Origin of the sequence: Dechloromonas sp. ZS-1, assembly GCF_039649255.1 — a bacterium.
Lineage (GTDB): Bacteria > Pseudomonadota > Gammaproteobacteria > Burkholderiales > Rhodocyclaceae > Azonexus.
Genome location: NZ_JBDIYD010000001.1, coordinates 448833 through 504054, shown reverse-complemented (window position 1 = coordinate 504054; position 55222 = coordinate 448833). Strand labels below are relative to the sequence as shown.

Sequence of the window (55222 nt, the reverse complement as noted above, 5' to 3'; positions counted from 1 at the left end):
AAGTCGCTGAATACTTCGGGCGAGGGGTGTTGTTCTTCCTTGAGCAAACCCCGGTCAGCGAAGCTACCGTCCACTCCCCTCAGTTTCGCACCCTAGCGAATCAGAAGCCCGAGCTTTCCGCCCGGATCAAGGCGCTGATTGAGCGCGTTGAGCGCCAGCGGACTGTATATCTGACGCTTCGAGAAGAAGTTGACGATGGGAACTACCCGCGTTACAGCCCGCCTGAGTTGGATCGACTGACGCCAAAACAGGCTGCCGCGACTGCCCGAGCTTGGCTTGGTCTGGGACCGAGCAACGACTTCGAGGACTACCGGCGGGCGATAGAAGCGCAAGGTCTGCTGGTATTCCGGAGCAATGGTTACAACGGCAAATGGCAGATTGCGAAGGAAAGTACGATCCTCGGCTTCTCCCTCTATGATCCTGACTGTCCTGTAATCGTCGTCAAGAAGCAGGCGGCTGATGCGCAGCAGGTTTTTACCCTGATGCACGAGCTCGGGCATCTCCTGCTTCACCGCAGCAGTTCCATCGATGACGATGAGGACATGCACGCGCGTAGCGGCAGGGAGCAAGAAGCTAACGCTTTTGCTGGACATCTGCTGGTTCCAGATAGCTTCTTGCCCCTCATCACTGACCGTGAGCGCCCAGACGATGTCGCTCTCTATGATGACTGGCTTGCTGAGCACCGGAAAAGCTGGGGCGTCAGCAGCGAAGTTATCCTTCGCCGCTTGATGGATAGCCGTCGCTTGCCACGCGATCTTTACGCTGCCTACCGTCAGTGGAAAAACGCCCGGCACGTCGAGGTAAAGGATGGAGGCAATCGCGCCTACCGCCATCGCGAACCGAAGCATGTCTTCGGCGACGTTTATGTCCGTACCGTCCTTGGTGCGCTAAGTGGCAAGCGGATCAGCCTCAGTAAAGCCTGTAGCTACCTAGACAACTTGAAGGTACAGGATGTACACCTGCTGGAAAGGCACTATGCAGGTTTTTGACGCGTCGTCGATCATTTATGCATGGGATAACTATCCGGTTCAACAGTTTCCAGGTCTCTGGGAATGGATGGAAGCGCGCATCAACGACGGATCAATCATGATGTCTTCCGTTGCGTTGGGGGAGGTGCATACCAATTCTCCTGACTGCTGGCAGTGGTTGCGAGATGCTGACTTGCAAACACATGAGATCAACAATGCCATCCTTCAAGAATCTCTGCGAATCAAAGATCTTCTCGGCATCGTCGGTGACAAGTACGGCGGAGGCGTTGGTGAAAACGACATCCTGATCATTGCAACGGCGTCCGTTTCTGGCAAAGAGTTGGTCACCGATGAAGGTTGGCAGCCGATTCCCCCCAAAAAGCTGGAGAACTGCCGGATGCCTGCCGTTTGCTCCCTGCAAACCGTTCAGGTTCCATGGATCAGCTTTCTGAATTACATCAAGCGATCAGAATCGGTCTTCCGCTGAACGCTTCTCCGGTCCTTTTCCGGTTCATGTTGGTTGTCTGGTGCACATCTGGTCGACCTTTTTTCGTCAAAACTACTTGACGAGTCGGTCATAGACCTTGATAATGCGGGCCTTCCCTAAGGGTGGCGCGGTTAAAAGCAAGCTGTTTAGTTAACTTTTAATCCGTTGGTCGCGAGTTCGAATCTCGCCCGACCCACCATCAAACAGGAATCTGGGTCGTTAGCTCAGTTGGTAGAGCAGCGGACTCTTAATCCGTAGGTCCACAGTTCGAATCTGTGACGACCCACCAGATTTAAAAAGCCAGTCGAAAGACTGGCTTTTTTCATTTCCGGCACCTGACGATCAGCGCAGCGCCTGGGTGAACCAGGCTTCCATCCGTTTCCAGCCGTCTTCGGCTTCCTCTTTTCGGTAACTCGGCCGGTAATCGGCATGGAAGGCATGCGGCGCGTTGTCGTAGACGTGGATTTGCGATGCCTTGGCGGCCGCACTCCCCGCCTTGAGGGCCTTTTCCATGGCGTCGACGGTTTCCAGTGGAATGCCCGTATCGAGCCCGCCATACAAGCCCAGGACCGGTGCCTTGAGTTCGCCGGCCAGATCGGTCGGATGACGCGGCGTGACTGCGTTGACCGTACCCACCAAGCGGCCATACCAGGCCACACCGGCCTTTACCTGCGGGTTGTACGCGGCATACAGCCAGGTGATGCGCCCGCCCCAGCAAAATCCGGTGATCAGCAGACGCGCGGTATCGGCCTGCTGCGTTTTGGCCCAGGCCACGGTCGCATCCAGGTCGGCCATCACCTCGGCATCGGGCGTACGATTGGTGATCTTGCTGAGGATTTCCGGCACCGCCTCGAGGGTGCGCGGGTCGCCCTGGCGGGCGAACAGTTCCGGCGCAATCGCTACATAGCCCAGATGCGCCAGACGGCGGCAAACATCACGAATGTGCTCATGCACACCAAAAATTTCCGAGACCACGAGCACGACCGGCGCACCCTGGCGCATGGGCGCAGCCCGATAGGCCTTCATCCGGCCATCGCGCACGGGAATCTCGACCTCTCCGGCCAACAAGCCCTGAGCCGGCGTCTGGATGGCCGTTTGCGCCATCACCGGTTGCACGGCGAGCGCAAAACCGGCACCCAGCGTGGTGGCCAGAAAAGTACGGCGATCCGGGTGCCGTCCTGGCACCAAACTGTCGAATTGCGGGTCGATCATGCTCATGCCAGGGGCTCCTCAGGTCAGCGTTACATCAGGACGATGTCGTATTGTTCGGGCAGATAGCTGCCCTCGGACTGCAATGAAACCGGCTTGCCGATGAAGTCGGACAGCATGGCCAGCGAGGGCGACTCTTCATCGAGGAAGAGATCGATGATCGCCGGACCGGCCAGAATGCGGTACTCGCGGGCATTGAACTGACGGGCCTCGCGCAGCAGTTCGCGCAGGATTTCATAGACCATGGTGCGCGCCGTCTTGACCTCGCCGCGGCCGCCGCAGGTCGGGCAGGTCTGGCACATCACATGGGCCAGCGATTCGCGCGTGCGCTTGCGGGTCATCTCCACCAAACCGAGGTTGGTGAAGCCGTTGACCGTCAGGCGGGTGTGATCGCGGGCCAGGGCCTTGTTGAATTCCTCGAGGACCGCCTTCTTATGCTCCTCGTTCTCCATGTCGATGAAATCGACAATGATGATGCCGCCCAGGTTCCGCAAACGCAGCTGGCGGGCGATGGTGACGGCAGCCTCCAGATTGGTCTTGAAGATGGTGTCGTCGAAATTGCGGACGCCGACGAAGCCGCCGGTGTTCACGTCGATGGTCGTCATCGCCTCGGTCTGGTCGATGATCAGGTAGCCGCCGGACTTCAGATCGACGCGACGGGCCAGCGCCTTCTGGATTTCCTCTTCCACCCCGTGCAGTTCGAAGAGCGGACGCTGGCCGACGTAGTGATCGAGCAGGGCAAGCACGGCCGGGGTGTATTCCTCGGCAAAGGCCGTCAGCTTCTGGAAGTTCTCGCGCGAGTCGATGACGATGCGCGTGGTTTCCGGATTGACCAGATCGCGCAAGACGCGCTGCCCCAGGGAGAGTTCCTGATACAGCACGGTCGGCGGCCCGGAAACGCGGGCCCGATCACGAATGTCGGCCCAGGTTTTTTTCAGGTAGGCGATATCGGTGGCGAATTCTTCATCGCTGGCATTTTCTGCCATCGTGCGCACGATGAAGCCGCCCGACTCATCTTCCGGCATCAGCCGGGTCAGACGCTCGCGCAGGGCTTCGCGCTCCGCCTCGGATTCGATGCGCTGGGAAATCCCGATATGGCGCTCCTGAGGCAGATAGACCAGCATGCGGCCGGCGATGGAAATCTGCGTGGACAGACGCGCGCCCTTGGTCCCGATCGGGTCCTTGATGACCTGCACGACGATGCTCTGCCCTTCCGACAGAATGCGCTCGATCGGACGCTCCTGCGCCGTTTCGCGCGGCTGCCAGATGTCGGCCACATGCAGGAAGGCGGTGCGCTCCAGGCCGATTTCGACAAACGCGGACTGCATGCCCGGCAAAATGCGGCAGACGCGGCCGAGATAGACATTGCCGACCAGCCCGCAGCTGGCCGTGCGCTCGATGTGCAACTCCTGGACAACGCCTTGTTGCATCACGGCAACACGGGTTTCCTGGGGGGTGAAATTGATCAGGATTTCTTCGTTCATGGGCGTAAAATTCGCGATTTTTCAGAATTTTACTATGCCAAAGGCACCAGAACTCCTCGCCCCCGCCGGTTCGCTCGACATGATGCGCACGGCCTTCGATTTCGGGGCGGATGCCATCTACGCCGGCCAGCCGCGTTACAGCCTGCGCGTGCGCAATAACGAGTTCGGCACCCTGGAAAAACTCGGCGAAGGCATTGCCGAGGCCCATGCCCGCGGCAAGCAGTTTTTCGTCGTCAGCAACATCTTCCCGCACAACAGCAAGCTGACCACCTATCTCGAAGACATGGCCCCGGTCATCGCGCTGAAGCCCGACGCCCTGATCATGTCCGACCCCGGCCTGATCGACATGGTGCGCGAGGCCTTCCCGGAACAGGCCATTCACCTCTCCGTCCAGGCCAATACGGTGAACTGGGCTGCCGTCCGCTTCTGGAAAAAGCTCGGCCTGAGCCGCATCATCCTGTCGCGCGAACTCTCGCTCGATGAAGTGGCCGAAATCCGCCAGCAATGTCCGGACATCGAGCTTGAAGTCTTCGTGCATGGCGCGCTCTGCATCGCCTACTCCGGCCGCTGCCTGCTCTCCGGCTACTTCAATCACCGCGACCCGAACCAGGGCACCTGCACCAACTCCTGCCGCTGGGATTACAAGGTCAGCACCTCGGATGGCCAGCCGGTTCAGTTGCCCGACGGTCAACCCGTCAATTTCTACCAAAATCGCGACCAGGAAATCCTGCTCGAAGAAAAGCAGCGTCCGGGTGAGCTGATGCCGATCGAGGAAGATGAGCACGGCACCTACATCATGAATTCGAAGGACCTGCGCGCCATCGAACATGTGCACCGTCTGGTCGAGCTCGGCATCGATTCGCTGAAGATCGAAGGCCGCACCAAGAGCCCCTACTACGCCGCCCGCACCTGCCAGGCTTACCGCGAGGCGATCGATGACGCCGTCGCCGGTCGCCCGTTCAACCCGGCCCTGCTCGGCGAACTCGAACACCTGGCCAATCGCGGCTACACGGACGGCTTCTACCAGCGCCACCACGACGCCGACTACCAGAACTACCTGCGCGGTCATTCCGAGTCGGACAAGAGCCAGTACGCCGGCGATGCCGTGGCCTACGATGCCACGCGCGGCCTGATGGAAATCGCCGTCAAGAACCGCTTTGCAGCCCAGGCGCTGATCGAATGCGTGCATCCGTCGGGCAACCGCCTGCACCGCATCGGCCGCATGGAAAACAAGGCCGGGGAAGCCGTCGAGGTTGCGCCGGGCAGCGGACATCGCGTCTGGATCGACCTGCCGCCCGAGATGGCCGGCGCCTACATCGCCCGCATCGATCAGGCCTGATTTCCCCTGGCGGGGCAGTGCTAGAATGCCATTCCTTTTGAATAGCCTGGATTGGTCATGACCCTGTCCCGCCTCACCCTGATTGCCCTCAGCCTGTCGGCCCTGCTCGCCGGCTGCGCCACCGAAACCTCCCGCACCGTTGAAATCGCCAAGCCGGTTGCCGCCCGCACCGCCTACACCGGCGTGCGCCAGCCGATCTCGGTCGGCAAGTTCGACAACCGTTCGAGCTTCATGCGCGGCATCTTTACCGACGGCATCGACCGTCTGGGCAGCCAGGCCAAAACCATCCTGATCACCCACCTGCAGCAGAGCAACCGCTTCAATGTGCTGGATCGCGACAACATGTCCGAGATCAAGCAGGAAGCCGGCCTCGCCAAGACGACGCAAAACCTGAAGGGTGCGCGCTACGTCATCACGGGCGACGTCACCGAGTTCGGCCGCAAGGAAGTCGGTGACCATCAGCTGTTCGGCATCCTGGGTCGCGGCAAGCAGCAGATCGCCTACGCCAAGGTCTCCCTGAACGTCGTCGATGTGCAGACCGCCGAAGTGGTCTTCTCGGCCCAAGGGGCGGGTGAATACGCACTCTCGAACCGCGAGATCATCGGCTTTGGCGGCACCGCCAGCTACGACTCCACCCTCAACGGCAAGGTCCTCGATCTCGCCATCCGCGAAAGCGTGGACAGCCTGGTCAACGGCCTGGAAAGCGGCGCCTGGCGCCCCGCCAACTAAGATGCAGGCCCGCTCCCGACGGGGCGCACCGCCGGTGCGCCTGATCGCGCTCGGCCTGCTCTCGGCCTGCCTGCTGGCCGCTTGCGCCAATCGGCCCCAGCCGCTGTATTACTGGGGCAGCTACCAGACCCAGGTGTACAGCCACTTCAAAGGCGATGGCAGCGCGGAAGAGCAGATTCTCGCGCTGGAAAAAGACATGGCGCGCGCCGCAGCGGAAGGCCGGACCCTGCCGCCCGGCTTCCATGCCCACTTGGCCATGCTCTACGGCAACACCGGCCGTACGGACCAGATGGCCAGCCACCTTGCCCTGGAAAAACAGCGCTTCCCGGAAAGCGGCACTTTCATGGATTTCCTGCTGAAAAAATTCGAAAGGCCTGCGACCGATGCGCGTTAATGCTCTGAAAACCGGCCTCCTCGCCCTTGCTGCGCTGCTGTTGGGGGGCTGTGCTGCACCGGCCAAATATGATTACTCGGCCTTCAAGGAAAGCCGTCCGGCCTCCATCCTCGTGCTGCCGCCGCTAAACAGCTCGCCCGACATCAAGGCGACCTACAGCATGCTGGCCCAGACCACCTGGCCGCTGGCCGAATCCGGCTATTACGTCCTGCCGGTCACGCTGGTGGATGAAACCTTCCGCCAGAATGGCCTGCAAACGCCCGCTGACATTCACGAACTGCCGGCCGCCAAGCTGCGCGAGATTTTTGGTGCGGACACGGCCCTGTACATCAACGTGAAGCAGTACGGCACGAGTTACATGGTGGTTTCCAGCGAAACGCGCGTCACCGCCGAGGCCAAGCTTATCGATCTGCGCAATGGGCGAACCCTGTGGACAGGGAGCGCCACAGCTTCCAGCGCCGAAGGGGATAACAACTCCGGCGGCCTGATCGGCATGCTTGTCAAAGCGGTGATCAACCAGATTGCCGATTCACTGAGCAACCGGGCCCACGGTATTGCCGGCATCACCGCCTATCGCCTGCTCGCGGCAGGCCGGCCGAACGGCATCCTGTACGGCCCGCGCTCGCCGATGTACATGAAAGACGGCTCACCGGCTCAATAAGCCGCCCCGGCGTTGCAAAAAGGCCCCATCCGGGGCCTTTTTACTGACCAAAACCAGCAGACACCCCTGCTGCAGCGCAGCAATACACGCTAAACTCTCGCGGATGAACCCGAACACCCACCGCATGCCCTTGATCGACGCGTTCAAGGCCATCGCTTCCCAGATCATTCTGCTGCACCACCTCTCCTCCTACGGCCCGATGGCCGTGACGGCGCGCGACACGCTGCCGGTTTCGATGGGCTGGTTGTTCGACTATGGGCGGATGGCGGTTCAGGTGTTTCTCGTCATTGCCGGTTTTCTCGCTGCCCGCGGCCTCTCCGCGGACGGTCAGGCCCTGACCCGCAATCCGCTGCCGCTGATCTGGAAACGCTACCTGCGCCTCGTCGTCCCCTTCATGGCCGCGCTGGGCTTGGCCATCGTCTGTTCGGCCCTGGCCGATCAATGGATGAGCGACGATGCCATTCCGGATCGCGCCACCCTGGGCCAGTGGCTGGCCCATGCCACCCTGCTGCACGGCGTCCTCGGCGTCGACGCGCTGTCAGCCGGTGCCTGGTACGTTGCCATTGATTTCCAGCTGTTTGCGCTGATGGCCCTCCTGCTCTGGCTCGGGCGGATCGGCGGATTGGCCCCGCTGCTCGTATTGACCGTCGGGACCGCCTCGCTCTTCTGGTTCAACCGCGATGCGGACTGGGATAGCTACGCCCTCTACTTCTTTGGCTCCTATTCGCTGGGCGCTGCCGCCTGGTGGGCCTCCAACCGCCAGCGGCTGGCTGTCTGGCTCGGCGTCATTGCCACGGTCGGGATTGCTGCCCTGGTGCTCGATTTCCGCCTGCGTATCGCGCTCGCCCTGGTCGTTGCGCTGGCCCTCGGCGTCAGCCGCCGGACGGGCCTCCTCACGCGCTGGCCGACCTCCCCGGCCCTCGATTTTCTCGGCCAGGTCTCGTATTCGGTTTTCCTGGTGCACTTCCCCATCCTGCTCGTGACCAACGGCCTGTACACCCTGTTCGACTTTGATTCGACGGAAAGCGCCCTCTTCGGCCTCCTCGGCACCTGGGCCCTGAGCATTGGGGCCGGCACCCTGTTCTACCGCTGGGTTGAATCGCCGGCCGCCAGCCAGCGCCTGATTGGTGCCCTGACCTGGCTCGGCACGCCGGTCCAGGTGGCCGCCCAACGCGCCGGCATGCTCACGCTGAACATCCTGCGCCGCGTCATTCTCGGTCGCAGCTAAGGCCCCACCAGCCAACAAAAAGGCGGGCCACCTCACGGTGCCCGCCTTTTTTCATGGCGCGATCGCCTTAGTCGCGCAATTCGGCACGATCCCGGAATTCATCCAGGGCTTCGGGGTTGGCGAGGGCTTCGACGTTTTTCACCGGCTGGTCATGCACGACATTGCGGACGGCCAGTTCGACGATCTTGCCGGACTTGGTACGCGGAATGTCCTGCACCTGCACCACCTTGGCCGGCACATGGCGCGGGGTCGTGTTGTCGCGGATCTGGCGCTTGATGCGATCGATCAGGGCCTCGTCGAGCACATGCCCGTCGGCCAGTTTGACGAAGAGCACGACACGCACGTCGTCGTTCTTGCCCGGCGGCCAATCCTGGCCGATCACCAGCGACTCGACGACTTCCGGCAATTGCTCGACCTGACGGTAGATTTCCGCGGTGCCAATGCGCACGCCGCCCGGATTCAGGGTGGCATCCGAACGGCCATAGATGATCATCCCGCCGTGCGCCGTCAGTTCGGCGAAGTCGCCGTGACACCAGATGTTCTCGAAGCGGTCGAAATAGGCCGCATGGTATTTCGACCCGTCGGTATCGTTCCAGAAACCCACCGGCATGCTCGGGAAGGGCACGGTGCACACCAGTTCGCCTTTTTCAGCACGGACCGGACGGCCGCCTTCATCGAACACGGCGACGGCCATGCCCAGCCCGCGGCATTGAATCTCGCCGCGATACACCGGCAGGACAGGATTCCCCAGCACGAAACAGGACACGATGTCGGTCCCGCCGGAAATCGAGGCAAGCAGGATGTCGCCCTTGATCTCGCGATAGACCCATTCGAAGCCTTCCGGCGAGAGCGGGCTGCCGGTCGAGAACATCGCGCGCAGACGGGACAGATCATGCGTCTTGCCCGGCGTCAGGCCGAGTTTCGCAGCGGCATCGATGAACTTGGCCGAGGTCCCGAAGTGGGTCATGCCTTCGGCTTCGGCATAGTCGAAGAGGACTTTGCCTTTGCCGGCAAAGGGCGAGCCATCGTAGAGGAGCAGCGTGGCGCCGGCCGCCAGACCGGAAACCAGCCAGTTCCACATCATCCAGCCGCAGGTCGTGAAATAGAACAGGCGATCGCCCTGCCGCACGTCACTGTGCAGCTGGTGTTCCTTCAGATGCTGGAGAAGCACACCGCCATGGCAATGGACGATGCACTTCGGCACGCCCGTGGTGCCGCTCGAAAACATGATGAACAGCGGATGGTCGAACGCCAGGCGCTTGAAAATGACCTCGCTGGCGGCGTCGACCGTCGGCAGGTCGGACCACGACAGAGCATTGGCGATGCCATCGATCGCCGGTTGTTCTGCCAGGTAAGGCACGACCACCGTGCGCACCAGCGACGGCATGCGGGCCACGACCTCGGCATTCTTTTCCAGGCAATCGACCGGCTTGCCGTTATACCAGTAGCCATCGACGCAGATCAGCACCTTCGGTTCGATCTGGCCGAAGCGATCCAGCACGCCCTGGACGCCGAAATCCGGCGAAGCGGAGGACCAGATGGCGCCGAGCGCGGTCGCGGCCAGCATGGCGGCCAGGGTTTCCGGCAGGTTGGGCAGATAGCCCGCAACGCGGTCACCGGCCTGCACGCCGGCCTCGATCAGGCAGCGCTGGATGCGGGCAACTTCGCGGTAGAGCTGAGCATGCGTCCAGCGCCGTTTGACCTTGTCTTCGCCCCAGAACACGAGGGCCTCGCCCTCGCCCCGCCGGGCCAGCAGGTTCTCGGCGTAATTGACCTGCGCGTCGGGAAACCAGCGTGCGCCCGGCATCTTCTCGCGGTCGACGAGAATCTGGCTGCCTTTTTCACCGACGGCGCCGCAAAAATCCCAGACCGTCGACCAGAAGGCCGCCGGCTCGCTGACCGACCACTGCCAGAGTTCATCGTAGCTGGCCTTGCCCTGCGCCTGCATCAGGGCCGCCATGCGGGTTGCGGCCTGGCGCGCCGAATCGGGCTGCCAGAGCGGGGTCGGATCAATTGCGTAAGTCATGGTGTCTCCTCTGTCTTTTTTATCGGTGGCATGCGCCGCCATCCGGCAAGCATAGCCCGCCCTTGTCCGGCCGACTGTCATCAACCGGACAATTGGGGCATGTCACGCGTGACGCGGCCTCAGCGGGCGAGCAGGCCGTCCAGCTGAGCCAGCATCTGATCGATCTCGGCCCGGGTCACGTTGAGGGCCGGCATGAAGCGCAGCAGGTTGGGGCGCGGCGCATTGAGCAGCAGGCCGGTCGGCGCCATGCTCAGGGCACGGGCCACGATGTCCGGGGCACGCTCGTCATCGAGGATGAGGGCGCGCAGCAGGCCGGAGCCCCGTTCGCCCTGCAGAGCATGCTTCTCGGAGAGCGCGAGCAGGCCCGCACGCAGGTAATCGCCCAGCGCCAGCACCTCGTCGAGGAAGCCCGGTGCCAGCAGACGCTGGAGCACGGCCACGCCGACCGCGGTCATCAGCGGGTTGCCGTTATAGGTCCCGCCCTGATCGCCCGGCTCGAAACAGCAGATCGCCTCACGGGCGAGCAGCGCGGCCAGCGGCACGCCGCCGCCGATGCCCTTGCCCAGGGTCATGATGTCCGGTTCGATACCCGCGTGCTCATGGGCGAACAGTTTGCCGGTACGGCCCATGCCGGTCTGCACCTCATCGACGATGAGCAGGATGCCGCGTTCGCGGGTCAGCGCACGCAAGCCCTGCAGGAAAGCGACGTCGGCCGGGATCACCCCGCCCTCGCCCTGCACCGGCTCGAGCATGATGGCCACGGTCTGCGGGCCGATCAGCGCCTCGACCGAGGCCAGATTGTTGTACTCGGCCTTCGGGAAGCCCGCGACCTGCGGCGCGTACAGCGTGTCCCAACCGGCCTTGCCGGAGGCCGACATGGTGGCCAGCGTGCGACCATGGAAGCTGTGGCCGAAGGTGATGATCTCGTGCGCGCCCTGACGGTTCAGGCGGCCCCACTTGCGGGCCAGCTTGATCGCGCCCTCATTGGCCTCCGCGCCGCTGTTGGCGAAGAAGACACGGTCGAAACAGGAATGACTAGTGAGCAGGCCGGCCAGCTCGACCATCGGCGCGTTGTAGAAAGCCGGGCTCGGATTGATCAGCGTGCGTGCCTGCGTGGCCAGCGCCTCAGCGATCTCCGGCGGACAATGGCCCAGGCAATTGACGGCCCAGCCCTGGATGAAATCGAGATAGCGACGCCCCGCATGATCGGTCAGCCAGGAGCCCTCGCCACGCTCGAACACGATGTCCGGGCGGTTGGTGATGTACATCAGGGAATCGGTGGAATGGGCGCCGTATTGCATGGGAAACTCCGATAGATCGACAAGGGCCGCAGTATAGAACCCCGGCGTGGCAAATGCATGACTCAGCCAGCCGCGAGCGCGCTCTCCGCAAAGGCGACGTCCTGGGCTTCGCTGCCGCCGGAAATCCCGATGGCCCCCACGCGCACGCCCGCATGCAGCACCGGCAGCCCACCGCCAAAGCCGACGAAGCGCGGACGCTGCATCAAACCGTGGCGAAGCATCTCCGAGCCTTGGGCCAGACGGTTTTGCCAGTCCCCGGTCGGTCGACCGAAGCTGACCGCCGTATAGGCCTTGTCCAGCGCAATCTCGACGGAATGCAGCGGTGCACCGGGCATGCGCTTGAAAACCAGCGGCAGGCCCGCGCGGTCGACCACCGCCACACAGATCGGCACTGCCGCCGCCCGTGCCGCGGCGAGGGCCGCATCGACCAGACGCTCGGCCCCGGCCAGCGTCAGATTGGGAACCTGTTCAATCTCCATGTCACGCCTCCTTCGAACGCGCCACGCCTGCGATGAGTCGCTCACGGCGAGCCATCAGAAAAACGACAAAACCGAGCAACACCACCCCTTCACCGATCAGGGTCGGCCCGGCCCCGGCCAGGGATGCCAGGAACCCGGCCAACAGGCCGCCCAGGGCGTCAAAGCCGAAACGGGTGGCGGTGAAGAAGGAGACAATGCGCCCGCGCAGCGCATCCGGCGCCGCGCTTTGCAGCAGCATGTTGATGCCGACATTGGTCACCGAAATCCCGAAGCCGACACCAACCATGCCGCACAGGGCCAGCGCCATCCAGTCGGTCGCGGCAAAGGCGAGCAGGGATAGCGCCGCAATCCCGGTCCCCGCCACCACCGCCGCCACCACATCGGGCAAGGCCTTGCGCGTGGCAAGCAGGATGGTCGAGGCAAAAGCCCCGCATCCGGCGGCGCCCCACAGCCAGCCGAGGGTGGTCGCATCGCCGTGGAAAACATCGGCCGCGAAAATGGGCAGGAGCACGGCATAGGCCGAGGCCGTCAGGTTGAGCGCCATCAGGGTGAGGATCAGGGTGCGGACGCTCCAGTCCTGCCAGGCATAGGCCAGGCCCTCGCGAAAGACCTCGCCGACCGAGCCCTTGGCCCGTGGCGGCGGCGCCGAACGGCCCCGCAGGATGGCCCAGATCAGCGCCAGGAAGGAAAAGCCGTTCAGGGCGAAGCAGGCGGCTTCCGACGTCAGCCCGAGCAACAGGCCGGCGATCGGGGGCCCGACAAAACGGCCCGCATTGAACAGCATGGCATTCAGGGCCAGGGCATTCGGCAGGTCGTCGCGATGGCCGACAAAGGTGCCGATCAAGGACTGGCGCAGCGGCGCATCAAAACTCGAAAGCACCCCGAGGAGCAGCGCCATGACCACGATAAAGGGCGTGTTGATCCAGTCCAGCCAGGTCAGCCCGGCCAGCACGAAGGCCTGCAGGGCCATCAGGGATTGCACCAGGATCAGCCCGCGCTTCTTGTCCTGGCGGTCGATGAAGGCCCCGGCAAACGGTCCCACGACCAGCTGCGGAATCAAGCCGCAGAAGGCGGTGATACCCAGCAAGGCGGCCGATCCGGTCAACCGATAGACCAGCCAGGCCAGGGCCACCTGCTGAATCCAGGAGCCGAGGATGGAAATCGCCTGCCCCGCGAAGTACAGGCGAAAATTGGCGTGGGCCAGCGCCCGCAATCCGGCAGGCAGGGTCATGCGGCGAGTTGGCAGAGCAGTTGAATGGACAGCGCCGCGCCGCAGAGATAGGTCCCGAGCGCTCCGGCAAAACGGGCCGGATTGGGTCGCGAGAGACTGGGAAAGGCAATCAGACCGACCACGATGGCGAGGCGCGACACGGTGGCCGCCACGATCAAGCCGAGCGTCAGCGCGCCCGGTGCCTGTGCCCCGAGATACAGGAAGAGCACCGCCAGAAAAGGCGCAAACTCGGCCGTATTGGCATGCGCCCGGATCACCCGGTTGATCAGCGCATGCTTGTCGTCCGCGCCCCCGACTCCGATCTTGTTGCGAAAACGCTGGATGGACACGGCCAGCCCGAGCAGGAACAAGAGCAGGCCGAGGATGGCGGTACAGATCAGGGCAATCGGATGCATGGGCAGCCTTTCAGTCGTGGCGGGTGGCGTGCCGATACAAAAGATGTCCGGCAACGGAGAGCAGCGCCGCCCCCAGGATGACCCAGGCCATGGGACGACCGCTGCCATCGTGAGTGTACCCAACCAGGGCGCTCGCCCACATCCCGAAACCAAATTGTGCCGAACCGAACAGCGCGGCGGCAGCACCGGCATTCTGCGGATAACGCCCCATCAGGAGGCCGACGCAGTTGGCACCCAGCAAGCCGGTCATGCTGACCACGACAAACAGGGCCAGCACGACGACCGCGCTGCCGGCCTGCACCTGGATGGCGAGCACCAGCGCCAGCGCCGCCAGCAACGCGGCCGCACTGCCCAGGCCGGCCAGGGTGGCCGCCCCCAGGCGATGGACGAGTCGGCTGTTGGCAAAGTTGACGAGAAAAATGCCCAGGGCGTTGGCTGCGAACACCAGGCTGTAGGCGGCGGGCGACCACGCTTGCAGTTCGATGAAATAAAACGGACTGCCCGTGATGTAGGCGAACATCGCGGCGAAGGACATCCCGCCGGCCAGGAGCAAGCCCACGGCGCGGGCATCGGTGGCCAGGCGCGCATAGGCGCTGAAGGCCGCGCCCAGCGATGTCTGCCCCCGTCGTTCAGGCGGCAGGGTTTCCGGCACCTGAGACCAGACGACCGCCAGACTGAGGAGCCCCCAGGCCAGTACCGCCGCAAAAGTGCCGCGCCAGCCGAACAGATGCAGCAAGGCGCTGCCGAGCACCGGCGCCAGCAACGGTGCGATGGCCGTGACCATGGCCATCAGGGAAAGTTTGCGAATTGCCTCGGTCGGCGTATAGACATCGCGCACCACCGCGCGCGCCAGCACCGACGCCGCCCCGCCGCCAATCGCCTGAAACGCCCGCGCCACGAGGAGCTGGCCGATATTCTCGGCCAGCATGCAGGCCAGGCTGGCGACGACAAACAGGGCAATGCCGGTCAGCATGACGCGGCGGCGGCCATAACGGTCCGAAATCGGGCCGTAGCCCAGCATGCCGAAGGCAAAGCCGGCGAGAAAGACGGTGATCGAAGCCTGCACGGCCTCGGCCGAGGTGGCCAGTCCGCTGGCGATGGCGGGCAGGGCGGGCAGATAGAGGTCGATCGAGAGCGGCCCGAAAGCGACCAGCGCGCCGAGCAGCAAAAGAAAACGGCCCTCGCGGGCCGCGGGTAGACCGACAGGCGTCATCAGCAAAACCGATCCATGCAAGCAATGGCAGACAGAGACTGCGGACCGGGGTTTCCGGCCCGCACCAATCTGCTTAGAGGCCACCCATGGCCAGGTACTTCAGTTCCATGTATTCCTCGATCCCGTGGCTGGAGCCTTCACGGCCGATGCCGGACAGCTTGACGCCGCCAAAGGGCGCCACCTCGGTCGAGATCAGGCCGGTGTTGATGCCGACCATGCCGTATTCCAGCTGCTTCGAGACCCGCCAGACGCGGCCATGGTCCTTCGAGAAGAAATAGGCTGCCAGGCCGAACTCGGTGTCGTTGGCCATCTGCACGGCCTCGGCTTCGGTGTGGAAGCGGAAGAGCGGTGCCACCGGCCCGAAAATTTCTTCCTTGGCCACGGCCATGCCCTTGCTCACGTCCGCCAGGATGGTCGGCTCATACCAGGTGCGGCCCAGCGCATGGCGCTTGCCGCCGGTGACGACCCGCGCGCCCTTGCCGATCGCATCCTGCACCAGTTCTTCGACCTTGTTGATGGCCGCATCATCGATCAGCGGGCCCTGCGTGACCCCTTCATCCATGCCGTTGCCCACCTTGAGGCCCGCCACCGCCGCCGCCAGCTTTTCGGCGAACTGGTCGTAGACGCCGTCCTGCACCAGGAAACGGTTTGAGCAGACGCAGGTCTGGCCTGCATTGCGGTACTTGGAGGCCAGCGCACCGGCGACGGCGGCATCCAGATCGGCGTCGTCGAAGACGATGAAGGGGGCGTTGCCGCCCAGCTCCAGCGACAGCTTCTTGACCGTTCCGGCGCACTGCTGCATCAGCAACTGGCCGATCGGCGTCGAGCCGGTGAAAGTCAGCTTGCGCACGATGGGGCTGGACGTCATCACGCCGCCGATGGCCGAGGCCTTGCCGGTGACGACGCTGAACACGCCGGCCGGGACACCGGCACGCTCGGCCAGTTCGGCCAGGGCCAGGGCGGAGAGCGGGGTCTGTTCGGCGGGCTTCAAGACGATGGTGCAGCCGGCGGCAAGCGCCGGGGCGACTTTGCGGGTGATCATCGCCGACGGGAAATTCCACGGGGTGATGGCGGCACAGACGCCGACCGGTTCCTTGGTGACGACGATCTGGCGGTCCTTGAACGGGGACGGGATGACTTCGCCGTAGGCGCGCTTGGCTTCCTCGGCGAACCACTCGACGTAGGCGGCGGCATAGGCGATCTCGCCCTTGGCTTCCGCCAGCGGCTTGCCTTGCTCGGCGGTCATCAGTGCGGCCAGGTCGTCCTGATGCGTCATGAGCAGGTCGAACCAGCGGCGCAGGATGCGCGAACGCTCGGCAGCCGTGGTCTCGCGCCAGGTTTTCAGGGCCGTCTCGGCCGCGGCAATGGCGCGCTCGGTCTCGGCCGCACCGCAACGCGGCACGGTCGCCACCACCTCGCCGGTCGCCGGATTGGTGACGTCGATGAATTCGCCACTGTCGGCGCCGACCCAGGTGCCATCGATATAGCAGGCCTGACGCAGCAGGTTCAGATCCTTCAGTACCAGCATGGGGTGTCTCCTCGTTGTTCAGTAAGCCGCGCCGGTCTTGGCGTCGGCGGAATGCTTGAATTTGTCGGCCAGGGCCACGGCCGAATTACGCAGCAGCAGCGCATCGACGCCGACCAGCAGGAAGCTGGCGCCGATCTGGCGATAGGCTTCGGCGGCAGCCGGATCGGCCGAGAATACCCCAGCCGCGAGCCCCGCGGCCGCAATCTTGCGGATGGCGCCTTCGACCGCGGCCTTGACTTCCGGGTGGCCCGGATTGCCGAGGCAGCCCATCGATGCGGCCAGGTCGGAGGGGCCGATGAACACGGCATCGACGCCTGCAACCTGAAGAATCTCGTCGAGGGCGGCGAGGCCGGTGGTCGATTCGATCTGGACGATCAGGCACATTTCCTGGTCGGCCTGGGCGAAGTAGCCGTTCACGCCGTTCCAACGGGCGGCACGGGCCATTGCGGTGCCGACGCCACGGATGCCGTTGGGCGGGTAGCGCATGGCGCGCACCAGCTTTTCGGCATCGGCGGCGGATTCAACCATCGGCACCATCAGCGTCTGGGCGCCGCCGTCGAGCAGTTGCTTGATGCGGGCGACGTCGTGGTCGACGGTACGCACCACCGGCCGTACCGGGTACGGCGCCAGGGCTTGCAGCTGGGCGATGATCGAGCGCAGGTCGTTGGGGCCGTGCTCGCCGTCGATCAGCAGCCAGTCGAAGCCGGTGGTGGCGACGACCTCGGCGGTGTAGGCGTTGGCCAGGCCGAGAAAGAGGCCGATCTGCGTTTCACCGGCAGCCAGCGCGCGCTTGAAGGTATTGAGGGGCATGTCCACGGTCGACGTCCTTTATCCCGGCAAAATCAGACAAAACGGGCAGTGATGTTGCCCAGCGGGCCGTAATCGACGTGGATGGTATCACCCGGCGTCACCTTCACCGGACGGGTGAAGGAGCCGGCCAGGATGATCTGGCCCGGTTCCAGCGCCACGCCGTGCGGCGCGAACTTCTTGGAGAGCCAGACAATGCCGTTGGCCGGATGGTTCAGGACGCCGGCGGCGACACCGGTTTCCTCGATCACGCCGTTCTTGTAGAGCAGCGCGGAAGCCCAGCGCAGGTCGATGTCCATCGGCTTGATCGGGCGACCGCCGAGGATGATGCCGACGTTGGCGGCGTTGTCGGAAATGGTGTCCATCACCTTGCGCGGCCGCTTGCTTTCCGGATCGATGCGATGGCAGCGGGCATCGATGATCTCGACCGCCGGCACCACGTAATCGGTGGCCGAGAGCACGTCGAAGATGGTGACGTTCTCGCCTTCCAGGCGATCCTTGAGGATGAAGGCCAGCTCGACCTCGACCATCGGGTCGATGAAGCGCGAGCAGGGAATGTCGCTGGCGTCCTTGTAGACCATCTCATCAAGCAGGGTGCCGAAGTCCGGCTCGTTGATCTGCGACGACATCTGCATGGCGCGCGAGGTCAGGCCGATCTTGTGACCGACGACCTTCTGGCCCTCGGCCAGCTTGATCTGGACCCAGGCCTTCTGGATCGCGTAGGCGTCCTCGATGGTGATTTCCGGGTGGTCGAGCGAAATCTGGCGCACCGGCTGGCGGGCCTGTTCGGCGGCGTGCAGGCGCTGGGCGGCGGCCTGGATGATGTCTTGGCTGAGCATGTTGATTCTCCTCTGTCAGTTCTTCTTGTAGCGGGGGTGAATGTTGTTTTTCTTCCAGGTGCCGGCCTCGCTGAACTCGGCGATTTCCATGGAGAGCGCCAAACCATGACGCTCGAAGAAGGCAGCGAAGTGCGCGCTCAACATCGCGAACAGTTCGTCACCGGTTTTTTTCTTGGCCTCGTCGGAACGGCCCGCACCGATCTTCAGCGTGGCATGCACGAAGGCATCGCTGGTCTGGGTGCCATCGGCGACGCAGTAATCCTTGAGCCAATGCACGCGGGAGCGGATGCCCCCGGTCGGGAAAACGCCCCCCTGATCGATCAGGACCTGGTTGCTCTTCTTCAGCAGGCCCTGAATGTCAGCCTCGGCCACGTTCAGGTTGTCGGTGATTTCATAGATCAGGTGGGGCATGGTGCTCTCCAGAGAATGCTTTGACGGTCGACGCTCAGGAAACCGGCATTTCCATGCCGACGCCGCGCGCCGACAGGGGAATGCCCTCAACCGGCAGGCTGACCACGACCTGCCCGGTGCCCGAGCTTTCGAAATAGGGGCAGACGATCTCGGCCTTGCCTTCATACTTGTCCCAGCCGAGGGCGCCGAAGAGCATCGCGGTGTCGTGCATCTTGCCTTCGCCGGTGCAGTACTGCGCGTACTCGGGCAGCATGCGCAGGAAGGGACCCCAGTCGCCGGCTTCCCACAATTGCAGCGCACGCAGATCGACCTGCTTGTTGAATTCGCGGCTGATCGTGTTGAAACCCTGCTCGACCAGACGGTTTTCCCAGATCTGGTGCGACATCGAGCCGGAGGCCACGATGGCGACCTTACAGTTGCTGCGGGCCACGGCCTTGGCCAGTGCTTCGCCGAGGATGCGCGACTCGTCCAGCGAGCCGAAGGTGCTCCAGCCGGCAATCGAGATCACGCGGATCTTGCCTTCCGGGTTCATGTAGCGCATCGGCAGGATGGTGCCGTACTCCAGGTCCAGCGAGGCGACTTCATGGGCGCGCGTCTTGACACCCATCGCCGTCGCTTCCTCGGCAATCATCCGGCCCAGTTCCGGGTTGCCGGGGAAGGCGTAGGGCAAGTCCTGGATGAAATGCGGGAACTCGTGGCTGGTGTAATTGCCCTGGTGCACCGCGTTGTTGTTGATGTGGTAACCCGCATTGACCAGCCAGTGCGTGTCGAACACGATGAAGGTGTCGACGCCGAGTTCGACGGCGCGCCGGCCCAGCTCGCGCTCGGCATCGATGGCAGCCTGACGGCAGCCGTGCGCCGGCCCCGGCTGTTCGGAAATGAGCATCGAAGGCACGTGCGTGCACTTGATGGCCATGACGATTTCACCCATGTTTGTCTCCCTTATCCTTTGGAAATTGGCTTCTCTGCGGGGTCGACCGTGGCTTTACGCTCTTTTAGACGGGAAAGACGACATTGATCTGGCCGGTGCCGGACGAACCGAAGTACGGCGTCACCACCTCGGCCTGGCCGGTGTAGCTTTCGCCGCCCAGGACGCCGAGCAGCATCGCCGTGTCGTGCATCATCCCTTCGCCGTGGCACTTCGTTGCGTACTCCGGCAACATGCCGCAGAAGGTCTTCCAGTCACCCTTTTTCCACAACTCGACGACGTGGTGATCGACGGTTTCCAGGAACGGGTCCCAGACCTTGTGCAGGAATTGCTCGGACACGCCGTTCTGGGCGAAGCGGTGCGACAGCGAGCCGGAGGCGAGCACGGAGACAGTGCCGTCGTACTGTTCCTCGATCGCCTTTCTTACCGCCTGACCGAGCACGATGGAGTCGGCCAGGTTGTGCACCGTGCACAACGCCGACACCGAGACCACCTTGAACTGCTTGTCCGGGTTCATGTAGCGCATCGGCACCAGGGTGCCGTACTCCGGCGCCAGGCTGGTCGCGTCGTGAGCGCGGGTATGCACGCCCATGGCCGTCGCCGTGTCGGCGATGGCCTTGCCCAGATCCGGGTTGCCGACGTAGGAGAACGGCAGGTTCTTGATGAAGTGCGGCAGCTCGTTGGAGGTGTAGATGCCCTCCCAACTCGGTGCGCAGTTGATGTGGTAACCGGAATTGACCAGCCAGTGCGTATCGAAGACGACGACGGTGTCGACGCCGGCCTCACGCATGCGGCGGGCGATCTCCTTGTGACCGTCGATGGCGGCCTGACGGCAACCCTTGTGCGGCCCGTCCTGCTCGGACAGGTACATCGACGGCACGTGGGTGATCTTGGCGGCTAAAGCGAGTTTTCCCATGATTGTCTCCTCCGTGCGTCCTCAGACGCCCCAACGCGGGATCGGGTGGCTGCCGTAGGACACGGCGATGTTCTTGGCTTCGCAGAACACTTCGTAGCTGTAGTGGTTGCCTTCGCGGCCGGTGCCGGAGGCCTTGGAGCCGCCGAAGGGCTGGCGCAGGTCGCGCACGTTCTGGCTGTTCACGAAGGTCATGCCGGACTCGATGGCCTTGGCCAGGCGGATGGCGCGGCCGGTGTTGTTGGTCCACAAGTACGACGACAGGCCGTAGATGGTGTCGTTGGCAATCTGGCTTGCTTCTTCTTCGGTCTTGAAGCGGATGATGCACGGCACCGGCCCGAAGATTTCTTCCTGGGCGATGCGCATCTTGTTATCCACCCCGGCGAAGACCGTCGGCTGGACCCAGAAACCGTTCTTGAACTTGTCGTCGACCGTCGGCGTACCGCCACCGAAGACGACTTCAGCGCCTTCCTGCTTGCCGAGTTCGATGTAGTAATTGACCTTTTCCTGATGGCCCTTGGAGATCATCGGACCGATGATGGTGCTCAGGTCGGTCGGGTCGCCGACCTTGATCTTCGCTGCGCGGGCGGCGAAATCGGCGACGAACTTATCGTAGATGCCAGCCTGGACGATGATCCGCGAGCCGGCGGTGCAGCGCTCGCCGTTGTTAGAGAAGATCATGAAGATGGCGGCGTCGAGGGCGCGTTCGTAGTCGGCGTCGTCGAAGATGATGAAGGGCGACTTGCCGCCCAGTTCCATCGAGAACTTCTTGAGGCCGGCCGACTTGACGATGCGGTTGCCGGTGGCGGTCGAACCGGTGAAGGAGATCGAACGCACGTCCGGGTGGGCGACCAGCGGCTCACCGGCGGTGTTGCCGAAACCATGGACGACGTTGAAGACGCCCGCCGGGATGCCGGCTTCGAGCGCCAGTTCGCCCAGACGGTTGGCGGTCAGCGGCGACAGCTCGGACATCTTGAGCACGGCCGTGTTGCCGAAGGCCAGGCAGGGTGCGGTCTTCCAGGTGGCGGTCATGAACGGCACGTTCCACGGCGAGATCAGCGCGCAGACGCCCACCGGCTGCCACAGCGTGTAGTTCAGGTGGCCGGTGTCGGAATCGTAGGTTTCGCCGTGCATGTGCTGAATCAGCTCGGCGAAGTAGTTGAAGTTGTCGGAGGCACGCGGCACCAGCACCTTCTTGGTCTGGTAGGTGACCTGGCCGGTGTCGGCGGTTTCCATGTCGGCAATCGGCTCGACATTGGCGGCGATCAGCTCGCCCAATTTGCGCACCAGGCGGGCGCGCTCCTTGACCGGCGTGGCGGCCCAGCCCGGGAAAGCGGCCTTGGCGGCGGCCACTGCGGCATTGACTTCGGCTTCGCCGCCGCTGGCAACGGTATCGATCACTTCGCCGGTCGCCGGATTGACCGTTTCGAAGGTCTCCTTGCTCTCGACCTTCTGGCCGTTGATGATGTGCTTGATCATGCTGTTCTCGCTTTCTTTAAACGGGGGCGAACCAGGTCTGGTCATCGACGATGGTGTTGACCAGACAGCAGACGTTTTCAACTTCGGTTTCGATGACATCGCCCGGCTTCACATCGGCCAGGCCTTCCGGCGTGCCGGTCAGGATGACGTCGCCCGGATTGAGGGTCATGAAGGACGACAGGTATTCGATCAGGGTCGGGATGTCGAAAATCATGTCGGCGGTCGTGCCTTCCTGCGTCGTCTTGCCATTGACGCGGGTGGTCAGCTTGAGCGCCATCGGGTTCGGCACATCGGCGGCATCGACCAGCCACGGGCCGAGCGGCGTGCAGGCGTCGCGGTTCTTGACGCGCAGGTTCGGGCGGTAATAGTTCTCGAGGTAGCCGCGGATGGCGTAGTCGTTGGCCACGGTGTAGCCGGCGACCATGTCCATCGCCTCGGCCTTCTTCACGTTCTTGCCGGTCTTGCCGATGACCACGGCCAGCTCGCACTCGTAGTGCATGTAGGTGGCGTCAGCCGGACGGCGCGTATCGGCCTTGTGACCGGTGATGGTGTTCGGCCCCTTGAGGAAGACGAGCGGCACTTCCGGTGCCTTGAAGGCGAGTTCCTTGGCGTGGTCGGCGTAGTTCAGGCCGAGCGCGAAGACAGTGCCGACTTCGACCGGCGGCAGCCATTGGAATTCGCCCTCGCTGAGCAGTCGACCGTCGGCGAGGCGAACGCGGCCCGCATTTTCAACACCTGCGTCCGTCACCTGATGGACGGCGCCGTTGTAACTGATCCGACCGTGCTTCATGCGGCGACTCCTTGTGCGATGGTGAAATTCAGGCTGCCCAGGCCTTCGGCGCTGAGGCGGACGGCGCTGCCGGCCTTGGCCTGCGGCGCCTGGTAGCGCACGCCGACGAGCAGCACGTCGCCGGCATTGAGGGTCATCCATTCCGAGACATCGGCCAGCAGTTGGGCCGGCTGGCGGATCAGATCATTGAGCGGGCGACGATCCACGACCTCGCCATCGATTTCGGTGACCAGGGTCAGGCCGGCGATATCGACCAGCGGCTTGACCGAGGACAACGGCAGCGCACCGTCGAAACACTTTTCCTTGATCGCCGGGCGGTAGTAGCTGGCGTGCGGCAGGCTGAGATCGGCAGCGAGCACCAGGCCGCTGACGTGACCCAAGGCATCGGCCGCCGTCACGCGGGCGGCAGCCTGGCCGATGACCAGACCGACGGTGGCGGCGACTTCGACCGAATGGGCACCCTGCGGCAGGTTGACCGTCGAACCACATCCAACACGGGTGTTGGCCGGCTTGATGTAGAGCACCGGGGCCTTCGGGGCACCCTTGTACGGGGCCTCCTCGAGCGAACCGATTTTTTGCACGGAGACGGCATCGTTGAGGATGACGCCGTAAGCCGTGCCGCGAACGTGTTGCTTGATCATGGATTCAGACTCCGCTCAGCCGAGGAAATGCACCAGGCCGAGGCACAGGGTGGGGAAGAAGACCAGCGCGATGATGCGGATGAAGTCGGAGGCGAGGAAAGGCATCACGCCCAGCGCCGTGTCCTTCATCGGGACATCCTTGGCGATCTTGTTGATGACGTAGAGGTTCATGCCGACCGGCGGATGCACGAGGCCGATTTCGACCACCATCAGCGCCAGGATGCCGAACCAGATCGACTTGTCCTCGACACTCATGCCGAAGAAATCCAGACCCATGACCATCGGATAGAAGATGGGAATGGTCAAGAGGATCATTGCCAGCGAATCCATCACGCAGCCGAGCAGGATGTAGATGAGCAGGATGGCGAACAGCACGACCAGCGCCGGCAAACCGCTGTTCTGCACCCACAGCGCCAGCTCTGTCGGCATTTGCGACAGGGCCAGGCTGGAGTTGAGCAGATCGGCGCCGATCAGGACCATGAAGATCATGCCGGTGGCGTGGGCCGTGCCATAGACGCTCTGCAGGAAATCCTTGGTGCGCATGCCGCCGGAGACCGCCGCGATGATGCCGCAGGCGGCCGCGCCGATCGAGGCGGCCTCGGTCGGATTGGCCCAGCCGCCGTAGATGCCGACGATGACGACGAGGAAGACGCAGAGCACCGGAATGATGTTGATCTGGGCCTTGATCATCTCGCCGAAGGGCACTTTCTCACCGGCCGGGCCGGCAGACGGGTCGCAGCGGACGATAATCGCGATCACCAGCAGGTAGCCGAGGGCGGCGATAATGCCGGGCACGACGGCCGCGACGAACAGCTTGCCGATCGATTCCTGGGTCAGCACCGCGTAGATGACCAGCGGGACGGAGGGCGGGATCAGGATGCCCAAGGTGCCCGAGGCAGCCAGCGTGGCCGTGGACAGCTTGCCGGAATAGCCGTGCGACTTCAGTTCCGGCAACGCCACCTGACCCATGGTCGCGGCGGTGGCCAGCGAGGAACCGCAGATCGCGCCGAAGGCCGCACAGGCAGCCGTCGAGGCCATCGCCAGACCGCCGCGCCAGTGGCCAATCAGCGTGCCGGCGGCGCGGAACAGCGCCTTGGACAAGCCGCCGTGGGTCGCAAACTGACCCATCAGGATGAAGAGCGGGATCACCGCCAGGTCATAGTTGGAAACCCGGGCATAGACCAGGTTGTTCAGGGTGTACATCAGGGCCGAGGTTTCGCCCTGGTTCATGACGAGATAGATGCCGGCGCCGGTGATGAACATCGCCATCGTGATGTGCACCCGCACGGCGAGCATGGCCAGCAGACAGCCAAAGCCGATCAGGCCGATGGTGGTACCGCTCATTTGTGGGCTCCCGGAATTTTCTTGGTGGGATGGAAGGAGGCATAGGCCCGGTAGAAGGCGCAAACCGCCATCAGCACGATGCCCGGCACCAGCAGCGCGGTCGGAATCCAGAGCGGCAGCGAGACCAGGGTCGTGACCTCTTGCGATTCATAGGTGGAAATCGCCGACAAGACGGTACGCCAGGCGAGCAGCACCGAGACACCGCCGAGCAGCAACTCGGCGATACCGTCGATCGGGCGCTTCAGGGACGCACGCATGTTCTCGGTGAAAAAATCGACCTTGATGTGTTCGCCGAGCAGCGTGCAGTACGGCAGAAACGCCGTTGCTGCCACGGCCGTCCCGGCCTGCATCAGTTCGATGTCGCCATTGACCGAGCCAAAGCCCAGTTTGCGGCCGATGATCGAGACCAGCGACATCGCAATCAGCGCGATAAACAGGACACCGCCTGAAATCGCCATCGCCTTGCCGGCCATGATCAGGTAGTGCTCGACCGCGTCGTGCTCCACCAGATCATGCGGCATACCCATCGGATCCTGCATGCTGTTCTCCTTGATCCTTGCCTTACTTGGTCGTGCCGGTCAGTTCGCGGGCAGCGGCAATCAGTTTCTTGCCATCCAGACCCTTTTCACCAACCTGCTTCGCCCACTCGTCCTCGACGCTGGCCGTCGCCTGCTTCATGGCCGTGACCTGGGTGGCGCTCAGGGTGGTGATCTTGTTGCCCTGTGCCGCAATCCGCTTCTTGGTGTCGGCAGCGACCTCATCGAACATCGCGCCGAACTTGCCGACCATGACTTCACCGGTGGTCTTGTCGACGATGGCCTTCAGGTCAGCCGGCAGGCCGTCGTACTTCTGCTTGTTCATCAGCACAGCGAGTACGGTGGCCGTCGGATAGGCGACGCCGGTATCCGGCTGCAGATGGAACTTGGTCACTTCGGACAGCTTGGTCGGATAAACCAGTTCCCATGCACCCAGCGAACCGTCCACCACGCCCTTGGCGATGGCTTCCGTCACCTGAGCCGGCGGCATGGCGACCGGCTGACCACCGAGCGCCGCCAGGGTCTTGGCGCCAACACGGGTCGAGGTACGCAGCTTGAGGCCGGCAAAACCGGTCAGGCCGGCAATCTGCTTGCTGGCGGTATGCACGGCCTGGCCACCATCGGTATGGAAAGCCAGCACCTTGTAGGCGGCGAACTCCTGCTGCGCGTGCTGCTGGTAGTACTTCCAGAGGGCCTTGGAACTGGAACTTGCATCCTTGACCATGAACGGCAGCTCGAAGGCTTCGATGGCCGGGAAACGACCGGCAGAGTAGCCGGGACCGGTCCACACCACGTCAGCGACGCCATTCTTCACCTGGTCAGCCAGTTGGGCCGGCGTGCCGCCCAGCTGCATGGCCGGGTAGAACTGGCACTTGATGCGGCCGGCCGACGCCTTGCCCATTTCATCGCACCAGGGCTGCAGCACTTTCTGCTGGGTCGGCGCAGCGGACGGCAGAAAGTGGGCAATCTTGAAAGTGACTTCCTGTGCAGCGGCCGACAGGGACAGGGCAGACAGGGCGGCCACAACAGTCAATTGACGGGTGTTCATTCGACATCTCCTCTTTTGAGTAATGGTTCAGCGTTTTGCTTGTTAATATGTTAGTGATTAAATCACTACGATATTAGTAAGTCAACGGGCCGGCGACAAAATTTGCGGGATGAAATTGAGGGGTAAAAAGGCGTTGACCGTCGGGCAGGAAACACCCGCCAGACGGTCCGATCGCGATGTTCAGACGCGCTTGAAAAGCGGGCTGCGGACCTGCTGGGCATCTGCCGCCGAGAAGAATTTCTCGGTGTAGATGTCACGTTCGAAGAGGCGGCCCTGCATCAGCGTGGTGATGCAGGCTTCGATCATGATCGGGGGGCCGCAGAGGTAGGCTTTCTGGTCCCGGAAATCATTGTCGAAGTGGGCCTTGGCGGCTTCATGCACGAAGCCGCGGAAGCCCGTCCAGCCGCTGTCGGCCGGCTCGTCGTTCAAGGCCGGGACATAGGTGAAGTTCGGGTACTGGGCAGCCAGATCGAGGAATTCCTGGTGGTAATAGAGTTCGCCCTGATTGCGCGCGCCGTACACCAGCGTGATCGGCAGGGTGCTGCCCTCTTCCAGCAGGTCGAGGATCATCGAGCGCGGGCTGGACAGACCGGAACCGCCGGCCATGAACAGGGACGGCACATTGGCCGACTTGTGCACGAAGAAACGACCATACGGGCCGGACACGGTGACCGCATCGCCGACCTTGAGCTCGTTGTGAATCCAGGTCGTGCCGGCACCGCCGGGGACGATGCGGATGTTCAGTTCGATCTCGTCGCCGGTCGACGGGGCGTTGGCGAGCGAAAAGGCGCGGTGGCCGAGGTCATTCGGCAGGTTGAAATTGACGTACTGGCCGGCCTGGAAATCGAGGGCTTCGTCCAGCTTGAGCCAGATGCCCTTGATGGTCGGCGTCAGATCTTCAATCCGGCTGACCACGCCGTGGAAATCGCGGACCGGAATGTCGCGGGCGTCTTCGTCGATTTCCATTTCGACTTCGATGACCGCATCCGATTCCAGCGTGGCGCAGCAGGCCAGGGCCTTGCCCTCTTCCCGCTCGTAATCCATGAGCGCGAAGCTCGATGCGTTCTGGTGGTCGACCTCGCCGTCGGTGATGCACACCTTGCAGGTGGCGCAATAGCCCTGGCCGCAAGCGTGCGGCAGGTAAATGCCGGCGCGCAGTGCGGCGTCGAGCAGGGTCTGGCCATCCTCGACTTCGATGGTCCGGCCAAGGGGCTCAATGGTCAGTTCGTAGCTCATGACAGTCTCTCCGCTGGGAAATCCGGGCTACCGGACGGGTCGACCGTCCGGCGCACCGTGTGCGTTTTTAGTAGCCGGTACCGGCAATGCCATCCAGGCCCGGGGTGCGGAAACGGATCAGGTCCTTGTGACCGATACCGTTCTCGGCCAGGCTCTTGTTGCGATCCGGCGTGAAGCTGTTCTTCCCGTTCTGCCAGAGGGCCTTGTCCCAGTCGATCTGCGCCCAGTCCGGGTGATAGCTGAAGCACTCGGCCATCTGCGCGATGATCGTCGAGAACGGCGTATCCGGCGTCAGGGCGACGACGAAGGGGCGGGAGAACATGCGGTGACGTTCCCAGTTGATGTACACCAGCTGGCGGCCCTTGTAGTTCTCCAGGGCGTCGCGGGACTTGAATTCATACGGCGCCAGGGTTTTCAGCATCGTCATGGCGTTCTCCTCAGTTCTTGGTGGCCTGTTCGCGCCAGGCAGCGAAATTCTTCTGATCCTCGGAACCGTTGAAGTCGCCGAGGGCCCGCTTGTCGAGCTTCCAGTAGTCGAGAATCTGCTTGCCGGGCTGGAAGTCCGGGGCATTGACATCGACGCCTTCCGGCTCGCAATTGCCCTGCAGGACCTGGTGCGAGGAGATGAAGGTCTGGATGTACTTTTCCGGCTCGTGCTCGAAGATTTCCTGGCAGTGATCCGAGCAGAAGTGGAACTTCTCGCCCTGATAGGTCGTCTCGCGGAAGCACATTTCCATCGGGTCGCCCGGCTCGTTGAATTTGATGGTGCTGACGCAGACCTGGCAGTTCATCGGGGCCGTCTGGTTGTTGAAACGTTTGCCGGCCTTTTCCTGGGCGTCGAAGAACTCCAGCACCGGACGGTAGTACTGGTCGAAGGTGTTGGGATACTTCTCGGACAGCCAGTCCATTTCGTCCGGCGTCGGAATCCAGGTATGGAACGGCGTGGCCTGCGGCTTCATGTAGAAACCGATCCAGGACTGGTGCGAGACGTGTTCCTTTTCCTCGATGGTCTGGCTGAAGCACTTCGGGATGGTGATGCCGTAGCGGGCCAGATCCTTGAACAGTGCGCCGCCGTTTTCCTCGACGTACATTTCCCAGGCTTCCTTGAAGCTCATGATGCGCTTGGGCAGCATGTAATCCATCATCATGCCGACGGACGCGAGCTTGCGCGTGCCGCGCCAGGTCCACTTGTCGATCCAGCGCTGGACGATGGGCAGGTTGTCCGGGTCCTGTTCGAGCATGAACTTGATGCATTCCAGGCCGAGCGTCATGTGACGCGCTTCATCGGATTGGGCCGAGAAGCCGACGGTCATCGCCGCCATGTCGCCGTTGTAGGCGGCACCGGAGATGAACGGCACGAACAGGATGTTGGTCAGCACGTATTCGAAGGCGAAGCCGATGGCGACCATGAATTCGAACGGGCCGGCGGTGATCGCGTCATCGAAGAAGGACTTGCCGTCAGACAGGTACCACATGCGGGACTGCTGATGGGCGAACTCGTCCATCCCGTTGTAGTACTTGTTGTAGTTCGAGATCGAGTGGATCTGCGTCTGGAAGTGACGGTACTCGTCGACCGCCTGCATCTGGCAGGCGACACGCGGGCCGGCGCCCTGCATGTGACGGCCCATCATCGAGAAACCGCGCGCCGCCATCAGCTCCAGCGGCGGGGTCGAGCCGAGGAAGAGCTTCAGCACGTTGATGTAGCGGGCGTCGGTGACCGACAGGTGGCCGTTGTTCTGGTTGAAGCCGTCGAGAATCGCGTACAGCTTGCGCTCCTTCTCGGACTGGTACTTCCAGTAGGCGTCCATGGTCAGGCGGAACGGATCTTCCCACTTGTCCCAGTCGTGAATCTTGATGCCCTCGTACGCGGTCTGCGGGAAGACCTTGTCCATCGGCTGGTAGGTCGTGTCCCACGCGAGATCGCGGGTCATCAGGGTGTAGCGCTCCTTGAGGCCGAGCTTCTTGCTAGCTTTCATATCCATGGTGTTCTCTCCTTGGCAGCCGGAATCAGGAATTCCAGCTCAGGGTGAATTCGTCGTCGGTCTCGTCGAGATGGCCGGAAATCGTGATCAGGTGCAGTTGCAGTTCCTGCAGATCAAAGGCACGGCCCATCTTCTCTTCGACGGTCTCGCGCTTGATGACCAGGCGGTTCGGCACGTCGATCTTCACCATCGACGGCTGGTCATCGACCATGGCGTTCGGGTTGTCTTCGAGGATGGCCTCGACGATGCAGCGGGAGTCGTCGTTCTTCTGAAAGGCGATGAAGGCGTTGGACATGGTGCTTCCTTTACAGGGCGATGCCGGCCTTGGCGGCGCGGGCAGTCAGGTTCTGGACGAGTTCTTCGAGAATCGCGTCGGCTTCGTCGCCGAAGGCCAGGGCAGCAACCGGCTTCAGGGCGACCAGGGCACGCTCGCGCCAGGCCTTGATCCAGGTGGCGAGCTGCGCCTTGTTCTCGGGATTGTCGGCAGCGCAGGCCTTGAGCACGGCGTCGAGCCACTTGCTGGTCTCGCCGAACCATTCGCGCTGGAAGCGGGTCAGCATCGAGAAGACCGGGCCGTGCGCGGCGTTCAGCTTTTCGTTGAAGCGCTCGTAGATCAGCGGGTAGAGCAGGCCTTCAAGCGCGAAATCCTGGGCGATCAGGACTTCGAACCAGTCCTGGCCGACCATCACGTCTTCCATGTAGCGGCGCAGTTCCTGCCATTCGGCGCCTTGCAGCCAGGCGGTCTTGGCCTCGGCCAGGGCATCGAGGTCGTTGAAAGCGAGGCCGAGGCGGCTCACGTACTGGGCGACGCCCAACTGGTCCATCGACGCGTAGCAGGCGGCCTGCGACATGGCAATGCCGTAGGCGTAGGAAGAGACATAGGCCTTGTTCAGGTTCGAGCCCCAGGCCACATGGCGCAGCGGCAGGAAGACCTTGAGCGCGCGTTCCTTGCCGGCGGCCGGGTAGGCGGCGGCGAGGCCGAGGTCCTCGACCAGATCGAAATCACCTTCGGCGATTTCCTGCATCTTGCCGCGCGCCAGGGTCCAGGCGCCGTAGTAGTACTGGCGCGGGTCCTTCAGGGCATACCAGTCCTTCATGGTGATCGCGGTGCGGCGCGTATCGAAGATGTCGCGTTCCGGTTCCCAGGTCGGGCGGTAGTGGTAGTTTTCCACCGGCTGCAGGTCCATGGTCGCTTCCAGATAGCGCGAAGCCGGCTTGTCGGCGCCCATGCGGCGCGCCAGGTGACCAAAGGTCTGGCGCAGCGGCGTGATGCTGACCGTCCGCAAATCAATTGCCATGTGTGTCTCCTCGAAATAGATGTTGGGATGCGGTCGACCGCACCGAAAATGCAAAAACCCTTAACGGAAACGCTGGTGCGTGGCCTGATGCATGCCCCACTGGAAATCGGCGGCATCGCCATCCGGCTTGGTCATGTCGTTCAGGAACTCGACCTGGTTGTCAGCACAGAAGGCCTCGAAGGCGGCCTTGGGCATGACCAGCTCGGCGCAGACATCGGGATCGCCGACCGCAAACTCGAACTCGATCATCCCGTTGGGCAGGGTGCCCATGACGCGCACGAACTTGCGCGTGATGTCGAACGAACCAGATGCCATGTCTCTCTCCTCCATGCCACGACCACACGGTCGCTGTCTCATGGCTGCATTAAAACTTTTACTAAGATATTAATAAATGGACGTTTGGGGAAACGACTTGTACTTTTCGTAACCCTCAGCCGTGTTCGGCGGCGCGAAACTGGCTGGGCGGCATTCCGGCGCGTTTGGTGAAAAAGCGCGAGAAGTAGGCCGGATCGGCAAAACCGAGCTGGTAGCTGATTTCGGTGACAGGCACGGCGGAGTAGCGCAACAGGCGACAGGCCTCCTGCAGCAAACGCTCATGCACCACCTCTTTCGACGGCCGGTTGGCCATGCGCCGGCAGATGTCGTTCAGGCGCGCCTCGGTCACCTTGAGATGCCCGGCGTAATCGGTGAGCGTCAGGTGATCGCGGAAATGCGCTTCGACCAGATCGCAAAAACTCAGGAAGACGCGCAGATCTTCGCTCCGTTCCGGACGGGCGACGGTCGACGTGCCGTGCGCCGTCAAAATGCGCGCCAGTTCGATCAGAATGCCCTGCCCGAGCGCCAGCAAGGCGGCCGCTCGACCTTTCTCGTCCTGCCCGAATTCCTGCTGCAGCAACTGCACCCAGGCCAGGAGGCGCTGGTAGGAAGGTGTCTCGGCCACGTCGGCGAGTTCGACAAAGGCCGGTTCGCGCAAGAGCGATTCCGGCCACTGGCCCGGCATGGACTGAAACCAGGCCCGCACCACTTCCTGACGGATGGTCAGCACGTGGCCGTCGGAGTCTTCCTCGGAATAAAAGGCATGCGGGATGGTCGGCGGCGTGAAAATGAGCAAGGGGGCCTTGCCGGCATAGACCTGACCATCCAGATTCAGGTTGATGCTGCCGCGTTCCAGCAGGTGAATCTGAAAAAAACAGTAATGGCGATGGGCCGGCGTGTTGCGCCCGAAAAAGTCGGCGAGGCGGCCGAAGGTCTCGTAATGGATCTCGCACTCGGGATCGCGCTGATCGTAAGCCCGCCCGATATGGATGTCGGGAATGGGCTGGACGCCACCTGTTTTCATGCCAATGTCTCCTGCGCCGTTGCCGATCTACCCCGGCAATCGTTAATATATTAAGGTAGTCTAAAGACAGCCTCCCCTCCCGGTCAATCATCCGGCTTCGCCATGCCCCGCAAACTTGCCTACCGTAACCTGCCGCAACTCTTCCTCCGCGCCCGCGAGGAACTCTTGTGCCATTTCCGCCCGATCATCACCCACTTCGGCCTGACCGAGCAGCAATGGCGCATCCTGCGTACGGTGAACGAGACCGGACAGCTCGAACCGCGCGAGATCTGCGAGATCTGTCAGATCCTCAGTCCCAGCCTGACCGGCGTCCTGTCGCGCATGGAAGACATGGGCCTGGTCACCCGCACCCGCATGGCCGAGGACCAGCGCCGCGTCATCGTGCGCCTGACGCCCAAAGCCGAAGCCCTGGTCGCCGAACTCGGGCCGCTCATCGTCGAGCAGTACAAGATCATCGAACAGGCCTTCGGGCCGGCCCTGATTCAGGAACTCTACGAGGTCATGGACAAGGTGATTTCGGCCGAGCGCGGCCCGATTCCGCAAGTGCCGCTGCCCCCGCGCAAGAACTGGGACTGAGCGTCCCCATGCCGCTGCTCACGCCGGAGCAGGCCCTCGGATTTCTTGCCGCAGCCAGTCTGCTCACCCTCGCGCCCGGCCCCGACAACCTGCTCGTCCTCGCCCTGGGGGCCAGCCGCGGGCGGCGCGCCGGAATGGCCTTCGGCCTGGGCTGCGCGGCCGGTTGCCTGAGCCACACCCTGCTCGCCACACTCGGCATTGGCGCGCTGATCGCTGCCAGCCCGCTCGCCTTCGGCATCCTGAAAGGCGCGGGTGGGCTCTACCTGCTCTGGCTCGGCATCCAGGCCCTGAAAAATGCGGCCCCGGCGACGGTCGACCGTCGCCCGACACCGGATGACACCCCCGGCCAGCTTTTCCGCCGTGGCTTGATCGCCAATGCGATCAATCCCAAGGTGGTCGTGTTTTTCCTGGCCTTCCTGCCCCCCTTCGTGGCGCCGGGGCGGGGTGACATGGCGCTGCAGATTGCCCAGCTGGGCCTGCTCTTCACCCTGCAGGCCGCCCTGCTGTTCAGCCTGATCGCCATCGCAGCAGGCCGCCTGGGCGGCTTGCTTGCCCGCTACCCCGGCCTCAGTTGCCGCCTTGAACGGACCACCGGCCTGCTCTTCGTCCTGCTCGGCCTGCATCTCCTGTTTGTTGCCTGAGCATCGGTTGCGTTTCCCCAGCGACCGGCCAAGGCTTGGCCCGCGCCCCCGGCAAAGGCTAAGATGGCGGACTGCCCGGCTCATGCAGGCGTCCTGCCCGGGCCGGCAACAATCAACAACAACACCCAGGAGAACACCCATGTCCCAAGTCGTGCTGACTGAAATCCACGGCCGCGTCGGCCTCATCCGCATCAACCGTCCCGAGGCCATGAATGCCTTGAACAACGACGTCGTCGACGGCATCGGTGCCGCCATCGACGCCTTCGAAGCCGACGAAGCCATCGGCTGCATCGTCCTCACCGGCAACGAAAAAGCCTTCGCCGCCGGGGCCGACATCGGCTTCATGAAGGACTTCGACTACATGCACGCCTACAAGACCGACTTCATCACCCGCAACTGGGAGCGCATCAAGACCGCCCGCAAGCCGGTGATCGCCGCGGTTTCCGGCTTCGCCCTCGGCGGCGGCTGCGAAATGGCGATGATGTGCGACATGATCTTCGCCGCTGACACCGCCAAGTTCGGCCAGCCTGAAGTCAAGCTCGGCACCCTGCCCGGCGCCGGCGGCAGCCAGCGCCTGCCGCGTGCCGTCGGCAAGGCGAAGGCCATGGACCTCTGCCTGACCGCGCGTTTCATGGATGCCAACGAGGCGGAAAAGGCCGGCCTCGTTGCCCGCATCTACCCGGCCGATCAACTGCTCGAAGAAACCCTGAAGGCCGCGCAGACCATCGCCAACTTCTCGCTGCCGGTGGTCATGATGATCAAGGAATGCGTCAATCGCGCCTACGAATCCAGCCTCAACGAAGGCCTGCTCTTCGAGCGCCGCGTGTTCCATTCGGCTTTCGCGCTGGAAGACCAGAAGGAAGGCATGGCCGCCTTCGCCGAAAAGCGCAAACCGACCTTCAAGCACCGCTGATCCGACGGTCGACCGGCCGGGGCGGCCCAAATCCGCCCTGGTCGGCACGCATCCCGGCATGCATCTGTTCACCGATATTTCCAGCCACGGCTTCGGCCATCTGGCGATCAGCGCGCCCGTGCTCAATGCCCTGGCCCGCCTGCAGCCCGACCTGCGCCTCACCGTGCGCACCGGTCTGCCGCTCGACTTTCTCCAGACGCGCATTCAGGCGCCCTTCACCCATCTGCCCGAGGCCACCGATTTCGGCTTCATGATGCGCGATGCCACCTGTGTCGATCTGGAAGCCAGCGCCCGTGCCTACCAGGCGGCCCACGCGGACCGGCCGGCCCGCCTTGCCGCCGAAGCACGCCTGCTCGACAGCCTGAGGCCCGATCTGGTCCTCAGCAACATCAGCGACCTGCCGCTTGCCGGTGCGGCCATCGCGGGGATCCCGAGCGCCGCGCTGTGTTCGCTGAACTGGGCCGACCTCTTCGCCCATTTTTTCGGTCACCTGGCGTGGGCTGCACCAATCCACCACGATCTGCTCAGCGCCTACCAAAGCGTGCGCTGCTTCCTGCGCTGCACCCCCGCCATGGCCATGCCCGCCCTGCCCCGGCAATGCGCCATCCCGCCCATCGCCGCCCTCGGTCGGCGCCATCCGCTACCCGAGCCGGACAGCCGCTACGTGCTGGTCGCCATGGGCGGCATCGCGCACCGTCTGCCCATCGAAACCTGGCCCCGCCAGCCCGGACTACGCTGGATCGTCCCGGCCGCCTGGGGCTGTGTGCATCCGGACGCCATCACGCAGGAAAGCCTGGGCCTCGGTTTCACCGACCTGCTCTGCAGCATCGATGCCGTGCTCACCAAGCCCGGCTACGGCACGTTCACCGAAGCTGCCTGTCATGGCACCCCCGTCCTCTACCAGCGCCGCGCCGACTGGCCGGAGCAGGATGCGCTGATCGACTGGCTGCACCAGCATGGCCGCGCGTATTGTGTTGAGGAAGAAGCGGTCCGCACCGGACACCTGAGCGACGCGCTGAGCGCACTCCGGGCCCAAACCGCCCCCGCCCGCCCGATCGCGGACGGCGCAGACATTGCGGCAAGCATGCTCCTGGATTTGGCCCATCCAGGCCGGTCGACCGTCAGCCCTGCCCGGGCAGCAGGCTAAAATTTCCAGCCGAAGCGCTTGAGCAGTTCGCCCGTTTCGCAGACCGGCAAACCCATGATGCCGGTGTAGCTGCCGGAAATGTGTTCGACAAAAAGCCCGGCACGCCCCTGAATGCCGTAGGCCCCGGCTTTGTCCATGGGTTCGCCGGAGAGCACGTAGTGGCGGATTTCCTCGTCGTCGATGGGGCGGAAATGCACCTGGCTGGACGAGAGGACGTATTCGGTGCGCCCCTGGAAGGAGATGGCGACACCGGTCAGGACACGGTGGGTGCGCCCGGAGAGGCGTTTGAGAATGGCCGTGGCATCGGCCTGATCGACCGGCTTGCCGATGATGCCGCCCTCGAAGGCGAGCGTGGTGTCGGCAGCGAGGATGGGACGCGGCGGCAGGTGGCGTTCGCGCACGATCACCTCGCCATGCTCGGCCTTGGCGCGCGTCACGCGTTCCACATAGAGCACCGGATCTTCGTCCGGCAGCGGCGTTTCGTCGGTTTCGAAGTGACCGTAGGGCCCTTCCGAATAGGCCAGGGTGTCGAATTCAACGCCGATCTGGTGCAGCAACTCACGGCGGCGTGGACTGCGGGAAGCGAGGTAGAGACGCATCAGCCCTCCCGGTGGTAGGGGTGGTTTTTCAGAACGGTATGGGCGCGATACAGCTGTTCGCAAAGCAGCAGCCGGGCCATGCCATGCGGCAGGGTCAGGCTGGAGAGGCGCAGCTTGTCATCGGCCTGTTGCTTGAATTCTTCGTCCAACCCGTCGGCGCCACCGATCAGCAGCGCCACGTCGCGCCCGTCCTGCATCCAGGTTTCGAGGCGCTTGGCGAGCTTCATGGTGGTCAGGTCGTCGCCTTTTTCGTCGAGCACGACGAGGCGGCAACTGCCGGGCAGGGCCTCGCGGAGGCGGGCTTTCTCGGCGGCGAGCAGTTGCTCGCGGGTTTTGGAGCCGCGCGGCTCGGGCTTGATTTCCGTGACGGTCATCGCCAGCTCGCGCGGCATGCGCTTCAGATACTCGGCACAGCCTTCATCGACCCAGCCGGGTTGGCGGTGGCCGACGGCAAGGATGGCGAGTTTCATTCTTCGGCGGCCTGCTCCGTCAGCTTGCGGCGTTGCGCCGGCGTCGCCTGCCAGAGCTCTTCGAGGTTGTAGTACTGACGCACGGTGGGCTGCATGACGTGGACGACGAGGTCGCCCAGATCGACCAGCACCCATTCACCGGTGTCTTCGCCTTCGGTGGAGATGATCTCGCCGCCGGCTTCACGCACCTTGTCCTGGACGTTGCGGGCCAGGGCCTTGACCTGGCGGTTGGAGTCGCCGGTGGCAATGACCAGACGATCGAACATCGAGGTCAGCTTGGTGGTGTTGATGACTTCGATCTCCTTACCCTTGATGTCTTCGAGGGCGGATACGACGATTTTTTGCAGCTTGCGGATGTCCATCAGGCGTTTCTATAAAGAGAGTGGGTTTGAATATAGTCGAGAACGTCGTCGGGCAGCAAATAGCGCGCCGACAGGCCGTTGGCCAGGAGTTTTCGAATCTGGGTTGCCGAAATGGCAAGTTGGGTCATGGCAAAGGTGACGATGCGCCCGCCGGGGGCCGTCCTCAATCCGCCGACATCATCGAGCCGGCGCTGCCGGAAAGCCTCGGCCAGCGGGGCCGGCAGGCTGTGCGGCTCAATCGGGAATCCCGGACGATGCGAGACTGCGACGTGAGTCAGGTCGAGCAGATCCTGCCAGCGATGCCAGCTCGGCAGGCCGGCAAAGGCATCCGCACCGACCAGCAGGACCAAGGGCTGTGCCGGCCCGAGTTCGGCACGCAGGCGGGTCAGCGTATGCACGGTGTAACTCGGCGCGTCGGCCAGCACCTCGGCGGGATCGACCGAAAAATGGCCGTTGCCGGCGGTCGACCGCCCGACCATCTCCAGGCGCTGCGCCGCCGTCACCTGCGGCGTGCCGCGATGCGGCGGCTGCCCGGCCGGAATCCAGCGCACGCCGCCCAGGCCGAGGTGGGTCATCGACTCTTCGGCCAGACGCAGATGGCCGTAATGAACCGGGTCGAAGGTACCGCCAAAGAGGCCGAGCGGCGCAGGCAGGGTGTCAGACAATTTCGGAAATGCCGAAGATGTCGCGATAGCTCGCGTAGAAGCTGGCGAACACACTGGGCGCGATGATCAGCAGCATGGGCATGAGGATCAGGGTGGTGGCCAATTCCTGCGCACCCGGCACCACGATCATCAGCAGGGCAAGCAGGATGCCCGGCAGCAACATGGCGAAGAGCATCAGGGCAACGCTGTAGGCGAGAAAGGCGCGCCAGTTCATCCAGCAGGCGATGAAGCTGAAAAACAGGGCCTTGGCAGCCGACTGACGATGCCAGCCGGCCAGCACCGGGGCAAACCACCAGGCCATCATGACCGGCACCAGCAGGGTCATGACCACCAGTGACGGCAGGAGAAAATCGGCATCCTCGACCGCCGCCCGTTCGGCCCGGCTGTTGGCGAGCATGTAACGCAGCATGTCGCCGCCGTCGAAGAGGGAGGAGACACCGAGAATGCCCAGGGTCACCAGCAGGTAAAGCGCACCGAGCAGGCAGAGGGTCCGGGCATTCTCCTTGAGGCCGCCAAACAGGGTCTGCAGGCCAATCGGCAGGCCGCGTTCAAGATGGCGCGCGCCCTGCATCAGCCCAACCGACAGACCGGGCACTACCATCGCCGCGAGCAAGGCCCCCAGTACCGGCACGACATTCAGGAAAACGACCACGAACCAATAGGTCATGACCAGCATCGAGTAAGTCAGGGGCGCGCGCCGGTACAAGGCAAAGCCGCCCAGCAGCCAGCGCCAGCCGGCGGAGGAAGGAACCTGCTGAGCACGCATCTCAGACCTCGGTGAAGATGTCACGGTAGGAGGCATAGACCGCCCCCGAAAACACCGGCATGAAGAGCAGCAGACCGAGCATCAGCGGCAACATGGCGAAGAACAGGGCCACCACCAGGAAAATGCCGAACACCAGCATGGGCAGCCAGTTTTGCAGCCCCGCCGCAAAGCTCGCCTTCATCGCATCGACCGGCTTCATGTCGTGCAGCAGCACAAGCGCCGGCGCAAACCAGGTGGCCATGATGACCGGAATGGAGAGCAGCATGACGAGCAGCCCGGCCAGCATGACACTGCCCAGGGCAATACCAAAACTGCCGACACGCCCGGAAATACCCGCCCCCAGAATGCCGCCGCTGATCAACAGGAAGGCCAGAAACGCGATGCCGAAAACGCCCAGCGCGAAGAGCACGCCGACCATGACCAGTTGCCCGGCATTGTGGCGGAAGCCGGCAAACAGATCGCCGATCTGCGGATCGGTCTCCTCGGCCACATGCTTGCAGAGCTGGATCATGCCGGCGCCGAACAGCGGCACCAGCAGGTGAGCGGCAATCTGGCCGAAAATCGGCACGATGGAAATCGCCATCAGCATGACCAGCAGCAGGACGGTGCTGCCCAGCCAGATACCCGGATGGGCGAGGAACATGGCCCAGCCCTGGCGCATCCAGTCGAAGCAGGCGCCGGGATCGACGGCACGGCTGTCGCCACGGAAGGGACGGGGGGCAATGGGGAAAGCGGGGGTCTCGTTCATGCGCGGATGCTAACCAGTGAGTTGGCCGGGATCAAGCCGGATCTGTGCCAGAAGGTGGCGGAATTCGTCCGGATTCTTGCGGGTCACGACCTCGCCCGCTCGCGGCATGTGCCTGGCTTCCAGACGCAGGAGCCAGAAACGCAGGGCTGCCGCCCGCCGCACCGCCGGCCAGGCCCGGATTTCGGCCTCGGTGAGCGGTCGACCGCCGGCATAACCGGCAACCAGCGCACGATAGCGATCGGCATCGGTGCACCAGTCATTGACCACAACGGCGAGGTCGAAGAGCAAGGCGTCCTCGCCGGCAAAATAGAAATCGAGCACGCCAGACAGTTGACCGTCGGCCGACCACAAGGCGTTATCGCGGAACAGATCGGCATGAATCACCCCGCGCGGCAGCTCGGACCAGTCCTGGCTGGCCTGATAGGCCAGTTCGTCCGCGAGCAGGGCGGCCTCGTCGTCGGCCAGCACGGTCAGGAGACGCGCTCCGACCTGGGCCCGCCAGGCTGCACCGCAGGGGTTGGGCAGCGGATTCGGGAAATTTTGCGCCGCGCCATGCAACTGCGCCAGGGCACGTCCGAGCGCGGCGCACTGCACCACATCCGGCGCCTCCACGGCCTGGCCGGGCAGGCAGGAACACAAGGCCGCCGGCTTGCCACAGAGCATCCGCCAGCGCCGGCCGGCCGGATCGGCAAAGGGCTGCGGGGCAGGCACCCCGGCTGCCGCCAGATGCGCCTGCAGGGCCAGATAGAAATCGAGTTCAGCCGGATCGATCTGCTCGAACAAGGTCAGGACGTAACGGCCGCTGGCCGTCGTCACGAAATAGTTGGAGTTCTGCATGCCGGCAGCGATGCCGGCATGATCGATCAGCGCGCCCAGCCCGAGGGGCTGGAGCCAGGCCGCAAGTTCGTCGCGGCCAACCACGGTATAGACGGACAACGGGACTTACCAGCTATGAATGATCCACATCGGCGGGCGCACGGGGTTCGGCGCCACATCGGCCTCGATGAAGTTGCCGTCACCCTGACGGTCAACGAGGTAATAGGGCTTGCCGACAGCCGGTGTCACCTTGACCATGTACAACTTGCCCTTGATGCGGAATTCCTCGCGCGTCTCACGCTCCTGCTTGACGATGGTCACCTGCGGTTCGAGCGCGGCGTCAAAGGCTTCCATGCCGGGCGGTGGCGGCGGCACGGCCGGCAAGGGCTGCACGTCGGCCGGCTGCGCCCAGGCGGACGAGGCCAGCAACAGGAAAACGGAAAGTAGGCGGCGCATGGGCACTCCTTGATTGATCTCCCTGAATTTTATTACAGGTTGAGCATCATCTCGTGCTCATTCGGCAGCGGGCCGAAGGGGCGGGCCTCGTAGTGCTTGAAAATCGCTTCGACCACGTCCTTCGGCTCGTCGATCAGCTGGATCAGATGCATGTCCTCGGGATCGACCATGCCTTCCTTGACCAGGCGGTCCTTGAACCAGTCGATCAGTCCGCCCCAGAACTCCGAGCACACGAGGATGAGCGGAATCTTGCGGGCCTTGCCGGTCTGGATCAGGGTCAGTGCCTCCATCAGTTCATCGAGCGTCCCGAAACCGCCGGGCATCACGACATAGGCGCTGGCAAAGCGGACAAACATGTACTTGCGCGCGAAGAAATGGCGGAAGGTCTGGGAAATGTCCTGATACGGATTGGAACGCTGTTCATGCGGCAGCTGGATATTGAGGCCGACCGAAGGCGACTTGCCGAAATAGGCCCCCTTGTTCGCCGCTTCCATGATGCCCGGGCCACCGCCCGAGATGACCGAGAAGCCGGCATCGGAGAGCAACCGGGAAAGCTGCTCGGTGAGCATGTAGTAGGGAGAATCCGGGCGCGTCCGGGCGCTGCCGAAGATGGTCACGGCGGGACGGATCGCCGACAGGCGTTCGGTCGCCTCGACGAACTCTGACATAATGCCGAAAATCCGCCAGGACTCGCGGGCCGTGGTGTTTTTCAACTGCGCCTCGGTCTCCACCCCCATCACCAGTTTTTCGCTCTCTGTCACGGTATGCCTCTCTTGTTGTTGGTGGACGGTTCGTCCTATTTGTATCGCGCCTTCCATGCCCTGCCGGACCTGCGCAATCAGGCGGGAGAGCCGACCGGCGCCCTGTACGGCGTGTTGAACATGCTACGCCGCCTGGAAAGCGACTACAAGGCAGACTACAAGGCCGTTGTCTTCGATCCGAAGGGCAAGACCTTCCGCGACGACTGGTACCCGGAATACAAGGCGCACCGCCCGCCCATGCCGGACGATCTGCGCGCCCAGATCGAGCCCATCCATGCCGCGATCAAGGCGGCAGGCTGGCCGGTTCTGACGGTCGACGGCGTGGAAGCCGACGATGTCATCGGCACGCTGGCGACGCAGGCCACCGCCGCCGGCATCGACACCCTGATTTCGACCGGCGACAAGGACCTGACCCAGCTCGTCAACGACCGTGTGCGCTGGTACAACACGATGAGCAACGAGCTGCTCGATGCGGCTGGCGTCGAAGCCAAGTTCGGCGTACCGCCGACCCGCATCGTCGATTACTTGGCCCTGGTTGGCGACACCGTCGACGGCGTGCCCGGCGTCAGCAAATGCGGCCCCAAGACCGCCGTCAAATGGCTGACCCAGTACGGCTCGCTCGATGGCATCGTCGAAAACGCCGACAAGATCACCGGCGTGGTCGGCCAGAACCTGCGCGACCACCTCGATTTCCTCCCGCTCGGCCGGAAACTCGTTACCGTGGTCTGCGACCTGCCCGATTTGCCCGCCCCCGGCACGTTGACCGCCAGCCCGCTCGATATCGATACGCTGCGTACCCTCTACGGCCGCTACGGTTTCCGCACCTGGCTGCGCGAGGTCGAAAGCGGCACGCCGCCGACGGCCGCCCACACCCCGGCCAGCGTCTCGCCGCCAGGATCAAGCGCAGCGGACAGCCCGGCCCCGGCGGACCTACCGACGCCGCCGGCGACCCTGCGCTACGAAACCATTCTGGACTGGGCCGATTTCGACCGCTGGCTGGCCGCCATCGAGGCCGCCGAACTGACCGCGCTCGACACGGAAACCAACAGCCTCGACCCGTTTGCCGCCCGCATTGTCGGCATCTCGCTGGCCGTGACAGCGGGTGAAGCCTGCTACATCCCGCTCGCCCACACCGCGCCGGGGGTACCTGACCAGCTGCCGTGCGAGGCGGTGCTGGCCCGCCTGAAACCCTGGCTGGAGGCGGTCGACCGTCGGAAAGTGCTACAAAACGCCAAGTATGACCAGCACGTCTTCGCCAATCACGGCATTGCGCTGGCCGGTGTCGCCCATGACACCCTGCTGCAAAGCTACGTCCTCGAATCCGACAAGGGCCACGACCTCGGGCAGCTCTGCAAGCGCCATCTCGGCCTCGACACCATCGCCTACGAAGACCTGTGCGGCAAGGGTGCCAAGCAGATCACCTTCGATCAGGTCGATCTCGAACGCGCCGCCCAGTACGCCGCCGAAGATGCAGACATGACCCTGCGCATCCACCAGGTGCTGTATCCGCAGGTCTGCGCCGAGCCCGGCCTGTCGCGCATCTATCACGAGATCGAACTGCCGGCCCGTCCGGTGATCTGGCAGATGGAACGTACCGGCGTCCTCATCGACGGGGACGCCCTGGCCCGGCAAAGCCACGAAATCGGTCAGACCCTGATGAAGCTGGAAACCCAGGCTTACGAGCTCGCCGGTCAGCCCTTCAATCTGGCTTCGCCGAAGCAACTGGGGGAAATCCTCTTCGGCAAACTCGGCCTGCCGGTGAAGAAGAAAACCGCCTCCGGTGCGCCGTCGACCGATGAGGAAGTGCTCTCCGAACTGGCGCTCGACTACCCGCTGCCCAAGCTGCTGCTCGAACACCGCAGCCTCTCCAAGCTCAAAGGCACTTACACCGACAAGCTGCCGCGCATGATCGAGCCCAGCACCGGGCGCGTGCACACGCACTATTCGCAAGCCTCCGTGGTGACCGGTCGTCTGGCCTCGAGCGAGCCCAACCTGCAGAACATCCCGGTACGCACCGAAGAAGGCCGCCGCATCCGTACCGCCTTCGTTGCGCCGGCGGGTTACCGGATTGTCTCCGCCGACTATTCGCAGATCGAACTGCGCATCATGGCCCACCTCTCCGGTGACGAGCGCCTCCTCCAGGCCTTTGCCCAAGGCGAGGACGTGCACCGCGCGACGGCCGCCGAGATTTTCGGTGTCACGCCGCTGGAGGTCGGCCCGGATCAACGCCGCGTCGCCAAGAGCATCAACTTCGGCCTGATCTACGGCATGAGCGCCTTCGGCCTCGCCCGCCAGCTCGGCCTCGAACGCAGCGCAGCCCAGACCTACATCGACCGCTACTTCACACGCTATCCGGGTGTCGCCCGCTACATGGAAGAAGCCCGCGAATTTGCGCGCCAGCACGGCTACGTCGAAACCGTCTTCGGTCGACGCCTCTATTTCCCGGAAATCCGCAGCAGCAACGGCAACCGCCGCCAAGCCGCCGAACGCGCCGCCATCAACGCCCCGATGCAGGGGACGGCCGCCGATCTGATCAAACTGGCGATGGTGGCTGTGCAAGGCTGGCTGAATACGTCCGCATTACGTACCCGGCTTCTGCTGCAAGTGCATGATGAACTGGTGCTGGAAGTACCGGATGATGAAATCCCGCACATCCAGCTCGAACTGCCCAAACACATGGGTCACATCGGCAACCTGCGTGTGCCGCTGATTGTGGAGCTGGGCCAGGGGGCAAGCTGGGAAGCGGCGCACTGACCCAGCGCATTCCAAAGGTATACTGCCCGCACTCACTGTCCCCTGCAAAACACACTCATGTCGCCAGTTTCCATCACGGCATCGGCTCAACGGCTTGCCTGTATTTCGGCAACCCTCTATCTCGGGTTGCTACCGTTTGCCCACATTACCGCCGTCAAGGAAAGTTGCTTCGCCCTGCTCCTGCTCAGCAGCCTGATGCTGCATCCCTGGGGGACCCTCAAAACCACCCGTGTCTGGACCGTATTTGCCGCCTGGCTCGGGCTTGCCCTGCTCTCCTGGCAGTGGACAATCGCTCCTGACATTACCGTCAAATCGGTCTGGCGAGATGCAGCCAAGGGCATACTGGCGTTCAGTCTCTGCTACGTCGCCGCATACCGTGGTTTATCCCCCATCTACTTCGGTCGAGGGCTCCTTTTGGCAACCCTGGCCTTCAGCGGTATCGCTCTCTACGACTTTCAGGTCTACCAAACCTGGCAGGGGCCCCATAGCCCACCGCGCTATGATGTTTCCGTCACCTTACTGGCCTTCATGGCTATGCTCTTCCTGAATTTCGGGCACGCTCAAGACACATCCGCACGCCCTGCCCGACGGCTCACTGGCTTAGCACTGGGCCTCGCACTGGTCACCGGTATGCTCAGCGCTTCCCGCTCGTTTGCACTGGCACTGATGCTTGGCGCACTGGTACTGGCAGCCGTTTATTTCCGCCACGTATTGCCCCGACAGAGAAAAATCATCGTCGGCGCCCTCTTCATTGGGATCGCTGCGCCACTGGTGCTGTACTCGCTGGCGAATACCCAACGCAGCCTTGCTCATACGCAGGATCGGGAAATCCTCTACAGCACGATCACCAGGCATGCGCTGAAGGCGCCCTGGACAGGCAACGGTTTCGGTCATGAAACGAACCATGCCTGGTATGCGGAGACCTTCAAAGATATCCCCGGCGGAGAGGGACTGACCCAAGCAAAGCACGCCCATAACATCTTGCTGAGTTATCTGGAGCAACTCGGCATCCCTGGCGTACTGCTCATTCTGGCCCTGTTTTACAGCCTGGTCCGCCCATGCTGGACTGCCGCCCGCGCGGCTTCACCCGAAATGCGGCGATTGGGGTGCGCCGGCTTGCTCCTGATCCTTGGCACACTGATCTCGAACACCTTCAATTTCTACTTCGCACGGCACCATCTGCTTCTGTTCATGGGACTATGCGGTGTCGTGCATGGCTGGATCAGCCGTGAGAATCTGAGGCCAACGCTGTCCAGCGACTGAGGATGGCATCGAGCGCAAGATCCTCAACATGCCGTTGTGGCGACTGAGCAATCCGGTGTGGCACAGCCCACGGCCCCCAGCGCTCGGGATCGGAATCACCAAACAGGCACACCATGGGTTTGCCCAGTGCTGCGGCAAGATGCATTGCCCCGCCATCCGCACATAACACGCTGTGACAGAGCGATAAACCTGCGATAAGTTTATCCAGCCCTTGCGTCGGCAATGGAACAACAGGGGCGCTGCCAGTCGCAGCCATCACGGCGGCAGCCTTTTCATCGTCTCCGGGATGCTTGGGGTCATCCGCAGAGCCCGGTGCCCAGAACAGTAAACAGGCAGTGCCTGGCGACTGCGTCACATGGCGGATAAAACCGGCAAATCGCTCAGCAGGCCAGCGCTGCGATACTTTGCGCGCACTGATATGCACACCAATGAGACGGGTCGGCACGAAGCCCAGATGGGCAACACACTGCTGATGAAACACAGCTGACAACTGCGGGTCCGGGACAACGACAGGCGCAGGCGCCGCATACGACAAGCCCATGCGCACCAGCAGGTGGCAGCACTGTTCGACCTCATGCGGGCCAGCCACCTTGTCCTGATCGTCGCGCACCAGCACGCGCTGCGGGGCAATCATGCGTGCAAAGCGCAAGGAACTGGCTTGTGCACCACCGGGCAGCAAAACCCAATCGAAATGAGCCTGCCTTAAGGCCAGGATGGTTTTCAGGCGATCCCAATAGATCCCGAAACGCCCCTCCCCAGGTCCACGATGCTTGGCTTTCTGATAGGAATACACCACGTCGAGATCGGGATTTCGAGCCAGTACCTCGGCGTTGTAGTGCGTCACCAATGCCTGTATGTTGGCATCGGGCAATTGCTGCCGCAGTGCACGAATCAGGGGGGTACTGCACACCAGATCGCCGATATTGTCGCGGCGGATGACCAGAATCTTCACAAGCTTCCCCTCCCGATCAGGACCGACCCAGGGCTGCGCTGCGGCAAGCCTGCGCGGCGTTGATCAGATTCTGGGCGCGATGCTCGTAGGTATGGCAAGCCATCACCTTGGCGTGGGCTGCCTCGGCAATGTCACGTGTCTGGTCGAAATGCGCAAGCCAGTGCTGAATCTGGCGGATGCAGTCATCCATATCGTCGTAGTCGGCCCATTCACGCGCGACATCGAAATCATCGGCTGCATGCCGGCGTCGGTCGGTCAGGAGGAACCCACCGCGAGCCGGCACGCCATAACATCGCTCGGGCAGCCCCCAGCTGAGTTCCCCACCATGATCGCAGGAGGAGCGGAAGCTCAAGTTGATGCGGGAGCGCTGAATGACCCGAATCTGTTCCGCTTCGCTAATCCCCGAGGAATGCTTGATGTAATGCCGGATACCCAAGGCATCCAGGCGCGGCCGCAGTGCTTCGAAAAATGCCTGACGGGCCGCATGTTCCTTGTAACGTACGCCATCCATGTTGCCCAAGAAGGAAACATCGTATTCGTAAAAATCCGGATCGCGCATTTCGGCCAACGAGCAGCCATGGAGGTTGAAGTTGCGAACCCAGACCGCATTCGGACTGTAGATTTTGACGGGGGCGAATTCCCAGGTCGGCTGCATCGTGTGCGTGGCATAAATATCGAGCCGATTCAGCAAGCGGAACCACGCAATCCGCCGCTTGCGGATGCCCATATGCCAAGGCGCGTCCCGGTCCAGACCGATGAGCGGAATACCCGCCCGCTTCAGTGCCTGCCGGAAACGCCAGGTCCGCCATGGCTGCCGAATGGCCTCGTAAAGATTGACGATCACCAGTTCGATCTGCGCCGGATCAGCCGGCAGGGTCCAGGCATTCTCGATCACTTCGTAGCCCAGATTCCGGAACCCCTCTTCCAGCGGCTCGAAACCCTTGCGGTAATTGATGATGACTTTTTTCCCGCTCATGCCAGGACTCCCTTGTTTTTCATGACGGCACACAGTCTGCCAACGCGCGTGGCAAAACTGTCCGCGCTGAATTGTGCCAAATGCGCGCGAGCCTCGGCCGGATCAATCTTGAATGCCTGCACCTGCAAACGCGTCAATAGCGCATCAAAACTCGCGCCACCGTCCTTGCGCGGATCGTCGAAGAACAGGCCGGTGACTTCTGCCGCCACCGTTTCGGTGAATGGCCGGGCGTTGACCGCCAGAATCGGCGTACCGCACACCTGGGCCTCGATCACGTTCAGGCCAAGCGCCTCTTTTTCAGGCAGGCCGGTCAGCAGGTAATCGATCTGACCATACACCTGCGCCACATCAGACTGATGACCCCAGAAACGCACCTGCCTGCGACAGGGACGCAAGGCGCGATCCAGATCACGCACGGAGGCATACCCCCCTGCACCGAATATTTCGAGATTGACTTCAGGGTGCTGAGCCAAGATCGGCGCCAGGATGCCGAACAGCGTGGGGAACTGCTTGATCGGCGTCAGTCTGGAAACGATCGCAAGGGTGATCCCCGGACGTTTCTGGTAGGCGAGTGCCGGACGACAAGACATCCACAGCGGCGCCAACCAACTCAGCAAACGATCCCGCCCTTTGCGCAGATCCCAGTCATAACGGGAGTGGCGCCAGATTCCAGCCTCAGTTCCGCGCGCTGCGGGACGGGGCTTCAGGTCGGCAATCCCCAACAAGGGTTCAGCATGAACATGCTGCACCCCCGCCGCGTGCAGGCTGTCGATCACATGCTGCGAGACAGCGATCACGCTATCGTGTGCGGCAATCCGGCGCGGATCGCGCCCATAGAGCGGCATGTGGGCAATGCAGGAAATGATCCGTCCCGGTTGCCGCAGGAGCTCAAGTTCGGAGGGCGCCAGGGGGGTCTGACACAGAATCCAGCCCGGGTTGCGCGCCAGCAACTGGCGGACCATGTCCGCCGCATCGGCCACGGGAACAATCTCGGTGCCCTCAGGCAGTTCCCGCCCCCAACGCAGGTTCTCCCGATGGACGAAAAGCGTCGATCCGACGCCCTGCTCTGCCAGGGCCCGGGTAAAAAAGGCGGTATAAACTTCGCCGCCCCCCCAGCCTGTTTGCAGATTGACCTGAAAACACCGTGCGCTCATGCCTTGAATAACCCTTGCAGCCAGTTCCTGGCAATTCGGCGGCGCTGCGAAAACAGGGTTGCACTCCGCCACAGGGTGCCATACAGCTTGAGTTCACGACATTGCTGACGCACGCGGCGCCGGGTTGCCGGATCGGCGATCTTGCGCAGTTTGTGGAAGACGGAGAGGCCGCCATCGACCAATTGCCAGCGGATCAGCCCCGCCAGGACCGGATCAGCCCCGAGAGCATCGGCCATCTCGGCCAAACCCAAGGCATTGCGGATCGAACTGTCGATGATGACTTCGAAGCGCGCATCCGTCTGGGCCTGGGTATAGCGCCGGATACGCTGGCGATAGAAGTAGCCCGGTGTCGGATCGTAGGCCACGCGCTTGGCCAGCAGGAAAGCCTGGGTGGTCCACAACACATCCTCGTGGATGCGCCCACGGATGAAGCGCATCCGGTTCGCCTCGATGAAATCACGGCGATAGAGGTGCATCCAGACCATGTGGAGAAAGGTTTTTTCGGCTAGGCGCTTGTGCAGCACGGCCCGACCGCTCATGACGTCTGCTGACAAATCATCCTGATAAATCAGTTGGTCCTCGCGTCGCCCCTCAAAATGGAAGACAGCATTACCATGGGCCATCTCCAAATCATGCTCGACAGCAAGATCGAGCAAGCGGCGGTAATAGGTCGGATCAATCCAGTCATCCGAATCGACAAAGGCGACGTAGGTGCCTTTTGCATGATCCAGCCCGGTGTTACGTGCCTCGGACAAGCCGGCATTCTCCTGCCGGATAACGGTCAGCAAACCAGGATGTGAAGCCTGATAGTCGGCCAGGATCGAGGGACATTCATCAGTCGCGCCATCGTCAACGACGATGATCTCGATGCCGTTGAGGTCCTGAGCCAGCAAGGAATCCAGACAGCGCGGCAGAAAAGGAGCGACGTTGTAGACCGGTACGATCAAGGACAAACGAATAGCATCGGTCATGCTTGCCCACCATTCAAGACATAAAGTCGCCGATGCCGGCGTTTTTTGATGCTTTCACCAAGACGTACTGCCATACCCAACAGCGGCGTGGGCAACAGGCGCCACAAACCGGCGGCGAGATGGCCCGACCTCAGGCTCTTCAAGCCGCCAAAGGATGGGCTAGCCGCCTTGATCCGGGCATATTCCGCCGCTGCATCCACCCCCATGGCCGCCAGTTTCCGGTAAAACGCACCCTGCTTCGTATCAAACGGCTTGGTGTGGTGCACCTGCACGGCATCGACAATCATGAGTTTGCCGGGGTCACCCCGGCGATGCGCCAGTTGCGAGCCCCAAGCATAATCGATACCCCAACTGCTTTTGGACAGCAAAAAGCTGGGTTCGAGAAAGCGCAGGGTGTCCTTGGAAAAGAATGGCATCATCACTTCGACAAAACTGACCCGCCGCACATCGGTCAGGGGGTTGTACAAGGTGACATCGTGATTGACGTTGGAGCCCCAGCGCAATGCCGGCTGAGCCAAGTCCGCGTGAGCCCGCTCACATTGAGAAAAGGTCTGCGAAATCCCGCCGGGCGGGAATTCAAGGTCATCATCCAGCAACGCAACATAACGATATTCATCGAGACTCAGCGCGAGCGCATCACGCCCTTGCAGATAACCTTCGAACTTGTTGTCGCCACCATCGCTTTCGAATTCCACGGCAGCCTCACCATGCCCGGCAGGCTCGCAGTACCAACTGACCCAGCAATCCCAATTGCGATCAGGATCGTCGGCCAGCCATTGCTGATGCAAACTGGCCGCGCCGGCCCGCACCATCACAAGATAAGGACGTGCCATCCGGCTTACCCCGGATTCCGTGCAACCACGGCAAACTGCAGCCACCGGATATCTGCGTGCTTGCCACCGCCCAGCCAGTTCAGGATGGCGTACTTGGGCGGCAGGCGCTTGGGACCGTTGATCCCTTCCATGCGCACGATCTCCAGCCCGGCCGACTCGAACAACTGCGGAATCGTCTTGGCGGTAAAGAAGCGCAGGTGCGTCCGATCCAGCACGCCCTTGTCGGTATAAAAGAACTCCCCATCCTGGACCAGCGACTTCAGCACGCGGAAATAGCGCAGGTTCGGAATGGACGCCACCAGCGTCCCGCCCGGCATCAACAGTTCGCGCAGTCGGATCAAGGCAGCCCAGGGGTCAACCAGGTGCTCCAGGACATCGTTGAGGATGATGCAGTCGTAACGGGCAGCGGCCAATTGCGGGTAGATTTCGGGCGAAAAGGCGTCACCGGTATAGACCGCATCCAGTCGTTCGGCAGCCAGATTCGCCGGCTCGGGCATCAGTTCGACCCCCGTCACATGGCAGCCCTGGCGTGCCTTCAAGGCAGCCGAAAAAGTCCCATCGGCACAGCCGATGTCCAGAATCCGGGTCGCTGCCTGATCAATGAAAGGCAGCATTTCCTTGCGTTGCGCACCGAAATAAGCAGCCTGCTTATCCTGATAGATTGCGCTCATAAACTCTCCGGTTCGAAAGCGATGTTTTTCCCGTCCAGCCAGATCAGCAGCACGAGAAGGGTGTAGACAAGACGGGCCGATGCATGACGATCGCCCGACTGTTGCCAGAGTTCGGCCAAGGCTCGGTGATCCATGAAGGAGAAGCGACTGGCGCTGGCAAAATGCGCATCCCCGACCTCCCGCCACGCACCTTTGAATAGTTGGCGCACAGGAACGGAAAAACCATGTTTTGGCCGGTCCCAAACACAGTTGGGCAAACGTTCTTTAGCCAGGCCGGTCAACAACGATTTGAGGCCATTTTTCAGGTGGACCGTCGCCGGCACCGACAAGGCGAAATCGATCACCGGTTGGCCCAACAAGGGGACACGCACCTCCAGGCCGTGTGCCATGCTTGCCCGATCGGTTTTGGTCAGGCAGTTTTCCGAGAGATAGGTCCACAAGTCGGCCCGCATCAAGGCGGCGCTATCCATCTTTCCTCCTTGTTTCCCAATCAGATCCAGCCAGCTCCCAAGCGTACGCTCGACCCGCGCAGCCGGCACAATCGCCGAATCGAGGTAACGGGCCATCTGCTTGCGCCCCGGCCACGGTCCGAGTTCGACACGCCGATAATGCAGCAACTCCTGGCCGCTCAGGCAACGACGCAATAGTGATGCGGGCGCAAGACCGGCATCGACCAAGGCGCGCACGGGCCGTTGCCAGAAATGCGGCGGATGCTGGCTTTCCGTATCCAGAAAGCGGGGATAACCGCCGAACAGTTCATCACCGCCATCCCCGCTGATGGCAACGGTGACATGCTGGCGGGTCAGACCGGCAAGTGCATGCGTCATGACATACGCCGGATCCGCCAGCGGCTGGTCCAGATCACGGATCGCCGCCACGAAGCGATCTCCGTCAATCGAAGGCGCTTCCAGCACGTGATGCCGACAACCAAACCGGGAAGCAACCTCTGCCGCATGCCGGCTTTCGTCGAAGCCTTGGTCAGCAAATTTGAGGCTGAAGGTCTCGACGGGTCTCGAACTCGATTCGGCGAGATAGGAGACAAGCAAGCTGGAATCGATCCCGCCGGAGAGGAAGGCCCCAATCGGTACATCCGCCACCTGCTGCCGCGCCATGCTGGTCCGCAGCACCTGGTCGAGCGCCGGCAGCAATTCACCTTCCGGCATGAGCAGGGGCTGTTCGCGGGGGATCGTCCACCACTGGCCGGTCTCGGCGGTGGCTTGGCCGGGGCGGAAGCGCAAGTATCCCCCCGGCGGTAACTGTCGGACATCGCGCAGGAAGGTATGCGGGGCAAGCGGTGTCTGGAAGGCCAGGTAATCGCGCAGCGCTTCCGGATCGAGCCGTTTGGGAAAATCAGTCAGTGCGAAGAAAGGCGAGAGGGTCGATGCGAATACCAGTTCCCCACCCACAACGCCATACATGAAAGGCTTGATGCCCAAGGCATCCCGCGCGGCAAAAAACGTCTGCGTTTCGTGATTCCAGATCGCGAAGGCGAACATGCCGTCCAGCTTCTGCAACACGGCCTCACCCCAGGCACGGTAACCCTGCAGCAGAACTTCCGTGTCCGAATGATCGGTCTGGAATGTGACCCCCATCGCCAACAAGGCTTTGCGCAGTTCAGGGGCGTTATAGATCTCGCCGTTGAACACGATGGTCAGACGCTTGTCCGGGGTTTGCATCGGTTGCTGCCCCCCGGCCAGGTCAATGACGGCCAGGCGAGTATGGGCGAACAAGACCTCACCCAAGGGCAGAATGGTTTGTGCGTCAGGACCGCGACTGTGAATGCCGGCAAGCGCCCGGCTGGCGTCAGCCTGCCAGCGTCGTCCCACCATGCCGAAAATGCCACACATTAGGCATGCCCTCCCGCCGCACGGGCAATGGCTTCATAAGCGACGGCAGCCTGCTCGGCACTGTAAGCAGAGAGATCAAGATGTGAGAGATCTGGCGGCGAGGCCAGGAAATCCTGCATCCGCCGCGCCAGCGCCACGGCATCGCCGCAAGGCACCAAGGCTGATGGCAAAGCGGCACCGAGTATCTCGCGCGGGCCGGAAGGACAATCCGTTGAAATCACCGGCGTGCCACAAATCAGCGCTTCGATCAGGACATTCGGCAACCCTTCATGATCAGAACACAGCACCAGGAGGCGTGCACCGGCCATCCAGGGATAGGGATTGGTCTGGAAACCGGCGATTTTGACCCGGCGGCTCAAACCCCGTTCTGCAATCATTGTCTGCAGGGCAGGTGTCGACTCGGTCAGCAGGATCAGATCCCGCTCATCCGGCAAGGCCGCCCACGCATCGAGCAACAGATCATGGCGTTTCTGGGCCGAGAACCGTCCCACATGCAGCACGTACTCCCGCTCCGGGGTAAATGGCAGGGGCTCACAGGCCTGTGCACGGATCGCTGACAAATCAAAGGGATTCGCGATGGTCGCGACGCGCGATGCCAGTCCGAGACGAGCGGTCAGATCACGGGCCACGCCGGCCGACACTGCAATCAGTGAGCGCGCGCCATAGAGGGCCTTATAGCGCTTCAAGCGTCGCTCAGCCTTGCTGGGTGAACTGCGCTTCAACTTGTCGATTTCTGCCGACAAGGTATTGGCAATGCGACACCAATGGCGGGGCACACCGCTCATGGCCGTCACTTCATCGGCGAATGGCAAAGTAGACACGACCAGATCAGGCTGGACACGACGAAGGGTCCTGCCCAGGCGATATGCCAGCCAACGTTTGCCCAACCAGCCCCGATGCAGCTTGCCCGCCACGATGTGCTGCTGAATCCGACGGTCAACCGCGTACGAGGCCCGTTTTTCAAGCAGAAAGAGATCGGCCTGATGCCCCCGCTCAACCAGGGCCAGCGCGGTTTTCAGGACGGCCTTTTCGGCGCCGCCACCGGCCAGATTGGGCAGGACGAAGGCAAACCGCATTCAGGCCGCCTTCAGATTGGCCAGGGCAGGCTCAAGCTGCGCCCAGACGCTCTCGACCGTCAGCCCGGCCATCGAGGCCTCTGGTCCGACTTGGCCAGCCAAAGGATGGTCGACGGCGGTCAAGGCTGGATGCTGAAGCGGTTTCAGCATGTGGGCCGGAGAGGAAGGGTGATACATCGCCATCATCGGGCGGCCGAGTGCGCCCATGATGTGCGTCGGCCCGGTGTCCACGCCGATGTAGTAATCCAGGCAATTCATCAGCGCGGCAGTCTGACGCAAGCTCAGGGTACCGGCAAAATGCGTGGCAGCCGCCCCGAGTTGCCCGGCGAGAGACAGCGTGCGCTCTCGCTCCAAGGGGCCACCAAAAATCAGAAAATGCGCCTGGGGATAGCGTGCCCGGATCAGATCGGTCAGCGCTTTGAAATTTTCGACCGGCCAATCGCGATAGCCCTTGGTCGGAAAACTGGCGATCTGCAGACCAATCAAGGGAAAGGCGCCAGCACGTTGCTTGTCGGCCAAAGTTTGCCGCGCCCATGCGGACTCTGCATCCGTGACGGTATAGGCCAGTCGCTCGTTTTCAATCGGCAGGTTGAGATCTTCGACCAGCGCGTGCTGCATATAAACGGCATGCCGGGATTTGGGCGCCGGTTCGCTTGCTGCATGCAGCAGACAGGCATTGAGTGCCGCATCCTGCTGACGCATCGCCACCACACCGCGCGCTACACGCAAGGCATAGCGAACAAGTGGCTCGTCGTAGCCGAACACGAAGGCCAGATCGTATGGCTTGCCCGGCATCCAACCCTGCCAGAGCGCCGTTTTCTTGGTAATCGGCCCAACAGCATGGATGAACGGAATATGCTCAAACACCTCGCATCGGTTCGGATGGCCCAGCACCGTCAAGCGAGCCTGCGGAAAATGGGAACTGATCGCACGCAGGGTGGGCGTCGACAAGAGTGTGTCGCCAATCCGCGAAACCTGGATCGCCAGGATGGCGCGAACGGCTGCGGGATCGGGGAGGCGAGATGCAGGCATCGCGATGTGCTCTCGGCTCAGCGGACTTCCGCAATGGCGGCCTGAAAAATGGCCTCCATCTTGTCCAGCATGCTGTTGAACGAAAAACGCGCCTCTGCCACCTGGCGAGCTTGCATACCCAGTTGTGCACGCTGTTCAGGCGCAGCCATCAAGGTTTGCAGCGCCTGTTCCAGGGCGGCAGCATCCCGCGGCGGCACGACCAATCCGGTTTCGCCATGCGTCACGGCTTCGGTGATCGCCCCAACCGGCGTTGTCACAATGGGCAAACCACTCAACATCGCCTGCAGAATGGCCTGCGGCACGCCCTCATTGGCATAAGACGGAAGGCAGAAAATATCCATCGCCTGCATCCAGGTTTCCGGGCGATCCTGTTGGCCGACCAGAGAGACACGATCGCTCAGGCCAAGCTCGGCAATTTTGGCTTCAATATTGACGCGCATCGGGCCTTCGCCAACCACCAGCAGATGACTGGATGGCGCATTCAAGCGGGAAAAAGCTTCCAGCAGATAG

General features: G+C 62.8%; 59 protein-coding genes and 1 tRNA gene (2 of these 60 only partly in view). 14 read left to right on the top strand and 46 right to left on the bottom strand.

What is annotated here, in order from left to right; all coding sequences use genetic code 11:
• The 3 genes from AACO21_RS02525 to AACO21_RS02515 form a co-directional block, all read left to right on the top strand.
• On the top strand, nt 1-989 hold the 3' portion of the coding sequence (locus tag AACO21_RS02525) for an ImmA/IrrE family metallo-endopeptidase (RefSeq protein ID WP_346190906.1). 160 nt of this gene lie to the left of the window's left edge; 989 of the gene's 1149 nt are visible here — the last part of the coding sequence; its start codon lies beyond the left edge, outside the window; its stop codon occupies nt 987-989.
• Nucleotides 976-1455 (top strand): DUF4411 family protein, encoded by a 480-nt coding sequence (locus AACO21_RS02520; RefSeq protein ID WP_346190905.1) that lies wholly within the window; start codon nt 976-978, stop codon nt 1453-1455. Before AACO21_RS02525 ends, AACO21_RS02520 begins: the two co-directional genes overlap by 14 nt.
• Before the next feature lie 213 nt (nt 1456-1668).
• Nucleotides 1669-1744 (top strand) — tRNA-Lys (locus AACO21_RS02515).
• 53 nt (nt 1745-1797) lie between these two features.
• Here AACO21_RS02515 and AACO21_RS02510 read toward each other — a convergent pair.
• Both AACO21_RS02510 and rng read right to left on the bottom strand, forming a co-directional pair.
• Nucleotides 1798-2673 carry a dienelactone hydrolase family protein gene (locus AACO21_RS02510; RefSeq protein ID WP_346190904.1) on the bottom strand — a complete coding sequence of 292 codons (876 nt, stop codon included), beginning with the start codon at nt 2671-2673 and terminating at the stop codon, nt 1798-1800.
• A gap of 23 nt (nt 2674-2696) precedes the next feature.
• Nucleotides 2697-4148 carry a ribonuclease G gene (gene rng / locus AACO21_RS02505; RefSeq protein ID WP_346190903.1) on the bottom strand — a complete coding sequence of 484 codons (1452 nt, stop codon included), beginning with the start codon at nt 4146-4148 and terminating at the stop codon, nt 2697-2699.
• A 34-nt stretch (nt 4149-4182) separates the two neighbouring features.
• On the opposite strand from rng, the gene yegQ reads away from it, so the two are divergent.
• From yegQ to AACO21_RS02480, 5 genes are all read left to right on the top strand, one after another.
• The gene (gene yegQ, locus AACO21_RS02500) at nt 4183-5487 is read left to right on the top strand and encodes a tRNA 5-hydroxyuridine modification protein YegQ (protein ID WP_346190902.1); all 1305 of its coding nucleotides are present in this window, start codon (nt 4183-4185) and stop codon (nt 5485-5487) included.
• A 57-nt stretch (nt 5488-5544) separates the two neighbouring features.
• Complete coding sequence (locus tag AACO21_RS02495) at nt 5545-6216, top strand: CsgG/HfaB family protein (RefSeq protein ID WP_346190901.1); 672 nt, start codon at nt 5545-5547, stop codon at nt 6214-6216.
• A gap of 1 nt (nt 6217) precedes the next feature.
• The gene (locus AACO21_RS02490; RefSeq protein WP_346190900.1) at nt 6218-6610 is read left to right on the top strand and encodes a DUF4810 domain-containing protein; all 393 of its coding nucleotides are present in this window, start codon (nt 6218-6220) and stop codon (nt 6608-6610) included.
• Nucleotides 6600-7271 (top strand): DUF799 domain-containing protein, encoded by a 672-nt coding sequence (locus AACO21_RS02485; RefSeq protein ID WP_346190899.1) that lies wholly within the window; start codon nt 6600-6602, stop codon nt 7269-7271. Before AACO21_RS02490 ends, AACO21_RS02485 begins: the two co-directional genes overlap by 11 nt.
• A gap of 124 nt (nt 7272-7395) precedes the next feature.
• A complete protein-coding gene (locus tag AACO21_RS02480; RefSeq protein ID WP_346190897.1) occupies nt 7396-8499 on the top strand; it encodes an acyltransferase in 1104 nt (367 codons plus the stop codon).
• A 67-nt stretch (nt 8500-8566) separates the two neighbouring features.
• Here the strand turns inward: AACO21_RS02480 and AACO21_RS02475 are convergent, their stop codons facing one another.
• The 25 genes from AACO21_RS02475 to hpaA form a co-directional block, all read right to left on the bottom strand.
• The gene (locus AACO21_RS02475) at nt 8567-10525 is read right to left on the bottom strand and encodes an acetoacetate--CoA ligase (RefSeq protein ID WP_346190896.1); all 1959 of its coding nucleotides are present in this window, start codon (nt 10523-10525) and stop codon (nt 8567-8569) included.
• A gap of 119 nt (nt 10526-10644) precedes the next feature.
• Entirely contained in the window at nt 10645-11826 is a 1182-nt protein-coding gene (locus AACO21_RS02470) for an acetylornithine transaminase (RefSeq protein ID WP_346190895.1), read from the bottom strand.
• 62 nt (nt 11827-11888) lie between these two features.
• On the bottom strand, nt 11889-12305 hold the full coding sequence (locus AACO21_RS02465; RefSeq protein ID WP_346190894.1) for a heme-binding protein: 417 nt from the start codon (nt 12303-12305) through the stop codon (nt 11889-11891).
• 1 nt (nt 12306) lies between these two features.
• Complete coding sequence (locus tag AACO21_RS02460; RefSeq protein ID WP_346190893.1) at nt 12307-13536, bottom strand: MFS transporter; 1230 nt, start codon at nt 13534-13536, stop codon at nt 12307-12309.
• Nucleotides 13533-13931, bottom strand: coding sequence for an MAPEG family protein (locus AACO21_RS02455; protein WP_346190892.1), 399 nt, complete (start codon nt 13929-13931; stop codon nt 13533-13535). Before AACO21_RS02455 ends, AACO21_RS02460 begins: the two co-directional genes overlap by 4 nt.
• Nucleotides 13932-13941: 10 nt before the next feature.
• Nucleotides 13942-15144, bottom strand: a complete 1203-nt coding sequence (locus tag AACO21_RS02450; protein WP_346190891.1) for a multidrug effflux MFS transporter — start codon at nt 15142-15144, stop codon at nt 13942-13944.
• Between the two features lie 73 nt (nt 15145-15217).
• Nucleotides 15218-16672 carry an NAD-dependent succinate-semialdehyde dehydrogenase gene (locus tag AACO21_RS02445; protein ID WP_346190890.1) on the bottom strand — a complete coding sequence of 485 codons (1455 nt, stop codon included), beginning with the start codon at nt 16670-16672 and terminating at the stop codon, nt 15218-15220.
• Between the two features lie 18 nt (nt 16673-16690).
• Nucleotides 16691-17482, bottom strand: coding sequence for an HpcH/HpaI aldolase/citrate lyase family protein (locus tag AACO21_RS02440; RefSeq protein ID WP_346190968.1), 792 nt, complete (start codon nt 17480-17482; stop codon nt 16691-16693).
• A 32-nt stretch (nt 17483-17514) separates the two neighbouring features.
• Nucleotides 17515-18318, bottom strand: a complete 804-nt coding sequence (gene hpaH / locus AACO21_RS02435; protein ID WP_346190889.1) for a 2-oxo-hept-4-ene-1,7-dioate hydratase — start codon at nt 18316-18318, stop codon at nt 17515-17517.
• Between the two features lie 15 nt (nt 18319-18333).
• A complete protein-coding gene (locus AACO21_RS02430; protein WP_346190888.1) occupies nt 18334-18729 on the bottom strand; it encodes a 5-carboxymethyl-2-hydroxymuconate Delta-isomerase in 396 nt (131 codons plus the stop codon).
• 34 nt (nt 18730-18763) lie between these two features.
• The gene (hpaD, locus tag AACO21_RS02425) at nt 18764-19660 is read right to left on the bottom strand and encodes a 3,4-dihydroxyphenylacetate 2,3-dioxygenase (RefSeq protein ID WP_346190887.1); all 897 of its coding nucleotides are present in this window, start codon (nt 19658-19660) and stop codon (nt 18764-18766) included.
• A gap of 64 nt (nt 19661-19724) precedes the next feature.
• Nucleotides 19725-20573 carry a 3,4-dihydroxyphenylacetate 2,3-dioxygenase gene (gene hpaD / locus AACO21_RS02420; protein WP_346190886.1) on the bottom strand — a complete coding sequence of 283 codons (849 nt, stop codon included), beginning with the start codon at nt 20571-20573 and terminating at the stop codon, nt 19725-19727.
• A gap of 21 nt (nt 20574-20594) precedes the next feature.
• Entirely contained in the window at nt 20595-22049 is a 1455-nt protein-coding gene (hpaE, locus tag AACO21_RS02415; protein ID WP_346190885.1) for a 5-carboxymethyl-2-hydroxymuconate semialdehyde dehydrogenase, read from the bottom strand.
• Between the two features lie 16 nt (nt 22050-22065).
• On the bottom strand, nt 22066-22839 hold the full coding sequence (locus AACO21_RS02410) for a fumarylacetoacetate hydrolase family protein (protein ID WP_346190884.1): 774 nt from the start codon (nt 22837-22839) through the stop codon (nt 22066-22068).
• Entirely contained in the window at nt 22836-23480 is a 645-nt protein-coding gene (locus AACO21_RS02405; protein ID WP_346190883.1) for a fumarylacetoacetate hydrolase family protein, read from the bottom strand. Before AACO21_RS02405 ends, AACO21_RS02410 begins: the two co-directional genes overlap by 4 nt.
• Nucleotides 23481-23495: 15 nt before the next feature.
• Nucleotides 23496-24824, bottom strand: a complete 1329-nt coding sequence (locus AACO21_RS02400; RefSeq protein WP_346190882.1) for a TRAP transporter large permease — start codon at nt 24822-24824, stop codon at nt 23496-23498.
• Nucleotides 24821-25363, bottom strand: coding sequence for a TRAP transporter small permease (locus tag AACO21_RS02395; protein ID WP_346190881.1), 543 nt, complete (start codon nt 25361-25363; stop codon nt 24821-24823). Before AACO21_RS02395 ends, AACO21_RS02400 begins: the two co-directional genes overlap by 4 nt.
• A gap of 22 nt (nt 25364-25385) precedes the next feature.
• Nucleotides 25386-26408, bottom strand: coding sequence for a TRAP transporter substrate-binding protein (locus AACO21_RS02390; RefSeq protein WP_346190880.1), 1023 nt, complete (start codon nt 26406-26408; stop codon nt 25386-25388).
• 180 nt (nt 26409-26588) lie between these two features.
• The gene (locus AACO21_RS02385) at nt 26589-27644 is read right to left on the bottom strand and encodes a phenol 2-monooxygenase domain-containing protein (protein ID WP_346190879.1); all 1056 of its coding nucleotides are present in this window, start codon (nt 27642-27644) and stop codon (nt 26589-26591) included.
• 67 nt (nt 27645-27711) lie between these two features.
• The gene (locus AACO21_RS02380; protein ID WP_346190878.1) at nt 27712-28071 is read right to left on the bottom strand and encodes a phenol hydroxylase subunit P4; all 360 of its coding nucleotides are present in this window, start codon (nt 28069-28071) and stop codon (nt 27712-27714) included.
• Nucleotides 28072-28081: 10 nt separating this feature from the next.
• Nucleotides 28082-29626, bottom strand: coding sequence for a YHS domain-containing protein (locus AACO21_RS02375; RefSeq protein ID WP_346190877.1), 1545 nt, complete (start codon nt 29624-29626; stop codon nt 28082-28084).
• A 25-nt stretch (nt 29627-29651) separates the two neighbouring features.
• Entirely contained in the window at nt 29652-29921 is a 270-nt protein-coding gene (locus tag AACO21_RS02370; RefSeq protein WP_346190876.1) for an MmoB/DmpM family protein, read from the bottom strand.
• Between the two features lie 10 nt (nt 29922-29931).
• Nucleotides 29932-30924 carry a phenol hydroxylase gene (locus AACO21_RS02365; protein WP_346190875.1) on the bottom strand — a complete coding sequence of 331 codons (993 nt, stop codon included), beginning with the start codon at nt 30922-30924 and terminating at the stop codon, nt 29932-29934.
• 60 nt (nt 30925-30984) lie between these two features.
• Nucleotides 30985-31239 (bottom strand): phenol hydroxylase subunit, encoded by a 255-nt coding sequence (locus tag AACO21_RS02360; RefSeq protein WP_346190874.1) that lies wholly within the window; start codon nt 31237-31239, stop codon nt 30985-30987.
• 115 nt (nt 31240-31354) lie between these two features.
• A complete protein-coding gene (gene hpaA / locus AACO21_RS02355; RefSeq protein ID WP_346190873.1) occupies nt 31355-32263 on the bottom strand; it encodes a 4-hydroxyphenylacetate catabolism regulatory protein HpaA in 909 nt (302 codons plus the stop codon).
• A 102-nt stretch (nt 32264-32365) separates the two neighbouring features.
• On the opposite strand from hpaA, the gene hpaR reads away from it, so the two are divergent.
• The 4 genes from hpaR (at nt 32366) to AACO21_RS02335 (ending at nt 35540) form a co-directional block, all read left to right on the top strand.
• Complete coding sequence (hpaR, locus tag AACO21_RS02350) at nt 32366-32839, top strand: homoprotocatechuate degradation operon regulator HpaR (protein ID WP_346190872.1); 474 nt, start codon at nt 32366-32368, stop codon at nt 32837-32839.
• Between the two features lie 8 nt (nt 32840-32847).
• Nucleotides 32848-33480: a LysE family translocator gene (locus AACO21_RS02345; RefSeq protein WP_346190871.1), complete on the top strand. Its 633-nt coding sequence runs from the start codon at nt 32848-32850 to the stop codon at nt 33478-33480.
• Nucleotides 33481-33619: 139 nt separating this feature from the next.
• A complete protein-coding gene (locus tag AACO21_RS02340; RefSeq protein ID WP_346190870.1) occupies nt 33620-34393 on the top strand; it encodes an enoyl-CoA hydratase in 774 nt (257 codons plus the stop codon).
• Between the two features lie 58 nt (nt 34394-34451).
• Nucleotides 34452-35540, top strand: a complete 1089-nt coding sequence (locus AACO21_RS02335) for a hypothetical protein (protein WP_346190869.1) — start codon at nt 34452-34454, stop codon at nt 35538-35540.
• Here the strand turns inward: AACO21_RS02335 and AACO21_RS02330 are convergent.
• The 9 genes from AACO21_RS02330 to AACO21_RS02290 are packed head-to-tail and all read right to left on the bottom strand — an operon-like array spanning nt 35537 to nt 41159.
• The gene (locus AACO21_RS02330) at nt 35537-36139 is read right to left on the bottom strand and encodes a Maf family protein (protein WP_346190868.1); all 603 of its coding nucleotides are present in this window, start codon (nt 36137-36139) and stop codon (nt 35537-35539) included. The two genes, AACO21_RS02335 and AACO21_RS02330, sit on opposite strands and share 4 nt — an antisense overlap.
• Nucleotides 36139-36609 (bottom strand): 23S rRNA (pseudouridine(1915)-N(3))-methyltransferase RlmH, encoded by a 471-nt coding sequence (gene rlmH / locus AACO21_RS02325; protein ID WP_346190867.1) that lies wholly within the window; start codon nt 36607-36609, stop codon nt 36139-36141. The genes AACO21_RS02330 and rlmH overlap by 1 nt, the downstream gene beginning before the upstream one ends.
• Nucleotides 36606-36971 carry a ribosome silencing factor gene (rsfS, locus tag AACO21_RS02320; RefSeq protein ID WP_346190866.1) on the bottom strand — a complete coding sequence of 122 codons (366 nt, stop codon included), beginning with the start codon at nt 36969-36971 and terminating at the stop codon, nt 36606-36608. Before rsfS ends, rlmH begins: the two co-directional genes overlap by 4 nt.
• Nucleotides 36971-37636 carry a nicotinate-nucleotide adenylyltransferase gene (gene nadD, locus AACO21_RS02315; protein WP_346190865.1) on the bottom strand — a complete coding sequence of 222 codons (666 nt, stop codon included), beginning with the start codon at nt 37634-37636 and terminating at the stop codon, nt 36971-36973. The genes rsfS and nadD overlap by 1 nt, the downstream gene beginning before the upstream one ends.
• Nucleotides 37629-38402 carry a BPSS1780 family membrane protein gene (locus tag AACO21_RS02310; protein ID WP_346190864.1) on the bottom strand — a complete coding sequence of 258 codons (774 nt, stop codon included), beginning with the start codon at nt 38400-38402 and terminating at the stop codon, nt 37629-37631. The genes nadD and AACO21_RS02310 overlap by 8 nt, the downstream gene beginning before the upstream one ends.
• A 1-nt stretch (nt 38403) precedes the next feature.
• A complete protein-coding gene (locus tag AACO21_RS02305; protein ID WP_346190863.1) occupies nt 38404-39150 on the bottom strand; it encodes a BPSS1780 family membrane protein in 747 nt (248 codons plus the stop codon).
• 9 nt (nt 39151-39159) lie between these two features.
• Nucleotides 39160-40086 (bottom strand): homoserine kinase, encoded by a 927-nt coding sequence (locus tag AACO21_RS02300; RefSeq protein ID WP_346190862.1) that lies wholly within the window; start codon nt 40084-40086, stop codon nt 39160-39162.
• 6 nt (nt 40087-40092) lie between these two features.
• Nucleotides 40093-40422 (bottom strand): DUF2782 domain-containing protein, encoded by a 330-nt coding sequence (locus tag AACO21_RS02295; protein ID WP_346190861.1) that lies wholly within the window; start codon nt 40420-40422, stop codon nt 40093-40095.
• Between the two features lie 32 nt (nt 40423-40454).
• Entirely contained in the window at nt 40455-41159 is a 705-nt protein-coding gene (locus AACO21_RS02290) for a TIGR00730 family Rossman fold protein (protein ID WP_346190967.1), read from the bottom strand.
• A 27-nt stretch (nt 41160-41186) separates the two neighbouring features.
• On the opposite strand from AACO21_RS02290, the gene polA reads away from it, so the two are divergent.
• Together polA and AACO21_RS02280 are read left to right on the top strand one after the other, a co-directional pair.
• Entirely contained in the window at nt 41187-43937 is a 2751-nt protein-coding gene (gene polA / locus AACO21_RS02285; protein ID WP_346190860.1) for a DNA polymerase I, read from the top strand.
• A gap of 57 nt (nt 43938-43994) precedes the next feature.
• Nucleotides 43995-45200 carry an O-antigen ligase family protein gene (locus AACO21_RS02280; RefSeq protein ID WP_346190859.1) on the top strand — a complete coding sequence of 402 codons (1206 nt, stop codon included), beginning with the start codon at nt 43995-43997 and terminating at the stop codon, nt 45198-45200.
• Here the strand turns inward: AACO21_RS02280 and AACO21_RS02275 are convergent.
• The 10 genes in view from AACO21_RS02275 to AACO21_RS02230 are tightly spaced (at most 17 nt apart) and all read right to left on the bottom strand, a layout consistent with a single transcriptional unit that may run on beyond the window.
• Nucleotides 45160-46152, bottom strand: coding sequence for a glycosyltransferase family 9 protein (locus tag AACO21_RS02275; RefSeq protein WP_346190858.1), 993 nt, complete (start codon nt 46150-46152; stop codon nt 45160-45162). The genes AACO21_RS02280 and AACO21_RS02275 overlap by 41 nt on opposite strands.
• Before the next feature lie 16 nt (nt 46153-46168).
• The gene (locus tag AACO21_RS02270) at nt 46169-47128 is read right to left on the bottom strand and encodes a glycosyltransferase (RefSeq protein ID WP_346190857.1); all 960 of its coding nucleotides are present in this window, start codon (nt 47126-47128) and stop codon (nt 46169-46171) included.
• A complete protein-coding gene (locus tag AACO21_RS02265; protein ID WP_346190856.1) occupies nt 47125-48282 on the bottom strand; it encodes a glycosyltransferase in 1158 nt (385 codons plus the stop codon). The genes AACO21_RS02270 and AACO21_RS02265 overlap by 4 nt, the downstream gene beginning before the upstream one ends.
• Complete coding sequence (locus AACO21_RS02260; RefSeq protein ID WP_346190855.1) at nt 48279-49253, bottom strand: glycosyltransferase; 975 nt, start codon at nt 49251-49253, stop codon at nt 48279-48281. The genes AACO21_RS02265 and AACO21_RS02260 overlap by 4 nt, the downstream gene beginning before the upstream one ends.
• Nucleotides 49250-50086, bottom strand: a complete 837-nt coding sequence (locus tag AACO21_RS02255; protein ID WP_346190854.1) for a hypothetical protein — start codon at nt 50084-50086, stop codon at nt 49250-49252. The genes AACO21_RS02260 and AACO21_RS02255 overlap by 4 nt, the downstream gene beginning before the upstream one ends.
• 5 nt (nt 50087-50091) lie before the next feature.
• Nucleotides 50092-50757: a class I SAM-dependent methyltransferase gene (locus AACO21_RS02250; protein ID WP_346190853.1), complete on the bottom strand. Its 666-nt coding sequence runs from the start codon at nt 50755-50757 to the stop codon at nt 50092-50094.
• Nucleotides 50754-52604, bottom strand: coding sequence for an asparagine synthase (glutamine-hydrolyzing) (gene asnB / locus AACO21_RS02245; protein WP_346190852.1), 1851 nt, complete (start codon nt 52602-52604; stop codon nt 50754-50756). The genes AACO21_RS02250 and asnB overlap by 4 nt, the downstream gene beginning before the upstream one ends.
• Nucleotides 52604-53680 carry a glycosyltransferase gene (locus tag AACO21_RS02240; RefSeq protein ID WP_346190851.1) on the bottom strand — a complete coding sequence of 359 codons (1077 nt, stop codon included), beginning with the start codon at nt 53678-53680 and terminating at the stop codon, nt 52604-52606. Before AACO21_RS02240 ends, asnB begins: the two co-directional genes overlap by 1 nt.
• Entirely contained in the window at nt 53681-54712 is a 1032-nt protein-coding gene (locus AACO21_RS02235) for a glycosyltransferase family 9 protein (RefSeq protein ID WP_346190850.1), read from the bottom strand.
• Between the two features lie 17 nt (nt 54713-54729).
• Nucleotides 54730-55222: the final stretch of a glycosyltransferase family 4 protein gene (locus tag AACO21_RS02230; RefSeq protein ID WP_346190849.1), read on the bottom strand. 602 nt of this gene lie beyond the right edge of the window; only the last 493 of its 1095 coding nucleotides appear in the window; the start codon falls outside the window, past its right edge; it ends in the stop codon at nt 54730-54732.

Excerpts from the sequence above, each read along its gene's own strand:
- rsfS (WP_346190866.1), bottom strand. The coding sequence starts at position 36,971 with ATGGACATCCGCAAGCTGCAAAAAATCGTCGTATCCGCCCTCGAAGAC.
- rng (WP_346190903.1), bottom strand. The coding sequence starts at position 4,148 with ATGAACGAAGAAATCCTGATCAATTTCACCCCCCAGGAAACCCGTGTT.
- AACO21_RS02280 (WP_346190859.1), top strand. The coding sequence starts at position 43,995 with ATGTCGCCAGTTTCCATCACGGCATCGGCTCAACGGCTTGCCTGTATT.
- AACO21_RS02395 (WP_346190881.1), bottom strand. The coding sequence starts at position 25,363 with ATGCAGGATCCGATGGGTATGCCGCATGATCTGGTGGAGCACGACGCG.
- AACO21_RS02405 (WP_346190883.1), bottom strand. The coding sequence starts at position 23,480 with ATGATCAAGCAACACGTTCGCGGCACGGCTTACGGCGTCATCCTCAAC.
- AACO21_RS02495 (WP_346190901.1), top strand. The coding sequence starts at position 5,545 with ATGACCCTGTCCCGCCTCACCCTGATTGCCCTCAGCCTGTCGGCCCTG.
- AACO21_RS02240 (WP_346190851.1), bottom strand. The coding sequence starts at position 53,680 with ATGCGGTTTGCCTTCGTCCTGCCCAATCTGGCCGGTGGCGGCGCCGAA.
- AACO21_RS02390 (WP_346190880.1), bottom strand. The coding sequence starts at position 26,408 with ATGAACACCCGTCAATTGACTGTTGTGGCCGCCCTGTCTGCCCTGTCC.
- AACO21_RS02335 (WP_346190869.1), top strand. The coding sequence starts at position 34,452 with ATGCATCTGTTCACCGATATTTCCAGCCACGGCTTCGGCCATCTGGCG.
- asnB (WP_346190852.1), bottom strand. The coding sequence starts at position 52,604 with ATGTGTGGCATTTTCGGCATGGTGGGACGACGCTGGCAGGCTGACGCC.
- hpaH (WP_346190889.1), bottom strand. The coding sequence starts at position 18,318 with ATGCTCAGCCAAGACATCATCCAGGCCGCCGCCCAGCGCCTGCACGCC.
- AACO21_RS02365 (WP_346190875.1), bottom strand. The coding sequence starts at position 30,924 with ATGGCAATTGATTTGCGGACGGTCAGCATCACGCCGCTGCGCCAGACC.
- AACO21_RS02465 (WP_346190894.1), bottom strand. The coding sequence starts at position 12,305 with ATGGAGATTGAACAGGTTCCCAATCTGACGCTGGCCGGGGCCGAGCGT.
- AACO21_RS02440 (WP_346190968.1), bottom strand. The coding sequence starts at position 17,482 with ATGCCCCTCAATACCTTCAAGCGCGCGCTGGCTGCCGGTGAAACGCAG.
- rlmH (WP_346190867.1), bottom strand. The coding sequence starts at position 36,609 with ATGAAACTCGCCATCCTTGCCGTCGGCCACCGCCAACCCGGCTGGGTC.
- hpaE (WP_346190885.1), bottom strand. The coding sequence starts at position 22,049 with ATGATCAAGCACATCATCAACGGCCAGAAGGTCGAGAGCAAGGAGACC.
- hpaR (WP_346190872.1), top strand. The coding sequence starts at position 32,366 with ATGCCCCGCAAACTTGCCTACCGTAACCTGCCGCAACTCTTCCTCCGC.
- AACO21_RS02445 (WP_346190890.1), bottom strand. The coding sequence starts at position 16,672 with ATGCTGGTACTGAAGGATCTGAACCTGCTGCGTCAGGCCTGCTATATC.
- AACO21_RS02305 (WP_346190863.1), bottom strand. The coding sequence starts at position 39,150 with ATGAACGAGACCCCCGCTTTCCCCATTGCCCCCCGTCCCTTCCGTGGC.
- AACO21_RS02310 (WP_346190864.1), bottom strand. The coding sequence starts at position 38,402 with ATGCGTGCTCAGCAGGTTCCTTCCTCCGCCGGCTGGCGCTGGCTGCTG.
- AACO21_RS02485 (WP_346190899.1), top strand. The coding sequence starts at position 6,600 with ATGCGCGTTAATGCTCTGAAAACCGGCCTCCTCGCCCTTGCTGCGCTG.
- AACO21_RS02380 (WP_346190878.1), bottom strand. The coding sequence starts at position 28,071 with ATGACGATGCTGAAAACCCTGGCGCCGTATGAATTCAAGTCCCGCGAC.
- AACO21_RS02400 (WP_346190882.1), bottom strand. The coding sequence starts at position 24,824 with ATGAGCGGTACCACCATCGGCCTGATCGGCTTTGGCTGTCTGCTGGCC.
- hpaD (WP_346190887.1), bottom strand. The coding sequence starts at position 19,660 with ATGGGTGAAATCGTCATGGCCATCAAGTGCACGCACGTGCCTTCGATG.
- AACO21_RS02260 (WP_346190855.1), bottom strand. The coding sequence starts at position 49,253 with ATGACCGATGCTATTCGTTTGTCCTTGATCGTACCGGTCTACAACGTC.
- AACO21_RS02455 (WP_346190892.1), bottom strand. The coding sequence starts at position 13,931 with ATGCATCCGATTGCCCTGATCTGTACCGCCATCCTCGGCCTGCTCTTG.
- AACO21_RS02480 (WP_346190897.1), top strand. The coding sequence starts at position 7,396 with ATGCCCTTGATCGACGCGTTCAAGGCCATCGCTTCCCAGATCATTCTG.
- hpaD (WP_346190886.1), bottom strand. The coding sequence starts at position 20,573 with ATGGGAAAACTCGCTTTAGCCGCCAAGATCACCCACGTGCCGTCGATG.
- AACO21_RS02295 (WP_346190861.1), bottom strand. The coding sequence starts at position 40,422 with ATGCGCCGCCTACTTTCCGTTTTCCTGTTGCTGGCCTCGTCCGCCTGG.
- AACO21_RS02430 (WP_346190888.1), bottom strand. The coding sequence starts at position 18,729 with ATGCCCCACCTGATCTATGAAATCACCGACAACCTGAACGTGGCCGAG.
- AACO21_RS02265 (WP_346190856.1), bottom strand. The coding sequence starts at position 48,282 with ATGAGCGCACGGTGTTTTCAGGTCAATCTGCAAACAGGCTGGGGGGGC.
- AACO21_RS02385 (WP_346190879.1), bottom strand. The coding sequence starts at position 27,644 with ATGAGCTACGAACTGACCATTGAGCCCCTTGGCCGGACCATCGAAGTC.
- AACO21_RS02370 (WP_346190876.1), bottom strand. The coding sequence starts at position 29,921 with ATGTCCAACGCCTTCATCGCCTTTCAGAAGAACGACGACTCCCGCTGC.
- AACO21_RS02330 (WP_346190868.1), bottom strand. The coding sequence starts at position 36,139 with ATGCGTCTCTACCTCGCTTCCCGCAGTCCACGCCGCCGTGAGTTGCTG.
- AACO21_RS02250 (WP_346190853.1), bottom strand. The coding sequence starts at position 50,757 with ATGAGCGCAATCTATCAGGATAAGCAGGCTGCTTATTTCGGTGCGCAA.
- AACO21_RS02510 (WP_346190904.1), bottom strand. The coding sequence starts at position 2,673 with ATGAGCATGATCGACCCGCAATTCGACAGTTTGGTGCCAGGACGGCAC.
- AACO21_RS02290 (WP_346190967.1), bottom strand. The coding sequence starts at position 41,159 with ATGGGGGTGGAGACCGAGGCGCAGTTGAAAAACACCACGGCCCGCGAG.
- AACO21_RS02345 (WP_346190871.1), top strand. The coding sequence starts at position 32,848 with ATGCCGCTGCTCACGCCGGAGCAGGCCCTCGGATTTCTTGCCGCAGCC.
- AACO21_RS02235 (WP_346190850.1), bottom strand. The coding sequence starts at position 54,712 with ATGCCTGCATCTCGCCTCCCCGATCCCGCAGCCGTTCGCGCCATCCTG.
- AACO21_RS02450 (WP_346190891.1), bottom strand. The coding sequence starts at position 15,144 with ATGACGCCTGTCGGTCTACCCGCGGCCCGCGAGGGCCGTTTTCTTTTG.
- AACO21_RS02270 (WP_346190857.1), bottom strand. The coding sequence starts at position 47,128 with ATGAGCGGGAAAAAAGTCATCATCAATTACCGCAAGGGTTTCGAGCCG.
- AACO21_RS02470 (WP_346190895.1), bottom strand. The coding sequence starts at position 11,826 with ATGCAATACGGCGCCCATTCCACCGATTCCCTGATGTACATCACCAAC.
- AACO21_RS02410 (WP_346190884.1), bottom strand. The coding sequence starts at position 22,839 with ATGAAGCACGGTCGGATCAGTTACAACGGCGCCGTCCATCAGGTGACG.
- AACO21_RS02460 (WP_346190893.1), bottom strand. The coding sequence starts at position 13,536 with ATGACCCTGCCTGCCGGATTGCGGGCGCTGGCCCACGCCAATTTTCGC.
- AACO21_RS02255 (WP_346190854.1), bottom strand. The coding sequence starts at position 50,086 with ATGGCACGTCCTTATCTTGTGATGGTGCGGGCCGGCGCGGCCAGTTTG.
- AACO21_RS02375 (WP_346190877.1), bottom strand. The coding sequence starts at position 29,626 with ATGGATATGAAAGCTAGCAAGAAGCTCGGCCTCAAGGAGCGCTACACC.
- AACO21_RS02520 (WP_346190905.1), top strand. The coding sequence starts at position 976 with ATGCAGGTTTTTGACGCGTCGTCGATCATTTATGCATGGGATAACTAT.
- polA (WP_346190860.1), top strand. The coding sequence starts at position 41,187 with ATGCCTCTCTTGTTGTTGGTGGACGGTTCGTCCTATTTGTATCGCGCC.
- hpaA (WP_346190873.1), bottom strand. The coding sequence starts at position 32,263 with ATGAAAACAGGTGGCGTCCAGCCCATTCCCGACATCCATATCGGGCGG.
- yegQ (WP_346190902.1), top strand. The coding sequence starts at position 4,183 with ATGCCAAAGGCACCAGAACTCCTCGCCCCCGCCGGTTCGCTCGACATG.
- AACO21_RS02360 (WP_346190874.1), bottom strand. The coding sequence starts at position 31,239 with ATGGCATCTGGTTCGTTCGACATCACGCGCAAGTTCGTGCGCGTCATG.
- AACO21_RS02340 (WP_346190870.1), top strand. The coding sequence starts at position 33,620 with ATGTCCCAAGTCGTGCTGACTGAAATCCACGGCCGCGTCGGCCTCATC.
- AACO21_RS02490 (WP_346190900.1), top strand. The coding sequence starts at position 6,218 with ATGCAGGCCCGCTCCCGACGGGGCGCACCGCCGGTGCGCCTGATCGCG.
- AACO21_RS02475 (WP_346190896.1), bottom strand. The coding sequence starts at position 10,525 with ATGACTTACGCAATTGATCCGACCCCGCTCTGGCAGCCCGATTCGGCG.